46 protein-coding genes and 4 tRNA genes (1 of these 50 cut by a window edge) are annotated in these 52,108 nt (G+C 47.1%); 30 read left to right on the top strand and 20 right to left on the bottom strand.

Annotation, left to right across the window (positions count from 1 at the left end):
• Positions 1-277: 277 nt before the first annotated feature.
• From ACQCV8_RS04460 to dnaA, 11 genes are all read right to left on the bottom strand, one after another.
• Positions 278-1,360 carry an HD-GYP domain-containing protein gene (locus ACQCV8_RS04460; protein ID WP_426843331.1) on the bottom strand — a complete coding sequence of 361 codons (1,083 nt, stop codon included), beginning with the start codon at positions 1,358-1,360 and terminating at the stop codon, positions 278-280.
• A gap of 246 nt (positions 1,361-1,606) precedes the next feature.
• Positions 1,607-4,096 carry a DNA gyrase subunit A gene (gene gyrA / locus ACQCV8_RS04455; protein WP_426843330.1) on the bottom strand — a complete coding sequence of 830 codons (2,490 nt, stop codon included), beginning with the start codon at positions 4,094-4,096 and terminating at the stop codon, positions 1,607-1,609.
• Between the two features lie 267 nt (positions 4,097-4,363).
• The gene (locus ACQCV8_RS04450) at positions 4,364-5,185 is read right to left on the bottom strand and encodes a carbohydrate ABC transporter permease (RefSeq protein ID WP_426843329.1); all 822 of its coding nucleotides are present in this window, start codon (positions 5,183-5,185) and stop codon (positions 4,364-4,366) included.
• Positions 5,185-6,048 (bottom strand): carbohydrate ABC transporter permease, encoded by an 864-nt coding sequence (locus tag ACQCV8_RS04445; RefSeq protein ID WP_426843328.1) that lies wholly within the window; start codon positions 6,046-6,048, stop codon positions 5,185-5,187. Before ACQCV8_RS04445 ends, ACQCV8_RS04450 begins: the two co-directional genes overlap by 1 nt.
• 25 nt (positions 6,049-6,073) lie before the next feature.
• Positions 6,074-7,309, bottom strand: a complete 1,236-nt coding sequence (locus ACQCV8_RS04440) for an ABC transporter substrate-binding protein (protein ID WP_426843327.1) — start codon at positions 7,307-7,309, stop codon at positions 6,074-6,076.
• Positions 7,310-7,676: 367 nt separating this feature from the next.
• Positions 7,677-9,599: a DNA gyrase subunit B gene (gene gyrB, locus ACQCV8_RS04435; protein ID WP_426843376.1), complete on the bottom strand. Its 1,923-nt coding sequence runs from the start codon at positions 9,597-9,599 to the stop codon at positions 7,677-7,679.
• Between the two features lie 55 nt (positions 9,600-9,654).
• On the bottom strand, positions 9,655-9,909 hold the full coding sequence (gene remB / locus ACQCV8_RS04430; RefSeq protein ID WP_426843326.1) for an extracellular matrix regulator RemB: 255 nt from the start codon (positions 9,907-9,909) through the stop codon (positions 9,655-9,657).
• Between the two features lie 6 nt (positions 9,910-9,915).
• A complete protein-coding gene (gene recF, locus ACQCV8_RS04425; RefSeq protein ID WP_426843325.1) occupies positions 9,916-11,040 on the bottom strand; it encodes a DNA replication/repair protein RecF in 1,125 nt (374 codons plus the stop codon).
• A gap of 18 nt (positions 11,041-11,058) precedes the next feature.
• Positions 11,059-11,289 (bottom strand): S4 domain-containing protein YaaA, encoded by a 231-nt coding sequence (gene yaaA / locus ACQCV8_RS04420; RefSeq protein ID WP_426843324.1) that lies wholly within the window; start codon positions 11,287-11,289, stop codon positions 11,059-11,061.
• A gap of 391 nt (positions 11,290-11,680) precedes the next feature.
• Positions 11,681-12,817, bottom strand: a complete 1,137-nt coding sequence (gene dnaN / locus ACQCV8_RS04415; RefSeq protein ID WP_426843323.1) for a DNA polymerase III subunit beta — start codon at positions 12,815-12,817, stop codon at positions 11,681-11,683.
• Between the two features lie 176 nt (positions 12,818-12,993).
• Positions 12,994-14,340, bottom strand: a complete 1,347-nt coding sequence (dnaA, locus tag ACQCV8_RS04410) for a chromosomal replication initiator protein DnaA (RefSeq protein WP_426843322.1) — start codon at positions 14,338-14,340, stop codon at positions 12,994-12,996.
• Positions 14,341-15,073: 733 nt separating this feature from the next.
• On the opposite strand from dnaA, the gene rpmH reads away from it, so the two are divergent.
• The 11 genes from rpmH (at position 15,074) to ACQCV8_RS04355 (ending at position 25,598) form a co-directional block, all read left to right on the top strand.
• Positions 15,074-15,208: a 50S ribosomal protein L34 gene (rpmH, locus tag ACQCV8_RS04405; RefSeq protein ID WP_019243402.1), complete on the top strand. Its 135-nt coding sequence runs from the start codon at positions 15,074-15,076 to the stop codon at positions 15,206-15,208.
• Positions 15,209-15,325: 117 nt separating this feature from the next.
• On the top strand, positions 15,326-15,685 hold the full coding sequence (gene rnpA, locus ACQCV8_RS04400) for a ribonuclease P protein component (protein WP_426843321.1): 360 nt from the start codon (positions 15,326-15,328) through the stop codon (positions 15,683-15,685).
• Between the two features lie 233 nt (positions 15,686-15,918).
• Complete coding sequence (gene spoIIIJ, locus ACQCV8_RS04395; protein ID WP_426843320.1) at positions 15,919-16,716, top strand: YidC family membrane integrase SpoIIIJ; 798 nt, start codon at positions 15,919-15,921, stop codon at positions 16,714-16,716.
• The gene (gene jag, locus ACQCV8_RS04390; RefSeq protein WP_426843319.1) at positions 16,713-17,441 is read left to right on the top strand and encodes an RNA-binding cell elongation regulator Jag/EloR; all 729 of its coding nucleotides are present in this window, start codon (positions 16,713-16,715) and stop codon (positions 17,439-17,441) included. Before spoIIIJ ends, jag begins: the two co-directional genes overlap by 4 nt.
• A 383-nt stretch (positions 17,442-17,824) precedes the next feature.
• Positions 17,825-19,210 (top strand): tRNA uridine-5-carboxymethylaminomethyl(34) synthesis GTPase MnmE, encoded by a 1,386-nt coding sequence (mnmE, locus tag ACQCV8_RS04385; protein WP_426843318.1) that lies wholly within the window; start codon positions 17,825-17,827, stop codon positions 19,208-19,210.
• 83 nt (positions 19,211-19,293) lie between these two features.
• Complete coding sequence (gene mnmG, locus ACQCV8_RS04380) at positions 19,294-21,183, top strand: tRNA uridine-5-carboxymethylaminomethyl(34) synthesis enzyme MnmG (protein ID WP_426843317.1); 1,890 nt, start codon at positions 19,294-19,296, stop codon at positions 21,181-21,183.
• Positions 21,184-21,204: 21 nt separating this feature from the next.
• On the top strand, positions 21,205-21,921 hold the full coding sequence (rsmG, locus tag ACQCV8_RS04375; protein WP_426843375.1) for a 16S rRNA (guanine(527)-N(7))-methyltransferase RsmG: 717 nt from the start codon (positions 21,205-21,207) through the stop codon (positions 21,919-21,921).
• 227 nt (positions 21,922-22,148) lie between these two features.
• A complete protein-coding gene (noc, locus tag ACQCV8_RS04370; protein WP_426843316.1) occupies positions 22,149-23,018 on the top strand; it encodes a nucleoid occlusion protein in 870 nt (289 codons plus the stop codon).
• 222 nt (positions 23,019-23,240) lie between these two features.
• Positions 23,241-24,002, top strand: coding sequence for a ParA family protein (locus tag ACQCV8_RS04365; RefSeq protein WP_426843315.1), 762 nt, complete (start codon positions 23,241-23,243; stop codon positions 24,000-24,002).
• Positions 23,995-24,843 (top strand): ParB/RepB/Spo0J family partition protein, encoded by an 849-nt coding sequence (locus tag ACQCV8_RS04360; RefSeq protein ID WP_426843314.1) that lies wholly within the window; start codon positions 23,995-23,997, stop codon positions 24,841-24,843. Before ACQCV8_RS04365 ends, ACQCV8_RS04360 begins: the two co-directional genes overlap by 8 nt.
• Before the next feature lie 50 nt (positions 24,844-24,893).
• The gene (locus ACQCV8_RS04355) at positions 24,894-25,598 is read left to right on the top strand and encodes a DUF554 domain-containing protein (RefSeq protein ID WP_426843313.1); all 705 of its coding nucleotides are present in this window, start codon (positions 24,894-24,896) and stop codon (positions 25,596-25,598) included.
• 6 nt (positions 25,599-25,604) lie between these two features.
• On the opposite strand, the gene yyaC is transcribed toward ACQCV8_RS04355, so the two are convergent.
• A complete protein-coding gene (yyaC, locus tag ACQCV8_RS04350) occupies positions 25,605-26,276 on the bottom strand; it encodes a spore protease YyaC (protein WP_426843312.1) in 672 nt (223 codons plus the stop codon).
• Between the two features lie 203 nt (positions 26,277-26,479).
• Between yyaC and ACQCV8_RS04345 the strand changes: the two genes are divergently transcribed.
• The 10 genes from ACQCV8_RS04345 (at position 26,480) to dnaB (ending at position 35,845) form a co-directional block, all read left to right on the top strand.
• Positions 26,480-27,379 carry a mechanosensitive ion channel family protein gene (locus tag ACQCV8_RS04345; protein ID WP_426843374.1) on the top strand — a complete coding sequence of 300 codons (900 nt, stop codon included), beginning with the start codon at positions 26,480-26,482 and terminating at the stop codon, positions 27,377-27,379.
• On the top strand, positions 27,369-27,575 hold the full coding sequence (locus tag ACQCV8_RS04340; protein WP_426843311.1) for a DUF951 domain-containing protein: 207 nt from the start codon (positions 27,369-27,371) through the stop codon (positions 27,573-27,575). Before ACQCV8_RS04345 ends, ACQCV8_RS04340 begins: the two co-directional genes overlap by 11 nt.
• A gap of 130 nt (positions 27,576-27,705) precedes the next feature.
• Complete coding sequence (gene ychF, locus ACQCV8_RS04335; protein ID WP_426843310.1) at positions 27,706-28,806, top strand: redox-regulated ATPase YchF; 1,101 nt, start codon at positions 27,706-27,708, stop codon at positions 28,804-28,806.
• 697 nt (positions 28,807-29,503) lie between these two features.
• The gene (rpsF, locus tag ACQCV8_RS04330) at positions 29,504-29,791 is read left to right on the top strand and encodes a 30S ribosomal protein S6 (RefSeq protein WP_426843309.1); all 288 of its coding nucleotides are present in this window, start codon (positions 29,504-29,506) and stop codon (positions 29,789-29,791) included.
• 42 nt (positions 29,792-29,833) lie between these two features.
• Complete coding sequence (gene ssb / locus ACQCV8_RS04325) at positions 29,834-30,352, top strand: single-stranded DNA-binding protein (RefSeq protein ID WP_426843308.1); 519 nt, start codon at positions 29,834-29,836, stop codon at positions 30,350-30,352.
• Between the two features lie 38 nt (positions 30,353-30,390).
• Positions 30,391-30,630 carry a 30S ribosomal protein S18 gene (rpsR, locus tag ACQCV8_RS04320; RefSeq protein ID WP_426843307.1) on the top strand — a complete coding sequence of 80 codons (240 nt, stop codon included), beginning with the start codon at positions 30,391-30,393 and terminating at the stop codon, positions 30,628-30,630.
• Positions 30,631-30,906: 276 nt separating this feature from the next.
• A complete protein-coding gene (locus ACQCV8_RS04315; protein WP_426843306.1) occupies positions 30,907-31,842 on the top strand; it encodes a YybS family protein in 936 nt (311 codons plus the stop codon).
• A gap of 39 nt (positions 31,843-31,881) precedes the next feature.
• Positions 31,882-33,858: a DHH family phosphoesterase gene (locus ACQCV8_RS04310; protein WP_426843305.1), complete on the top strand. Its 1,977-nt coding sequence runs from the start codon at positions 31,882-31,884 to the stop codon at positions 33,856-33,858.
• Entirely contained in the window at positions 33,855-34,301 is a 447-nt protein-coding gene (gene rplI / locus ACQCV8_RS04305) for a 50S ribosomal protein L9 (RefSeq protein ID WP_426843304.1), read from the top strand. Before ACQCV8_RS04310 ends, rplI begins: the two co-directional genes overlap by 4 nt.
• 188 nt (positions 34,302-34,489) lie before the next feature.
• Positions 34,490-35,845, top strand: coding sequence for a replicative DNA helicase (gene dnaB, locus ACQCV8_RS04300; RefSeq protein ID WP_426843303.1), 1,356 nt, complete (start codon positions 34,490-34,492; stop codon positions 35,843-35,845).
• 31 nt (positions 35,846-35,876) lie between these two features.
• Here dnaB and ACQCV8_RS04295 read toward each other — a convergent pair whose 3' ends face one another.
• From ACQCV8_RS04295 to ACQCV8_RS04260, 8 genes are all read right to left on the bottom strand, one after another.
• Complete coding sequence (locus tag ACQCV8_RS04295; protein ID WP_426843302.1) at positions 35,877-36,167, bottom strand: DUF1871 family protein; 291 nt, start codon at positions 36,165-36,167, stop codon at positions 35,877-35,879.
• Positions 36,168-36,184: 17 nt separating this feature from the next.
• Positions 36,185-36,628 carry a hypothetical protein gene (locus ACQCV8_RS04290; RefSeq protein ID WP_426843301.1) on the bottom strand — a complete coding sequence of 148 codons (444 nt, stop codon included), beginning with the start codon at positions 36,626-36,628 and terminating at the stop codon, positions 36,185-36,187.
• Between the two features lie 829 nt (positions 36,629-37,457).
• Positions 37,458-38,804 carry a glycoside hydrolase family 30 protein gene (locus ACQCV8_RS04285; protein WP_426843300.1) on the bottom strand — a complete coding sequence of 449 codons (1,347 nt, stop codon included), beginning with the start codon at positions 38,802-38,804 and terminating at the stop codon, positions 37,458-37,460.
• Positions 38,805-38,875: 71 nt separating this feature from the next.
• A complete protein-coding gene (locus ACQCV8_RS04280) occupies positions 38,876-40,222 on the bottom strand; it encodes a GH1 family beta-glucosidase (protein ID WP_426843299.1) in 1,347 nt (448 codons plus the stop codon).
• A gap of 14 nt (positions 40,223-40,236) precedes the next feature.
• Positions 40,237-41,076: a carbohydrate ABC transporter permease gene (locus ACQCV8_RS04275; RefSeq protein WP_426843373.1), complete on the bottom strand. Its 840-nt coding sequence runs from the start codon at positions 41,074-41,076 to the stop codon at positions 40,237-40,239.
• A 59-nt stretch (positions 41,077-41,135) separates the two neighbouring features.
• Positions 41,136-42,041 (bottom strand): carbohydrate ABC transporter permease, encoded by a 906-nt coding sequence (locus ACQCV8_RS04270; protein ID WP_426843298.1) that lies wholly within the window; start codon positions 42,039-42,041, stop codon positions 41,136-41,138.
• Positions 42,042-42,100: 59 nt separating this feature from the next.
• Positions 42,101-43,414 (bottom strand): ABC transporter substrate-binding protein, encoded by a 1,314-nt coding sequence (locus ACQCV8_RS04265; RefSeq protein ID WP_426843297.1) that lies wholly within the window; start codon positions 43,412-43,414, stop codon positions 42,101-42,103.
• A 183-nt stretch (positions 43,415-43,597) separates the two neighbouring features.
• Positions 43,598-44,608 (bottom strand): LacI family DNA-binding transcriptional regulator, encoded by a 1,011-nt coding sequence (locus tag ACQCV8_RS04260; protein WP_426843296.1) that lies wholly within the window; start codon positions 44,606-44,608, stop codon positions 43,598-43,600.
• Between the two features lie 941 nt (positions 44,609-45,549).
• On the opposite strand from ACQCV8_RS04260, the gene ACQCV8_RS04255 reads away from it, so the two are divergent.
• The 9 genes from ACQCV8_RS04255 to walK all read left to right on the top strand — a co-directional run.
• Positions 45,550-46,842 (top strand): adenylosuccinate synthase, encoded by a 1,293-nt coding sequence (locus ACQCV8_RS04255; RefSeq protein WP_426843294.1) that lies wholly within the window; start codon positions 45,550-45,552, stop codon positions 46,840-46,842.
• A 68-nt stretch (positions 46,843-46,910) separates the two neighbouring features.
• The gene (locus ACQCV8_RS04250; RefSeq protein WP_426843293.1) at positions 46,911-47,453 is read left to right on the top strand and encodes an N-acetyltransferase family protein; all 543 of its coding nucleotides are present in this window, start codon (positions 46,911-46,913) and stop codon (positions 47,451-47,453) included.
• A gap of 329 nt (positions 47,454-47,782) precedes the next feature.
• Positions 47,783-47,855: transfer RNA gene (locus ACQCV8_RS04245), tRNA-Lys, on the top strand.
• A gap of 12 nt (positions 47,856-47,867) precedes the next feature.
• Positions 47,868-47,942: transfer RNA gene (locus ACQCV8_RS04240), tRNA-Glu, on the top strand.
• Positions 47,943-47,957: 15 nt separating this feature from the next.
• Positions 47,958-48,034: transfer RNA gene (locus tag ACQCV8_RS04235), tRNA-Asp, on the top strand.
• A 99-nt stretch (positions 48,035-48,133) separates the two neighbouring features.
• Positions 48,134-48,206 (top strand) — tRNA-Phe (locus ACQCV8_RS04230).
• Between the two features lie 246 nt (positions 48,207-48,452).
• A complete protein-coding gene (locus tag ACQCV8_RS04225) occupies positions 48,453-49,874 on the top strand; it encodes a peptidoglycan DD-metalloendopeptidase family protein (protein ID WP_426843292.1) in 1,422 nt (473 codons plus the stop codon).
• A 184-nt stretch (positions 49,875-50,058) separates the two neighbouring features.
• Positions 50,059-50,772, top strand: coding sequence for a response regulator YycF (gene yycF / locus ACQCV8_RS04220; RefSeq protein WP_426843291.1), 714 nt, complete (start codon positions 50,059-50,061; stop codon positions 50,770-50,772).
• Positions 50,773-50,777: 5 nt separating this feature from the next.
• Positions 50,778-52,108, top strand: the 5' portion of a protein-coding gene (walK, locus tag ACQCV8_RS04215) for a cell wall metabolism sensor histidine kinase WalK (protein WP_426843289.1). Its footprint extends 502 nt past the window's final position; only the first 1,331 of its 1,833 coding nucleotides appear in the window; its start codon is at positions 50,778-50,780; its stop codon lies beyond the right edge, outside the window.

Here is a 52,108-nt window from a genome sequence, read left to right as displayed (position 1 = left end):
ATGTATTAGGCACGCCGCCAGCGTTCGTCCTGAGCCAGGATCAAACTCTCCAAAAAGTAGTTTGACTAGCTCTTGTTTAAAACTTTAGAATTAACGTTGGCACTTCGATTTGTTTAGTTTTCAAAGAACTTTTTTAGCACTGCTCCCGAAGGAACTCTCTTACTATAACACCGGGACTAGACCGTGGTCAAGAACTTTTATGAAGTTTTTTATATAAATGTTTCTGTTTTTGCAATAACAGTTCAAATTGGAAGAAGAGCCGGATCATCCGGCTCTTCTAAAGGGTTTCTTCTATATATAGATCCATGCGTTTATCCATCTGCAGGATTTCCTTCGACTCCAGGCGGACGATAGGTCTTACAGGCTTTTGTGCGTCGGTAAAAATCACTTCTCCAATGGTCCCGTCCGAAATTCTTACATGTGCTCCATGCAGCGTGCGGGTCAGAAGCTTAGATAAAACATTGACGGCGTTGAGATCAAATTTCCCAAAGCTGTCCTGTTTAATTTCTTCATATACTTTATAGGGGGACAGGCCTCTTCTGTAGGGACGGGGACAAATCATCGCCATAAAGGTATCGGAGAGCGCCACGATTTTTCCATATGGGTGAAGCTGGTCCCCTCTGACGCCAAGGGGATAACCGCTGCCGTCCATCCTTTCGTGATGCTGAAGCACTCCTACTTTAACGCCTTCTTTAATCGTTTTCAGGTCCTTGATCAGCTTATAGCTGGTTATGGAATGCTGCTTGATTTCCTCAAATTCCTTATCTGTCAGCGCAAGTTTTTTTAATAGAACGGAAGGATTTATTTTCGCCATGCCTGAGTCGCTTAGAACACCGGCAAGGGCAATCTGGTTAATTTCTCCGTTTGAAAACCCGAGCTGCTTCGCAACATAGGAACTCATTAGCGATACAGCAAGACTATGCTGCGAGATATACTCTTTTTCATGATAATACCGGGGAATCCCAAGAAGCTCCGTCGGATGGTCAATAAACGTTTCGAGTAAGGGGAGAACAATCGCTCTCAGTTTGGGAATATCTATTGAAACTCCTGACTGCCATCCTGAAAATAGCTTGTTAAATGAACGAGCCTGCTTTTGGAAGTGTACAGCAAATTCCCCGGCGGCTTCTTTCTGAGGCTTCAGCACATCCTGGTTTTTTTTGATGGTATACCCCGGCTGAAAGGGTTCTCCATTGGATAAGTAAGGATGCACCTCTATTTCTTTTACCATAAAAGCTCTGAGAATTTCAGTCAATTCCTCGTCAATCACGGTTTCTTTTCTCATTAACGGATGCATAGAAGGGCCTTTTATATCTTCTGAAAGAATACAGCCGTCTACAATTTGTTCTAATCCAGTGCGCATGTGCAGCACCCCCTTTTTCAATACGCTGTTTACGTTTCGCTGACCTTGAACGCTGATGGCGGCGGACAGACTGTCCCGCTGCTCGCGGAGGGAACTCGCCCTCCCCGGCCATTGGCTCCCCTCATTTTTCCGATCTGTATTTAACTCCGGGCATGAGAGTGAATTAGGTCGTTCGGCCTATATCTATTCTTTTTATCGGCAAAAAAAGGTACAACCTTTAATGGTTGTACCTTTTTTTTCTATTTTTTATTCAGCTGAAGATTCAGGGTCTGTAGAATCTTCATCCACCAGATCCTCAGTTTCCGGCTCTTCTTTTTCTACAAGTGCGATCGTGGAAACATGGTGATTCTCGGTGAGTCGGATCAGACGGACACCCTGAGTGTTCCGGCCCATTGTTGAGATATCATTAACGTCCATACGAATCAGAACTCCGCTTGCTGTGATCAGCATGAGGTCCTCTTCACCTGCAGAAGCTTTAAAGGAAACAACGCTGCCGTTTTTGTCGGTAATGTTGCACGTTTTAAGACCTTTGCCACCCCGGCTCTGTATGCGGTATTCAGAAGCCGGTGTTCGTTTTCCAAATCCGTTGCGGGTTACAATCAGGATATCTGTATCTTCTTCCAGAATTTCCATTCCCACTACTTCGTCATCGCCGGTGAGGCTGATTCCTTTAACGCCTGTAGCGGTTCTGCCCATTTGGCGGACATCTGTTTCAGGGAAACGGATCATCATTCCGTTTTTCGTTCCGATGATAATATCCTTTGAACCGTCTGTCAGGCGGACGGAAATTAATTCATCTTCTTCGCGGAGGCCGAGTGCAATCAATCCGTTTGTCCTGATGTTGGCAAATTGGGATAGAGGCGTCCGTTTTGAAATTCCCTCTTTTGTCGTAAAGAACAGGTACCAGTCATCCGGGAATTCCGAAACCGGGATAATGGCTTTGACCCATTCGTCGCGTTCGACTCCAAGCAGATTGACGATTGGAAGGCCTTTAGCCGTCCTGCCGTATTCAGGAATTTCATATCCTTTCGTGCGGTACACTTTCCCTTTATTCGTAAAATAAAGGATGGTGTCGTGGGTGGATGTGGTCAGGAGCTGGTCTACGAAGTCGTCTTCGTTTGTCCCCATTCCCTGAATTCCTCTTCCGCCCCTCTTCTGGCTGCGGTAAGTAGAGATCGGCAGCCGTTTGATGTAGCCGTTGTGAGTAAGCGTAAGAACGATGTTTTCTTCAGGAATCAAATCCTCATCTTCAAAAATTTCTGCTCCGCCTGCAATAAGTTCTGTGCGGCGCACGTCATTGAAGCGCTCTTTAATTTCCAGAAGCTCTTCCCGGATGATTTCAAGAACCTTCTCTTCGTCGGCCAAAATTGCCTTCAGTTCGGCAATCAGCTCGACAAGCCCCTGATACTCTTCCTCGATTTTTTCGCGTTCGAGTCCTGTTAACCGCTGAAGGCGCATATCAAGAATCGCCTGTGCCTGTTTTTCGCTGAGAGAGAATTGCTCCATCAAGCCTTGGCGTGCGATATCCGTTGTCTGCGATCCGCGGATCAGGGCGATTACCGCGTCCAGGTGGTCCAGTGCAATACGCAAGCCCTCTAAAATGTGGGCCCGTGCTTCTGCTTTTCTCAGCTCAAATGCCGTTCTGCGTTTGATGACAACCTTTTGATGCTCAAGGTAATGCTCGAGGAACTGCTTCAGGTTCAGAACCTGCGGCTGTCCGTTTGCCAGGGCCAGCATGTTTATGCCGAAGCTCGTCTGCAGAGCGGTTTGCTTGTAAAGGTTATTAAGAAGCACGTTCGCATTGGCATCCTTGCGAACCTCGATCACGACCCTCATTCCATTCCGGTCGGATTCATCCCGCAGATCTGAAATGCCGTCGATCTTTTTATCCCGGACCAGGTCAGCGATTTTTTCAATCAGCCTTGCTTTATTCACCTGGTAAGGGAGCTCGTGCACAATGATGACCTGCTTGCCTGAAGGCTTTTCTTCAATTTCGACTTTAGCACGTACAATAATAGAGCCTCTGCCCGTTTCATAGGCTTTGCGGATTCCGCTGCGGCCGAGGATTTGGCCAGCTGTCGGGAAGTCAGGACCCGGGATGATTTCCATAAGCTCCGCGATGGTAACCTCTGGATTCCGGCTGACAGCGAGTACCCCGTCAATGACCTCACCAAGCTGGTGGGGCGGAATATTCGTTGCCATTCCGACAGCTATTCCTGCTGCTCCGTTTACGAGCAGATTAGGGAATCTTGCCGGCAGGACGACAGGTTCTTTTTCAGAGCCATCATAGTTGTCCTGGTAATCGATTGTATCTTTATTAATATCCCGGAGGATTTCCATTGAAATTTTCGACATGCGTGCTTCCGTATAACGCATTGCTGCTGCTGCATCGCCGTCGACAGACCCGAAGTTTCCGTGACCGTCTACAAGCATATAGCGGAAGTTGAAATCCTGCGCCATCCGAACCATCGTGTCGTAAACAGCGGAATCACCGTGGGGGTGATACTTACCGATTACTTCACCTACGATACGCGCAGATTTTTTGAAGGGCTTATCGCTCGTCATGCCAAGATCATTCATTGCGTAGAGGATTCTTCGGTGAACAGGTTTTAACCCGTCCCGAACGTCCGGCAGTGCCCTTGACACGATTACGCTCATCGCATAATCCAGGAATGATGAACGCATTTCCTGGCTAATATTTATTTCCTTCACTTGAGGTGTTTTTTCTTCAGCCATGTTTAAACCTCCCCAGAACTTTTGTTTGGGAGTTAGAAAAACTATCTCCGTTTATATGAAAATCATTTCAAAGATTATGTAGATTGAAATCAGGCCATATTCTCCATTATATCAATAATCCCTTTATAATACACGTCTATTCATGAAAATCTATGTTCCTTGTGAATTTTTTAACAGATATCTACGGTCAAAAAAAGAACCCCCTATACAAATTAGGGGGTTCTGGCTGTGCGGATAGGTTGCCGGCAAACGGTTGTTTATTTAAGGTTATTTTATCGCCCCTTTCGTAACCCCGCTGATGATCCACTTCTGCGCGATGATATAGACAAGAATCATTGGCGCAAGAGCCATGAGGTAAGAAGAAAAGGCTAAATTATAGTCCGTGCTGAACTGACCCTGGAAAACAAACTGCACGAGCGGCAAGGTCGATAGCTCCCTGTCGCTGATGATGACGAGCGGGAGCATAAAATCGTTCCACGCCCAGAGAGTGGTCAATATGCCGACCGTGGCGTTCATTGGCATAAGCAGCGGGAAAATGACTTTCCAGAAGACCCCCCATGTGCTGGCACCATCTACGATCGCGGCTTCTTCCAGCTCTCTCGGAATCGATTTGATGTAACCGACGTATAAAAACACGTTAAAGGCTAAACCGTAGACCACATACAAAAAGATCAGGCCGACCAGATTGTCGAGATTCCACTGGGCGGTTTGTTTTACGATCGGCAGCATAATGATCGGAAACGGAATGAACATGGCGCTTACCAGATAATAAAAGATAAACTTATAGAATTTCTTATGCATATTTCTTGCGATGGCATACGCGACCATTGAATTTGTGAGCAGTGTCAATACCACGACGAATACGGTAATAAACAGACTGTTCCCCATGGCATTGAAAAAATTCGTCAGCTCAATCGCCTGGGCATAGTTTGAGAAGTCCCATTGCTCTGGAAGCGCAAGAAGAGATTTCCCCATCTCCTCCGGCGTTTTAAACGAGATGGTAACCGCCAGATAGAGCGGAAAAAGAATAAGCAGGGAACCTGCAATCAAAAGACCGGTAACGAGCCAGTTTGTTTTGCCTTTTTTCATTACAATTCCACCTCTCTTCTTTGCAGGTAGCGCAGCTGAACAACCGAGATGACGACGATAACAAGGAAGTAGATCACTGCGTTGGCAGACTGATAGGCAAATTCTCCGCCTTCAAATCCTCCCCTGAAAATCAGAAGGGAAATCGATTCCGTTGACGTTCCCGGTCCACCGCCCGTCATTGCGATAATATGGTCGAATACCATCAGGAAGTTTTTCATGGCAAGCACCATGTTGATGGTAAAGAAAGGCGCGATCAGCGGGAAAGTAATATTCCAGAATTTCTTCCATGTATTCGCCCCATCGATGCTGGCTGCTTCATACATATCAGCAGGGATGGTAACAAGTCCGGCCAGATAAAGAATAGTATTGAACGCCACCGCCTGCCAGACGGAAACGACAATAATACCAATCCAGGCAAGATCCGGCTGTCCAAGGATGTTCTCGGCAAGTGCGTTGATTCCAAGTGCCTGAGCAATGTCGGGAATAAAAAAAGTAAAAATAAAGTTGAAGATGTAGCCGACTATTAAAATACTAAGAATATTCGGCAGAAAATATACAGCACGGAGCGTTTTTTGAAATTTGATTTTGGAGTTAAGGCCAATGGCTATAATGAGACTGAAAATATTGACCAGAATCGTGGCAATGATCGCAAACTGGAATGTAAATCCATAGGCCTGCAGAGCCCGCTCATCCTGAAATACGTTAAAGTAATTTTTCAGTCCGACGAAGCTCCATTCCCCATAGCCTTTGTAATCCGTAAAGCTGTAGTAGATTCCCTGCAGCGCCGGATAAGTATGAAAAACAAAAAACAGAATCAGTGCAGGAATGGTCATGAGCATAAAAGCCCGTTGTCTTGTTTTCATCCGTCAGATCTCCTCTCGTGCCGAATTAGTAGCGGTTTTGAACTTTATCCCATTCCCTGTCCATTTTGCGCAAAAAGGCATCTTTGTTTTTATTGATCAGAAACTCCTGAATAATTCCTTCCGGGCGAATGGCTCTTGGATAAGAGTGATCAGGGAAGCCTGTCAGTCTCTCTTTTTCAAAGCTTTCCTGTATCCCTTTCATGACCGGATCCTCCTGGAGGACACCGTCTATGGCAGAGAATGCTTTTTGCTCTTCGATGTACTGTTTGGACTGCTCTTCTTCAAGCATAAAACGAAAGAATTTTTTCGCTTCCTCCGGGTGCTCAATATCCTTATTCATCGTAAGGAGTACGTCAACACCCGATACAAGGTTGTTTTGCTCCGGATCCTCTGTGACAGGGAGCGGAAACACTCCGAGCTCAATGTCCGGGTTTATTTTCTGTATTTCCGGGATGGCCCAGTTTCCCTGAAGGTAAAAGACTCCGTCTCCATTCGCGAAGGCTTTGTTTCCATCCGCATATCCGAAGCCATAATTGCTTTTATGGCCGTAATTCAACAGCTCGAGCATTTTGTCGGCAACCTCGGAGTAATTTTCTTCAAAGCTCGCTTCCCCGTTCCTCTTTTTCTCGGCAAAATTGTCACCCTGCAGATTTCCGGCGACCGAGTTCCAGGGAATCATTCCTGTCCAGGCATCCTTGAGGGTGAAATAAATCGGAACGTCACCCGCTTCTTTAACCTGCTTAAGCTGTCCAATAAACTCACTCCAGGTTTTAGGGGCTTCAAACCCGTATTCTGCGAATTTTGCTTTGTTGTAAATAACAACATTTGCGTTTGTAGCATAGGGAATTCCGTATGTACCTTCCTGCTCATTCGCAAGCGTATTGATCATCTCCAGATAGGACGGCTTTATTGAATCCGGCAAATCAGTTTTGGAGAAGTCATAAAAGATGCCTGCATTCGCCAGTTCTCCATAGGAGCCATTTCCCCCGATCGCCAGCATGTCAGGCATATCCTCTTTTACAAGCCTTGTTTTTAATACGGTCTCGGCTTCCGGAGGGGCATTCAGCTGAATGTCGATATCCGGATTTTTCTCTTCAAATTTTTCAATAAGTCCTTCAAACGTGCCGACGTTCTCAGCTTTATTGGAAAACAGTTCAAGCTTCACCTTGCCGCTGGATGGAGTGTTCTCAGCCTGACAGGCAGAGAGCACCCCCACACCGAAGAGGATGCTAAAACTTAATGCTAATGGCTTTCTGAACATATAGACGTCTCCTCCTTCGTTAGTAAACGTTTACGCAAACCTCCAAAAAAATTTGTGTAAACGTTTACGTTGCCTTCATCATACCAAAGGCGGCGGTCTGTTGCAAACACTTTCAAATGAAAATTACAGCTCTGTTCACCGCCTGCATATGCTTTGATAGAAATTGGGAGCTTTGCCTGGCAATGAACGATTCCACCGCCTTCCCACGTATCCTTCCCTGGCATCCCGCTCCATCCCATCGCTTTATGTTCCCATCCGGCAATTCGCTGCGGTTTTGCAGGGGTGGCTGGCTCATAGGATAGGGCGGGCAGGGCGGGCAGAAAAAAAGACCGGGCCTTTTAAAAAACGGCACCGGTCTTTCTCGTTATTAAATATCAAGATTTTTTACGTATTTTGCATTTTCCTCGATAAAGTTGCGTCGCGGTTCGACTTTGTCTCCCATGAGGATATCAAAAGTTTCATCCGCTTCGATTGCATCCTGAAGGCTTACCTGAAGCAGGGTTCTGGATTCAGGATCCATCGTGGTTTCCCAAAGCTGCTCAGGGTTCATCTCTCCAAGACCTTTATAACGCTGGATGCCGGGCTTTGGCGTTTGGGGAATTTCCCCCATTATCCGTTCAAGCTCGCGGTCATTGTAGGCATACTCGATTCTTTTGCCCTGCTGAATTTTATAGAGTGGAGGCTGGGCAATGTAGATATAGCCTTTTTCAATAATTTCACGCATGTAGCGGTAAAAGAATGTAAGAAGAAGCGTTCGGATATGGGCTCCATCCACATCGGCATCGGTCATGATGACGACCTTATGGTACCTTGCTTTCGCGATATCAAAGTCTTCGCCGATTCCTGTTCCGAGAGCCGTGATGATGGTGCGGATCTCATTGTTGGACAGGATTTTATCCAGACGGGCTTTTTCGACGTTGATAATTTTTCCGCGCAGCGGCAGGATCGCCTGGAAATGACGGGAACGCCCCTGCTTCGCAGAGCCTCCTGCAGAGTCACCCTCAACGACGTACAATTCACTGATGGACGGGTCTTTGGATGAGCAGTCTGCAAGCTTGCCGGGAAGATTGGATATTTCAAGTGCGCTTTTTCGCCTTGTAAGCTCTCTCGCTTTTTTGGCAGCCATTCTTGCACGGGCGGCCATCATCCCTTTTTCAACGATTTTCTTAGCTGTTTGCGGATTTTCAAGCAGGAATTTTTCAAAGCCTTCATCAAATAAAGAATCGGTTACTGTACGGGCTTCAGAATTTCCAAGCTTCGTTTTTGTCTGCCCTTCAAATTGCGGATCAGGATGCTTGATGCTGACGATGGCGGTAATTCCTTCACGTACATCCTCACCGCTCAGATTGGCATCGCTGTCCTTGAACACATTATGCTTTCTTGCATAGTCATTGATGACACGGGTCAGGGCCGTTTTAAATCCGGCCTCATGCGTTCCGCCCTCATACGTATGAATATTGTTTGCAAAGGAATAAATGCTGCTTGTATAGCCGTCGTTATACTGAAGAGCGATTTCAATGGTAATCCCGTCTTTTTCTCCTTCAAGATAGACTGGCTCGCCATGAATGGCTTCTTTTGTGCGGTTTAAATGCTCCACATACGATTTGATTCCGCCCTCGTAATGGTATTCATTCTGACGTTTGTTTTCGCGTTTGTCCTCAATCAGAATTTTAATGCCCCTGTTCAGGAAAGCAAGCTCTCTTAAACGGTTTGCGAGTGTTTCATAATCATACTCGGTTGTTTCACTGAAGATTTCCGGATCGGGTTCAAAATGAATGATGGTTCCGGTCTTGTCCGTTTCTCCGATGATTTCGAGCTCACCCTTCGGTACTCCTCGCTCGAAGCGCTGAAGGTGGATTTTTCCATCCCGGTGAACTTTGACTTCAAGGTGAGTCGAGAGGGCATTTACGACAGACGCCCCTACTCCATGGAGTCCGCCGGAAACTTTATAGCCGCCGCCGCCAAACTTTCCGCCGGCGTGGAGAACCGTCATAATGACCTCCACAGCCGGTCTTCCCATTTTTTCATGGATACCGACCGGGATTCCCCGTCCGTTATCTGTTACCGTAATGCTGTTGTTTTCTTCGATGGTCACCTTAATTTCATCGCAAAAACCGGCCAAAGCCTCATCAATGCTATTATCAACAATTTCCCAGACAAGGTGGTGCAATCCTTTTGCGCTCGTTGAACCAATATACATCCCGGGACGCTTGCGAACCGCTTCAAGACCTTCGAGTACCTGAATCTGGTTTTCGTCATATGCTTGTTCTTCCACTTGTTTTTGTTCCATGGCCAATTATGTTCACCTACTCTTTTCAAAACGTCTTATAGTGCCATTTTGTTCATTATCGATTGGAATCTATATCAAACGCGTAATGCGCTCTTTTTTTCAGTGTGCTTGAGGCTAAGGGAGAATAATAAATGTGCCGGTCTGTGACCACGATGGACTTGGCGTCCCCCTCTGACAGCTGAACCACTTTCTCGCTTTGCTTTTCCAAAAATTCTGCAGCAATGCCGGAGCTTTTGGAAGAGGAGTAATCCATAATAAAAATGACATCTTTAGACGGGACTACAAAGTCATCTCCCAGATGGATGTACATGGCGGTTCACCTCGATTCGTTTGTTTCAAGCTGCCCTGACGACACATGATAGGAAGCTGCCTCTTTCAGCGTCTGGTGATCAATCCCTTCCACACTTGTGGTCGTGACAAAGGTCTGCACTCTCCCCTGAATCGTGTTCAGAAGATGGGACTGGCGATAGTCATCCAGCTCTGAAAGGACATCGTCCAAAAGCAGGATCGGGTACTCACCGATCTCTTCATGAATTAATTCAATTTCTGCAAGCTTTAAAGAAAGGGCCGTCGTGCGCTGCTGGCCCTGTGAGCCGAAGGTCTGGACGTCCCTTCCGTTTACAAAAAACTGCAGATCGTCCCTGTGGGGGCCGGCCAGAGTGGTCCCCCGTTCAATTTCTCTATCTTTTATTTTATCAAACTTATCCATATAGGCTTCTATCATTTTCGACAAATCCGCCTCTTCTGATACCTCAACCGATGATTTATATTGAATGGTCAAGGTTTCCAGACCTCTGGAGATGCCTGAATGGATAGGCTGAGCCCATTTTTCCAGCTGATTAATAAACACGCTTCGTTTCCTGTACAGTCTGGCCGCTGTTTCACTAAGCTGCTCTGTGAGAACGTCAAGCATTGTCCGGTCCTTCTGTTTTTTGATCTGAAGCTGTTTTAAGTAATGGTTTCGCTGCTGGAGGATTTTCTGATACAGGCTCAAGTCGTGCAAATAGACAGCCGAAACCTGTCCGATCTCCATATCCGTGAATCTTCTCCTCACCTGAGGGCTTCCTTTTACGAGGTTCAGATCTTCGGGAGCGAACATAATCACATTGACTGCCCCAATATACTGGCTGAGCTTTTGCTGTTCCAGATGATTTATTTTCGCCTTCTTCCCTTTTTTGGAAAGGACGAGCTGCATGGGAATAGATCCGTTGGTTTTTAAAACCCTTCCCTCTATTTTAGCATATTCTTCATCCCAGCGGATAAGATCTTTATCATTGGAGGTGCGATGGGATTTGGCCATGGCAAGCACGTAAATGGCCTCCATCATATTTGTTTTGCCCTGGGCATTTTCCCCGATGATGACGTTCACTTTGTTTTCAAATGACACTTCAAGATCGGTATAGTTGCGGTAATTTTTAAGCTTCAGTTCCTGTATATGCATTGATCCACCAACCTTGCTCTATTCATGTGTGCTGATCACAACAAATGAACCGAACTCCGGAATGAGAACTGTATCCTGGTTTCGCAGCTTTTTACCGCGGCGGTTTTCCGGTTCCCCGTTTACCAATACTTCATGCTCACTTAAAAACCATTTGACCATCCCGCCCGACTGGATCACTTCAGCAAGCTTAAGAAATTGCCCCAGGGTGATGTATTCCGTATCAATTTGAATGTGCTGTCCGCTTCCCATGCATATACCTCCCAATCATTAAAAATCTCATCGCTGTAAATCGGCATAATTTCCATTTTACTCAATTTCCTCTTAAAAGAAAAGCGCAGTTGGATTTGGCTGTGAATTTCCGAGGTCCGGGCGGCAAGCCTCATCTCCGCTTTGCGGCTGCAGAGTCTTACATGTCCCACTGCTCCCGCAGGAGTCTCACGCCTTACGCTCCAATCCACAGGTGCAAAAAATCAGCACCATGCTCTAACCTAGCCAAAAGAAAAGCACACCGGTTCCTGTACTATAACAAAATCCGAAAGCACCCTTCACTAAAACGAACGGTGTCCATATCGCGAGGACACCGTTCATGCTTATCTGCAAAAAAAAAGAAGCTGACAAGGCAGTGCCAGCCTCTTTCACTTTAATACGTTCGTACAGGAAGAATCAGCTGAAGGATCGTATCGTCTTCTGGCGTACGGATTAAAAAGGGCCTCATTGCCCCTGTAAAGCTTACTTTGATTTCGCTGCTCTCCAATGCTTTCAGCGCATCCATCATATATTTCGCGCTAAAGGAAATTTTCAGTTCTTCTCCAGTGATCTCCTCGGTCTGAACTTCTTCTATTACTTTTCCGATTTCAGGTGAGTTAGAGGAGATTTCAAGGATGCCGCCTTCAAGAGTAGACAGTTTGACCACGTTGTTCCGCCCTTCTTTGGCTAGCAGGGAAGCCCGGTCAATGGATTGAAGAAATTCCTTCGTCTGAACGAGTACATCTGTTTTGCTTTCATCGGGGATCAGGCGCGATGTATCCGGATAGTTCCCATCAAGCAGTCTAGAAAAGAACAGAATGTTTTTGGATTTAAAGAGCACCTGATTGTCTGTAAATACGATTTCCGTCAGTTCATTGGAATCATCGAGGATTTTGCTTAGCTCGGCTAAGCTTTTTCCCGGGATTACGACATTATATGTCCCATCATGTCCGGCATCGATCGAGGTTTTTCTTAATGCCAGCCGGTGGCTGTCTGTAGCGATGCATGTAAGCTCCCCATTTTCCAATCGCCAGTTAACGCCGGTTAAAATTGGTCTTGTCTCGGAGGTGGAGACGGCGAATCCTGTTTGTCTGATCAATGTTTTTAATAAATCAGCCGGAATGCGGGAAACATTTTCCTCTTCGACATTCGGCAGATGAGGATATTCCTGGGCGTCCTGGCCGTTTAAATTAAATTCTGCTTTGCCGGAGCGGATGATGGTGGAGAAGTGATTTTCCACTTCCATTTCCACTGTATCCTTTGGCAGCTTTTTTACGATCTCGCTGAAAAATCTGGCCTGCAGGACGATGCTTCCTGGTGTCTGGACTTCCACATTGATTTTTCCTTTTTCCTCTGCAGGAATGAAGGACTCGATGGAAATATCGGAGTCGCTTCCTGTTAACGTGACGCCTTCACTGTTGGCTACGATTTTGATTCCGGTCAGAATGGGAATGGTTGTCCGGGAAGAAACAGCTTTCATTACGTCTTGAACACTTTGAGCAAGTTTATCTTTCTGAATGACAAATTTCATTCAAATTCCTCCTGTTTAAACGTCTTAATCTATTAATTAATCTTTAAAAAATTAGTAGAAGTACTAGTAGGGCTTGTGAGTATGTGGATAACTTCAGAAAGACAAGGAAACACAGTCTATCAACATGTGGATAGACTGTGTATGAAAGAAGGAGAGTTATGCACATAATTCACGGATTAATTTTTCAGGGATTCTTTGATTTCTTTCACCTGGCGCTGAAGCTGGTCATCGATTTGCAGCATTTTGCTGATTTTTTCATGGGCGTGAATGACCGTAGTATGATCGCGTCCCCCGAATTCTTCCCCGATTTTAGGGAGGGAGGAATCCGTAAGCTCCCTGGATAAGTACATCGCTATCTGCCTTGGAAAAGCAACGGATTTGGTTCGTTTTTTCGCTTTAAAGTCCTCGAGACGAACCTGGTAATGCTGGCCTACTGTTTTTTGGATATCCTGAATGGTCACCATCCGCGGTTTTGAGCTTGGAATAATGTCCTTCAAAGCTTCCGCTGCCAGATCGGCATTAATATCTTTATTGATGAGTGACGAATACGCAACGACACGGATTAAGGCTCCTTCAAGCTCCCGGATGTTTGAATCAATCTGGTTCGCTATGTAAAGCATAACCTCATTCGGTATATCCAGTCCTTCTGCCTTAGCTTTTTTACGGAGAATCGCGATCCTTGTTTCCAGATCAGGCGGTGTAATATCCGTAATCAGTCCCCACTCAAAGCGGCTTCTTAAGCGGTCTTCCAGAGTTGGGATCTCTTTTGGCGGCCTGTCGCTTGAAATCACAATCTGCTTGCTTTCCTCATGCAGCGTATTAAACGTATGGAAGAATTCTTCCTGGGTTTGTTCTTTTCCGGCCAAAAACTGAATATCATCTATCAGAAGAACATCCACACTTCGATATTTATTGCGGAAATCGACCGCTTTGTTGTCACGGATGGAATTGATAAATTCATTTGTAAATTTTTCAGAAGACAAATAGACGACTTTTGCCGATGGGTTATGGTCAATGACATAGTGCCCGATCGCATGCATTAAGTGGGTTTTGCCAAGTCCAACTCCACCATAAATAAAGAGCGGGTTGTATGCCTTTGCCGGCGCCTCTGCCACAGCAAGTGATGCTGCGTGGGCAAAGCGGTTTCCCGATCCGATTACGAACGTGTCGAACGTATACTTCGGGTTCAGCATGTTCTGTGGAATGTCGATCTGGTCATCTGGGTCCTTTACAGGCTTAGCGGGCGTTTTTGGGATAAAATCCTCTTCATCCTGATTTAGCGGGATGATAAATTTTACGGCCAGTTCCTCTCCGGTCAATTCATAAATAATATTGGCGATTAAATGGAGATAGCGGCTTTCAAGCCAATCTCTGGCAAATTCATTTGGTGCTGTAATGGTTAAGGTATCTCCCTGCAGAGCATGTGCTTTTGTCGATTTGAGCCACGTATCGTAGCTGGGCTTGCTGATTTTTTTTTCAATCTCTCCAAGAGCTTTTGTCCAAAGATCCGAAATATTTTCCATTAGCTGCTTTGTCCCTCCTTCTCCAAGTCTTGCTATCTATCTTTATTATTTTCTTTCACGAAAAAAACAGGCATGCTGACAGCCTTGTACAGAAGTTGTACAGCAGCTTCGGCACCCTTTGAATATTTATACATTCATATTGAATTGTTGATAACGATATAATATAGTAGAAAAACAGGTTTTCGACAAAATCCCCCTGATTGTGGACAAGCCTGCAAACACGATGTGGTCAACTTTCCACACGTTATCCACAGATTGTGGATAAGCGAATCCGGTTCTTTTCGTTATCAAGAGTTAAAACACAAATATAATATCAAAATAAACCAATTGTTGCAATGGGGTCCGAAACTTATCCACAGCAGAAACATCCTGTCGAATAAAATTGTCCACATGGGAAGATTGTGTGAAAAACTTGTCGATAAAGGGTGTGGATAAGAAAAAAGCAGCCGAAAAGTTGTCCACAGCCTGATTTAAAATGAAAACATTGGGAACCGGAGTGGCAGATAAGACTTCCGGGTAAAGGAGCAGGACGAGAAAGATCCGGCTCAAGCTGAAAATGAGAGTCAACAGCTCTGAGCAAGGAGGACCGCTGCTGATTCATGGCGGTGGAAAAGCCGACCGTCCTTTTTCTCTTAATGGATTCTATTTTTTTTGGCTATTGACATATACAGGGTAAGGTCACTATACTTATAAGGACTGTCTTTAACAGCTATTCCTCAGGGAGGTGCATATAATGAAACGTACTTATCAACCAAATAAACGCAAACACAGCAAAGTACACGGCTTCCGTGCGCGCATGAGCACTAAAAATGGACGTAAAGTCCTTGCTGCCCGCCGTCGTAAAGGAAGAAAAGTATTATCCGCATAAGCCACTGAAAACGTCAGTGGTTTTTTTTTCATTAAAAGGGTTTTAGATTGACCGGTCATTTGGCTACCCTGATAGGGATGCAAAGGGTTAGAGCAATAAAAGCGGAGTGGAGTCAGCATGAAAAAAAAGAATCGGATTAAACGGAATGAGGACTTCCAGCAGGTTTTCAAAAAAGGGAAATCCATTGCAAACCGGCAATTTGTTCTGTACACCCTTCATAGAGATGAAGAGAAAGAGTTCAGACTCGGATTATCGGTGAGCAAAAAGATCGGAAATGCGGTTACTAGAAACCGTGTAAAAAGACTTGTAAAGCAAATTTTTCTTGAAGAAAAAGATTTCCTTTCTGCAGGGAAGGACTATATTGTTATCGCCAGAAAACCGGCGGCCGAATTAACGTATGAAGAAGTGCGCAGCAGTCTTTATCACCTGTTTAAAAAAGCAAGGCTTTTCACAAAGAAAAAAAATGGTGAAAAATGATGTCAGGAAACGTTTGAAAAGAAAAAACAAATTCTAAATAAAAGATGGTAAAATACAGTTGGATGGCCTGTACGGGGTGCAGATGCCGTTTACACTTGCGTTTTTTCGTCATAACCAGGCGAAAACCCAGTGAGCAGGTTTGGATACGATTAGAGAATAAGGGTCTTTAATTGGACAGAGACAGTCAGGTTCAATCAGGCTCACAAATAGACATGCTGTTAGGAGGACAAAGTTTGAAGAGGCGCATTTGGTTAGTTCTAGCATTAGTTGGTCTTGTTACCCTCTTATCCGGCTGTACGGAAATCAATCAGCCGATTACGGATGAAAGCACAGGGTTTTGGAATCAGTACATTGTTTACCCTCTTTCCTGGATTATTATTTATTTTGCCGATTTAACAGGCGGCGGCGCTGCAACTGCAAACTATGGACTGGCGATCGTCATCGTAACACTCCTCATCCGGTTCGCAATTTTGCCGCTGATGATCAAGCAGACAAGAAGTTCAAAAGCGATGCAGGCGCTTCAGCCCGAAATGAAGCAGCTTCGTGAAAAATACAGCTCCAAAGATCAGCAGACCCAGCAAAAGCTTCAGCAGGAAACGATGGCTTTATTCCAGAAGCACGGAGTCAATCCCCTTGCAGGATGTTTCCCATTGCTTGTGCAAATGCCGATTTTGATTGGATTTTATCATGCGATTATGAGAACGGAAGCAATCAAGGAGCATACCTTCCTTTGGTTTGACCTTGGCGATAAAGACCCCTTCTACATTTTGCCTGTCGTTGCGGGGATTACAACGTTCATCCAGCAGAAAATCATGATGGCCGGAACAGAAAACCAGAATCCGCAAATGGCAATGATGGTTTGGCTGATGCCGATCATGATCGTTATTTTCGCGATTACATTCCCTGCAGCCCTTTCCTTGTACTGGGTCGTAGGTAACATTTTCATGATTGTTCAATCCCTTCTGATTAAAGGTCCGGATTTGAAAGCGAATGCGCAGAAAACGCCGCAGAAAGCGGGCGCTAAAAAGTGAGAGAGGCGACTGCTTCCGGTTCGACCGTTGAAGAAGCCGCACAAACCGCTTTAAGAAAACTCGGCGCTTCAAAAGATGAGGCGGACATCGAGGTCATCATTGAAGGCAAAAAGGGGTTTTTCGGTCTATTTGGCAAAAGAGATGCGGTTGTCAAAGCCGTTTTGAAATTGCCGGAGCCTGTTCCTTTGATGGAAGAGGAGCCTGAACAAACCCCCGCACCTTCAGCTATATATACAGAAGAAGCGGTGCAGCCTCTGCCGCAGAAAAAGATCGATGAAAAGCCTGGTGAAGAGGCACACGCCTATTTGATTCAAGTCATTGAAAAAATGGGAGTGAAAGCTTCGGTTGAAAAGATACAAAAAGGACGGAACCTCTCGTTTCTAATAGAGGGGGAAGACATTGCTCTTCTCATCGGAAAAAGGGGACAAACCCTGAATGCCCTCCAGTATTTGACTCAGCTTGTCGCCAACAGGCATTCCGATCAGTACTTTCACGTTATGGTGGATGCGGAGTCCTACCGCGAACGGCGGGAAGAAATTCTGGTGCAGCTGGCTAACAAACTGGCAAGCCAGGCCTCTGCTTCTTCGAAAGCGGTGGCACTTGAGCCAATGCCTTCCAATGAGAGGAAAATAATACACGCTGCCCTTGCACGCAATTACAGGGTAGAAACGCACTCGGCCGGTGAAGAGCCGAGGCGCCATATTGTGATTACACCTAAAAAATGACCAGCCCCCGGGCTGGTTATTTTTTTATCCACTGGCTCAGACAGAGCTTGAGATTTTCGCTGCTGGTTTCACAGATTCCGATATTGGATACTGATTGGGTCTCCCTCATGTAAAAGCGGCTGCCTGCGCTGGAAAGGAACAGGCATGCTTAACGTTTTCACCGCATTCACAAAACTTCCGGCAATCGCTGTACTGAAATATTGTTATTCACATGTGGATAAGTTAAAATATAGGACGAACGACTGAAAAACTGTGAATAACTCCTTCAACCTCCATTCTTCCTTTTACCTGCCTGATATGGTATCTTAAAGTTTTGGTGACCTTCTTTTTAAACCTTTTCCGTTTTATATATAGATTGAGTGCACTTGAGTGAGGTGAACAACTTGGAATTCGATACAATAGCAGCAATATCCACACCAATGGGCGAGGGAGCCATCGCCATAGTCAGATTGAGCGGTGATGAAGCGGCAGCGATAGCAGACCGCGTTTTTGCAGCGCCTTCCGGGAAGCCGCTGAGCGATGCCGATTCCCATACGATTCATTACGGACATATCATCGATCCGGAGACGGGTGAGGTCGCTGAAGAAGTAATGGTCTCCCATATGAGAGGACCAAGGACCTTCACACGTGAGGATGTTATTGAAATTAACTGCCACGGAGGTCTCGTTTCCGTCAACCGCGTGCTGCAGCTCGTTCTGAACAGCGGTGCACGTCTGGCTGAGCCCGGAGAATTTACAAAAAGAGCGTTTATGAATGGGCGGATCGATCTTTCCCAAGCTGAAGCAGTAATGGACTTAATCCGGGCCAAAACCGACCGGGCGATGAATGTCGCCCTCGGACAAATGGAAGGACGCCTTTCAAAGCTTGTCAGAAAGCTTCGCCAGGAAATTCTTGAAACGCTTGCCCATGTTGAAGTAAACATTGATTATCCGGAATACGATGATGTAGAAGAAATGACGCATCACATGCTTGTAGAAAAGGCAGCTTATGTCAAGAATGAGATAGAGAAGCTGCTGCAAACCTCCAGCCAGGGAAAGATTTTAAGAGAGGGGCTGTCAACGGTTATTATCGGCCGCCCCAATGTCGGAAAATCCTCCCTGCTCAACAGCCTTGTCCATGAAAACAAAGCCATTGTGACAGACGTTCCCGGAACGACCAGGGATGTCATCGAGGAATATGTAAATGTCCGCGGGGTTCCGTTAAAGCTGGTGGATACGGCCGGAATCCGTGAGACAGAGGACATCGTCGAGCGGATCGGTGTGGAGCGCTCGCGCCAAGTCTTAAAGGAAGCAGATTTAATCTTGCTTGTCCTGAACTACAGCGATGAACTCACCCAGGAGGATGAAAAGCTCTTTGAAGCGGTGAAAGGCATGGATGTTATTGTCATAATAAATAAGACGGACCTGCCGAAGAAAATCGACATGGACAAGGTGGCAATGCTTGCGGAAGGCCGCCCTGTCGTGACGACTTCCCTCAAGGAAGAAGAAGGCGTCGACAAGCTTGAGGAATCCATCCAGTCTCTATTCTTTGAAGGAAACATCCAGTCTGCAGATATGACCTATGTATCCAACTCGAGACATATCGCTCTCCTGAACCAGTCAAAACGATCCATTGAAGAGGCATTGAATGGCATTGACGCCGGCATGCCGGTGGATATGGTTCAGATTGATCTCACAAGGGCATGGGAGCAGCTTGGGGAAATTATCGGAGACTCGGTTCATGAAAGCCTGATCGATCAGCTCTTTTCGCAATTTTGTCTTGGAAAATAACCGTCTTTCGTATAGATTTTCGCTGTAAAAACACGCTTTGCTAACGGATTTAACAGAGCGCAAGAATAAAGGAGGAAACAACATTGGCATACCACGCTGGTGATTATGATGTAATCGTCGTTGGTGCCGGTCATGCAGGAGTTGAGTCCGCTCTCGCCGCTGCGAGACTGGGCGCACGGACCCTCGTCCTTACCATCAACCTTGATATGGTCGCTTTCATGCCCTGCAACCCTTCTGTAGGGGGACCTGCAAAAGGAATCGTTGTAAGGGAAATTGATGCCCTTGGCGGGGAAATGGGCAAGAACATCGACAAAACGCATATTCAAATGAGAATGCTGAATACCGGAAAAGGACCTGCGGTAAGAGCGCTGCGGGCGCAGGCCGATAAATTTACGTATCAGCATGAAATGAAAAAAACGATGGAAAATGAACCTAACCTGACCCTCATGCAGGGAATGGTGGACCGTCTGATGATTGAAGACGGTGAGTGCCGCGGCGTCGTGACACAAACAGGCGCGGAGTATCATTCAAAAACGGTCGTGCTGACTACCGGTACCTTCCTGCGGGGCCGGATTATTCTGGGAGATCTGTCCTACTCTAGCGGTCCGAATAACCAGCAGCCGTCTATTAAGCTTTCGGAGCACCTGCAGGAGCTGGGCTTTGACCTTGTCCGGTTTAAAACCGGAACACCGCCGCGTGTAGACAGCAAAACCATTGACTACAGCAAAACGGAAATACAGCCTGGTGATGAAGAACCTCGCGCGTTTTCCTATGAGACAACGAAATACATTACCGATCAGCTGCCTTGCTGGCTGACGTATACAAGTACGGAAACACACCAGATCATCGACAGCAATCTGCACCGCTCCCCAATGTATTCCGGAATGATTAAAGGAACGGGTCCTCGCTATTGTCCCTCCATTGAGGATAAAGTCGTCCGTTTCAATGATAAGCCGCGCCATCAGATCTTCCTCGAGCCGGAAGGCCGGAATACAGAGGAAGTCTACGTGCAGGGACTATCGACAAGCCTGCCGGAGGATGTGCAAAAGCAAATTTTAAGCACGATTCCGGGCCTTGAAAACGTCCAGATGATGAGACCCGGCTATGCGATTGAGTATGATGCAATCGTTCCGACTCAGCTTTGGCCGACGCTTGAAACGAAGAAAGTTCCAGGCCTCTACACAGCAGGGCAGATTAATGGGACGTCAGGCTATGAAGAAGCGGCAGGACAGGGAATTATGGCCGGAATTAATGCGGGCCAAAAAGCACTTGGCCGCGAAGAAGTCATCCTGAGCCGTTCCGATGCGTATATTGGCGTCCTGATTGATGACCTGGTCACAAAAGGAACAAGCGAACCGTACCGTCTGTTGACGTCGCGAGCGGAATACCGTTTGCTGCTCCGTCATGACAATGCCGATTTGCGTCTGACCGATACAGGCTATAAAATTGGAATGATCAGCGAAAGCCGCTATCAATCGTTCACAGAGAAAAAAGCGGCTATCGAAGCAGAGAAAGAGCGTCTGTCCAAAATCATTCTAAAACCGAATGCAGAAGTACAGGAGCTGATCCGCGAAAGCGGCGGCAGCGAACTGAAGGACGGCATCCGCGCTTCGGATCTCCTGAAGCGGCCGGAAATGAATTACAGCCATATTGCGAAGCTTGCCCCATCTGAAGCACCACTCCATCCGGACGTGACCGAACAAGTGGAGATTCAGGTAAAATATGAAGGGTATATTGAAAAATCCCTTCAGCAGGTCGATAAACTTAAAAAGATGGAAAACAAAAAAATCCCTGAAAACATTGACTATGATGCAATTTCCGGTCTGGCATCCGAAGCACGCCAGAAACTGAAGGAAGTACGCCCGCTTTCAATGGCTCAGGCATCAAGAATTTCCGGCGTGAACCCAGCGGACGTTTCCATCCTGCTCGTTTACATGGAACAGGGCCGGATTGCTAAAGTATCCAACGAATAATGCTTATGAAAGGATTCGATGATGGACATTTCCCTATTCCAATCCAAGCTGGAGGAGAAAGGCATTTCCCTTTCTCCTGAACAGCTTTCCCAATTTGAAACGTATTACCGCCTGCTCGTCGAGTGGAATGAAAAAATGAACCTTACTTCGATTACGGATAAAAAAGAAGTGTATTTAAAGCATTTCTACGATTCCATCAGTGCGGCCTTTTATTTTGACTTCTCCAAGCCTTTATCCATCTGTGATGTGGGAGCGGGTGCGGGTTTTCCGAGCCTGCCGATTAAAATTTGCTTCCCCGGCCTCTCCGTGTCGATCGTCGATTCGCTGAACAAGCGCATCACCTTCCTGGAAGAGCTGGCCAAAAGCCTGAACCTGACCGATGTGTCGTTTTACCATGACCGCGCTGAAACGTTCGGCAAAAACAAACAGCACCGCGAGCAATATGATGTTGTGACAGCCCGCGCAGTCGCCCGGTTATCCGTTTTAAGCGAACTATGCCTGCCGCTTGTGAAAAAAGACGGCCATTTTGTAGCCCTGAAGGCTGCTTCCGCTGAAGAAGAACTCAATTCAGGAGGAAAAGCTGTACAGGCGCTTGGCGGCAAAACCGAAGCTGTTCATTCCTTCAAGCTCCCCATCGAGGAGAGTGAACGAAGCATCGTGGTAATCAGGAAAATAAAGCCGACTCCGGGAAAATACCCGCGCAAGCCAGGGACACCGAATAAGACACCAATCGAATGATACATATTTTGTCCCGCATTTACCGCCGGGTTCTCCCCGCCCAGGCAGGGGGAAGCCGGATCGGTTAAAGCCCGGAAGAAGAATTGACTGAATGCCTGAAACCGGACGTGTAAAGCTTACCGAATGGAAGTCTTGCCTGAAAAGTGTTCCGGCTTTACTCCGCATGCAGGAATTCCGGCTCAAAAATAGAATTATAAATTGGTAGTTTCCAAAGGTGGTGTACGCACATGAAGCATCCGTTTTCCCGTTTCTTCGGAATAGGAGAAAAGGAAGAAACAGATCAAACGCTCGAACAGACCGAGAATGAACAGGAAACAGAAGAGGTTTCACGAGAAGAAGTGAAACAGATTCCGGTTCATGAAATTACGCCAAACCGCTTTCAGCCCCGTACTATTTTCTCGGATGAAAAAATAGATGAATTGGCCATGACCATCCGTACACATGGCATTATTCAGCCGATTGTCGTCCGTCCTGCCGACGGCAAATACGAGCTGATTGCCGGAGAACGCAGATGGAGAGCTGTGCAGAGGCTCGGCTGGGAAGCGATTCCCGCCATTGTAAAGGAATTCAATGACAAAGAGACCGCATCGGTTGCATTGATTGAAAATCTGCAGCGGGAGGAGCTGTCTGCCATTGAGGAAGCCCTTGCCTATGCAAAGCTTCTTGAACTGCATGATCTGACCCAGGAGGCCCTTGCCCAAAGGCTCGGGAAAGGCCAGTCCACTGTAGCGAACAAGCTCCGGCTGCTTAAGCTTCCGGATGAAGTCCAGCAGGCGCTGCTTCAAAAAAGCATCACAGAACGCCATGCCCGCGCCCTTATTCCGCTCAAGCTGCCTGAACTGCAGGTCACGCTTTTGGATCACATCATTGAAAAGCAGCTGAATGTTAAACAGACGGAGGACCGGGTCGTCAAAATGCTCGAAAAAGAAAAACCGGCACCAAAGCCGAAGCGCAAGGCTTTCAGCCGGGATACGAGAATTGCGATGAACACGATCCGCCAGTCCCTCACAATGGTGGCTGACACAGGGGTTCAAATCAATTCTGAGGAAGAAGAATTTGAAGAATATATCCAGTTCACCATCAAAATTCCCAAATAACTCTCTAATCCTATGATTGGAGGGTTTTTTTCTTGCTTCCGGGTGATGCCGGAATCCTATGCTTTCAGCTTTTTTCAAGAATTTAGAAAAATAGTCAAACGCCTGTCTTCTGTTTTTGTTAAAATAGAAGATAGCTTTTAAGCCGTTAATAAATTAGAGGCATCCGTCCAGGCCTGATCAACAGGCTCTGAGATCAAGCGGGTGCAGGAGTAGGTGAACATCATGGGAAAGATTATAGCCGTAGCCAATCAAAAAGGAGGCGTCGGGAAAACGACGACCTCCGTTAACCTTGGGGCATGCCTTGCTTATATAGGAAAGAAAGTGCTTTTAGTTGATACGGACCCTCAAGGAAATGCAACAAGCGGAATTGGCATTGAAAAAGCCGACGTAGAATACTGCATATACGATATTCTCGTAGAAGATACAGAAGCCGCCGCCGCGATCCGCCCCTCAGCCGTTGAAAATCTTCATGTTATTCCGGCGACCATCCAGCTTGCCGGTGCTGAAATTGAGCTCGTTCCGACTATTTCCCGGGAAGTAAGACTAAAAAGAGCCCTTGATAAAGTCAAACACAACTATGATTATATTTTAATAGACTGTCCGCCCTCCCTCGGGCTGCTGACCATCAATGCACTGACCGCATCCGACACGGTCATCATCCCGGTTCAATGCGAATACTACGCCCTCGAAGGTCTCAGTCAGCTGCTGAATACCGTCCGGCTCGTTCAAAAGCATTTAAATACGAACCTGATGATTGAAGGGGTCTTGCTGACTATGCTCGATGCCAGAACCAATTTGGGAATTCAGGTCATTGAAGAAGTAAAAAAATATTTTCGCGAAAAAGTATACAAGACCATTATTCCAAGAAATGTAAGGTTAAGTGAGGCGCCGAGCCATGGACAGCCGATTATTTTATATGATGCGCGTTCTAGAGGGGCCGGGGTTTATCTTGATCTCGCGAAGGAGGTAGCCGGAAATGTCTAGAGGATTGGGGAAAGGCTTGGAAGCGCTCTTACACGCAGGAAAAGAAGAAACGGTTCAGGAGCTGAAATGCAAAGATCTGCGCCCTAATCCCTACCAGCCTAGAAAAACCTTCCAGGAAGAAGCGATTGAGGAGCTGAAAGAATCGATCCTCCACTATGGGATCCTCCAGCCGATCATTGTAAGGAAATCCATTAAAGGCTATGAAATTGTGGCCGGAGAAAGGCGCTTCAGGGCGGCCAAGCTTGCCGGCTTTAAAACGGTTCCCGCGGTCGTAAGGGAGCTGGATGACCGGAAGATGATGGAGCTCGGCCTTCTTGAAAACCTGCAGCGGGAGGATTTAACGCCTGTCGAGGAAGCAAGAGCCTACCAGTCGCTACTGGAGGAACTGAAGATTACCCAGGAAGAGCTTGCGAAACGGCTTGGCAAAAGCAGGCCCCATATCGCGAACCACCTGCGTCTTCTCAGTCTGCCTTCAGCTGTGCAGGCAATGATGAATGACGGGAAGCTTACAATGGGCCACGGCAGGACCATCCTTGGCTTAAAAAAGAAAGACAAAGCATTGGCTCTAGCTGAGAAAATCATTAAGGATCAGCTGAATGTAAGGCAGACCGAGCTGCTCGTTCAGGAAATGAATGAAAGCGGAGGAAAAACGCCGGATCCAATCAAAAAGAAAAAGAAGGATTTGTTTATCACCGAGCGGGAAACCTCACTTCAATCCTATTTCGGAACGAAGGTCTCGATTAAACAGCAGCACAACAAAGGGAAAATCGAAATTGAGTTTACGGACTCCGGAGATCTTGAACGAATTTTAGAACTTTTGGACATGGAAGAGTCCTCCTGAGCAGCATGCCGGGAGGGTCTTTTTCATGAATAGGGATGGGAGCGTTTAGAATGGTTCTTTTAGGCAGCTTGATCAATGCAGCCGGCATTGCGGCAGGTACACTCATCGGCCTGCTTCTGACACGGATACCGGAGCGGATAAAGCAGACCGTCATGATGGCGATTGGCTTGTCCGTCTCTATTCTCGGGATTACGATGGCATTGAAAAGCGAGGATTTCTTTTTTGTCATTGTAAGCCTTATTGCAGGTGCCGTCATCGGTGAATGGCTGAATCTTGAGGAGAAGCTGCACGCCGCAGGCCGGTGGCTTGAAAGAAGAATCGGACCTTCCAAAACGGGAAATGTGGCGGAAGGATTTGTAACAGCCACCCTGATTTTTGTGATTGGTGCGATGGCCATCGTCGGAGCGCTCGACAGCGGTCTTAGAGGTGATCACAGTGTGCTGATGACCAAATCCATGATCGATGGCTTTACAAGCGCTGTGCTGGCAAGCACACTCGGAATCGGCGTGCTTCTGTCCGCCATCCCGGTTTTTTTCTACGAAGGAACGATCGCCCTGCTTGCAGGCTTGATTCAGTCCTCAATCGAGGAGGAACTCCTGGCTTCCCTGATTTCCGAGCTGACTGCAGCGGGAGGCGTCCTGATTCTTGCCATCGGACTCAATATGCTGGAGATCAAGTCGATCCGCACAGCCAATCTGCTGCCGGCACTCCCGGTCATCATAGGATTGGTCGTTCTGCAGCATACCTTCTTCTGATGAACATTACTCCTCTGAAGGGGAAGCCGCCTGCCTTGGACTGGCGTCATGATGCTTTTCAGAGCTTTTCAGCTTAGCAACAGGCGTCCTTCTTAACCAGGATGTGCGAACCGCGTGCCGGCTTTCTGCAGCCATAAGACTGTCCGCAATCAGGTTGGCCATCGACATCACCAGATGAAGCCTTGTATTCTGAAGAACAAAAAATTCCATAAACCCGCTTACATTGACAATTCCGGTCAAATGCATGTCCCCTACGGCCGGAAGGTCTTTGTTAACTCCTGCTCCGGGCTTTACAGGACCCGGACCGACCTGAAACGACCCTACACTCTTTAATTTTCCAAGACATGCGTCAATTGCAACAATATAAGGATTGGAATGAGCGGATTGAATAAAAGCAATCGATTCTTCCAGGTTCACCGCATGAACCGGATTTTTCAGCGTGCCATATAGATGAAAACGCTCAAGTCCCTTTTCCGCAAGCCTTGAGCCAACGATCGGACCGAGGCTGTCTCCGGTGGAGCGGTCTGTCCCGATGCAGAGAATCACAATCTCCCTGCCTGCTATCTTCGGAAGGAGAGTCAGAATACAGGAGGTCAGAAGCTCCTGTGCATCCTCATCTTCATAATAGATACGTTCCGGATCCTTAAAGGATGAAAACAACCCCGATTTAAGATTCATAGCCCCTGACCAGCTCCCTTGTACTCATAAGTACTATCAGTATACGGATTATGGGCTGAATCTATACTAGAGAAAGGAAGATTAGCTCCGGAGGCTTTTTGGGCAAGCCTCTGTGAAACATCTGCAAAACTTGCTAAAATAAAGAAATGGCAGCCGGTCCTGATAAACTGCCATACATAAACAGGCAAGGCAGACAGGAGTGAATCCTTTTGATTGATAAAATTTATGCAAGCATACAGAAATCTTTATTAAATGAGGATCTATGGGCAGGAATCGGTATGGGCCTGCTCCGGATTATTCTGATCGTGGTGATTTCTGCTCTGATTATACGCATCGGAAACGGAGTCATTGCAAAGGTCCTCTCACTCAGAGGCAAATCCCCGCTCCGAATATCGGAACGGCGCGAAAACACACTTGCGAAGCTGCTCAGCAACGTTCTCACCTATGTCGTCTATTTTGCCGCTCTCCTTATGATTCTTGAAACGATGAGCCTTGATGTAAAAGCTCTCCTTGCCGGAGCAGGAATCGTCGGGCTTGCAGTCGGCTTTGGTGCCCAGAATCTCGTTCGCGATATCATCACCGGATTTTTCATCATTTTTGAAGACCAGTTTTCTGTCGGTGATTTTATCCGGGTTGGCGCCTTCGAAGGAACAGTCGAAGAGATCGGCCTCAGGACAACGAAAATCAAAAGCTGGACAGGAGAGCTTCATATTCTCCCGAACGGCAGCATTGTAGAAGTCACGAACTTTTCCATCCACAATAGCACAGCTGTTGTTGATATTAATGTAGCCTATGAATCGGATATTCAGCATGTCGAGGAGGTCATCCGGGATCTTCTCCGTGTGCTTCCTGCCAAATATGAGGACATGGCAGCTGTTCCGGAGCTGCTGGGGGTTCAAAACTTCGGTCCTTCGGAAATCATCCTGAGGGTAGTGTGTGAAACAGCGCCTATGCAGCATTTTTACGTATCCAGAATGATTCGGAAGGAAATTAAGCTTGCGATGGACGAGCATGGTATTGATATTCCGTTTCCTCGTATTGTCATGTACAACCGGGATGCGAAAGAGCCTTCGCTTGGAAAGGGTGAAAAAAATGGCGGATAAGGAATTTGATTTGAATGATGTCGTAGAAATGAAAAAACCTCACCCATGCGGAGCCAACCGCTGGAAAATTATCCGGCTCGGCATGGATATCCGGATCAAGTGTGAAGGCTGCGGCCACAGCGTCATGATACCCCGGAAGGAATTCACGAGAAAAATGAAAAAAATGCTCGTAAAAGCCGAACAGCCGGCTGAATAAAGGATCGCCGGTTTCTCTTGTGTTTTCCTGAATTCCTTTCTATAATTGGGGTTGGTTTACAAAAGCACGGACTATTCACAGCAAGGTCTCACCCGGGACACTTGTTTATCATAGAGGAGCTGAACGAAACATGGCTTTAACTGCAGGTATAGTCGGACTTCCAAACGTAGGAAAGTCCACTCTTTTCAATGCAATTACACAGGCAGGTGCTGAATCTGCGAACTACCCTTTCTGTACGATCGACCCGAACGTCGGTATCGTCGAAGTGCCGGACGAGCGACTTCAGAAATTGACTGAGCTGGTCCAGCCGAAAAAAACCGTTCCAACGGCTTTTGAATTCACCGATATTGCCGGGATTGTCAAAGGCGCAAGCAAAGGCGAAGGGCTCGGCAACAAATTCCTTTCCCACATCCGCCAGGTGGACGCAATCACGCACGTCGTCCGCTGCTTCGAGGATGGCAACATCACCCACGTATCAGGGAAAGTTGATCCGATCGATGACATTGAAACCATCAACCTGGAGCTTGTGCTCGCGGATCTTGAATCGGTAGACAAGCGCGCAGCCCGCGTAGAAAAGCTCGCAAAGCAAAAGGACAAAGATGCCGTTGCGGAGCATGAAATTCTTTCCAAGCTGAAGGAAGCATTCGAAAACGGGAAGCCGGCTCGTTCCGTTGAGTTCACGGAAGAACAGATGAAGCATGTCAAGCAGCTTCACCTGCTGACAAGCAAACCGATCCTTTACGTAGCCAACGTGGCCGAGGATGAAGTAGCGGACTCTTCTAAAAACCCTTACGTTCAAAAAGTAAGAGAGTTTGCCGCAGAAGAAAACGCAGAAGTCATCGTCGTCTGCGCGAAAATCGAATCTGAAATTGTTGAGCTAGATGCAGAGGAAAAGGAAATGTTCCTTGAAGAGCTGGGCATCGAAGAATCCGGACTAGACCAGCTGATCCGCGCAACTTATCAGCTGCTTGGCCTGGCAACGTACTTTACGGCAGGCGTTCAGGAAGTCCGCGCCTGGACCTTCCGTCTTGGCATGAAGGCCCCTCAATGTGCCGGAGTCATCCACACCGACTTTGAACGCGGCTTCATCCGTGCCGAAACCGTCCACTATAACGACCTCGTTGCAGCAGGAACCATGGGCGCCGCCCGCGAAGCCGGCAAAGTCCGCCTGGAAGGAAAAGAATATCTCGTGAAGGACGGAGACATCATCCATTTCCGTTTTAACGTATAAGATAAGTGCTCAGGAGCTATCGGTCCTGAGCACTTTTTTGCAGGACCTGTCAGGCGGTTAGGACCGTTTCGTACGGAAAAGCGCGGCTGATCTGATTGGGCGGAAAATAACTAGGGGCGCCTGTCCCCTACTCTGATAAAGGACTAAAGCTTCGGCACCCACTCTTCAAACTCTTGTGCGGCAACGGTTTAGGGGCAAAGGTCTCTGACCCCGCCTGCGGTGAAGCATGTGGGGACTGGCCCCGTGCCTGTCCCCACATTCGCTGCCGTACTAAAGCTCCGGCACCCGGGTCCACAGACCTTGGTGTACAAGGCCTGATGGAGTGGTGTCTCCGTCCCCCGCCGCTTTAAAGCATAACAGCTCCGGCACCAGCTTTTGAACACCCTGTTCGTTCGCCAGGTAAAGGATTCGTATCGGCCGGAAAGCCCCCGGTACTGGCCGAAAACTGTCCAGAATGGCGGCAGAACAGTAAAACCCTTCGGAAAACCCGCAAAGCCCACCTGCCCCGTACTAGCTGTTTATGCCCTGACGCCCGCTCCAACCCGCTAAACAAACTGACGCCAAAAAACACAAGCTCCCAAAGCTGCTTGCCAAAACCCATTCTGTTTGGTATAATTCTAACTTGTGAGTAATTGAATTATTGCTCCTTGCTCTCAATAGCTTGAGGGCCGTTTAGACCAAGAGGAGGTGTAGAGTAATGACAAACTATGAAATCATGTACATCGTCCGTCCCAATATCGAAGAAGATGCGAAGAAAGCTCTAGTTGAGCGTTTCAGCGGAATTCTTTCAGATAACGGTGCGGAGCTAAAGGAAACGAAGGAGTGGGGCAAACGCCGCCTTGCTTATGAAATCAACGATTTCCGCGATGGCTACTATCAGATTGTCAAAGTTGCATCTAATGCTGAAGCGGTTCAGGAATTCGACCGTCTTGCAAAGATCAGCGAAGACATCATTCGTCATATCGTAATCAAAGAAGAAGAATAAATCTCAGCCGATTATAAACTTTCTAAATAAAGGATGGTCTTCATGATCAATCGTGTCGTTCTCGTCGGAAGACTTACAAAAGACCCTGAACTTCGATACACACCGGCCGGGGCCGCTGTGGCTACTTTCACGCTTGCGGTAAACCGTACGTTTACGAATCAGCAGGGTGAGAGAGAAGCAGATTTCCTCAACTGTGTCGTATGGAGACGTCAGGCAGAAAATGTGGCAAACTTCTTGAATAAAGGCAGCTTGGCTGGCGTTGAAGGCAGATTGCAGTCTCGCAGCTACGAGGATCAGACAGGGCGCCGTGTGTTTGTTACTGAGGTTGTCGCGGACAGCGTACAGTTTTTGGAGCCGAAAAGCGGATCCGGAAACAGCGGCGGTGGAAGCGGCAGCAATAACTTTTATGGCGGAGGCCAGCCCCAGGGCGGCCAGAAGTCAAACAGCGGCTCAGATCAGCAGCGGAACCCTAACAATCAGGGCCGAACAAGCTTTGATGATGATCCATTTGCCAATGATGGACAACCGATTGATATATCAGACGATGATTTGCCATTCTAAAGAAAAACCCATTTAAAAAAGAAAGGAGTGTATGACTAATGGCAGGAGGACGCAGAGGCGGACGTGCAAAGCGCCGCAAAGTTTGTTTTTTCACCTCTAACGGAATTACGCACATCGACTACAAAGACATCGATTTGCTTAAAAAATTCGTTTCCGAGCGTGGTAAAATTCTTCCTCGTCGTGTAACTGGTACAAGCGCTAAATACCAACGTAAATTAACTGTTGCTATCAAACGCTCACGCCAAATGGCATTGCTTCCATACGTTACTGGCGAATAATGAACGGCTAAGACACTCACTCTGTGAGTGTCTTTTATTATTTCTGAGCATTCATAATTTATCAGATACGGGCCAGCTCCAGTAAAATCCGGGCCCCTTTTGATGGAATAAGGGGCCAGCTTCCACAGGATGCGGCCACTATAAGCGCACGTGCCACTTCCTTCCGGCGGTTTGCGGGCTAACTTCGATGAAAAATGGTATAATTGATAAGATGGCTACATAAATGATCGCTGCTTCCTTAAGCAGTTTTTTCTATTTCAATAACGAGGTGAATTTGTGAAACGGACGAATGCTCTGACAGAAGGGGCAATCATGCTCGCTCTATTTACGGTTTTAGTCTTTATTACGCTGACGGTTCCGCTTCTGGGATCCATTACACTTCTTGCTCTGCCGCTTCCGCTTATTGTATACGCGGGAAAGCATGAGTTTAAAAACAACATTCTTCTTGCTGCTGCCTCCGTGCCGATTGTTTTTCTGCTCGGTTCGGTCGCGGGCTTAAGCCTCTCGGTTCCCGCCGCTTTAATCGGGCTGATCATGGGTACACTTTATAGAAAAAGAGGAAGTGCGGCAGCTGTAATCGGAGCCTCCTTCGGGTTCCTTCTCTCTATACTGGCGGGGTATATGGTGTCCATTCTCTTTTTTCAGATTAACCCGCTGCAGGAATTTGAGACAATTATGAAGCAATCGGTCGATCAGGCAATCGGCTTTCTGGAGATGGCTGGCCAAAAGCCGGAGGAAGAGCAAATCACTCAGATGCGCACCCAGATGGATCAGCTGTTCACGATTTTTCCAAGCATTTTAATAGGGGTCAGTTTTTTTTCAGCTATCATTCTGCATGCGATTGCTTCGCCGATTTTGAGAAGGCTGAAGCTCAAGTCAGATCGCCTAAAGCCTTTTAGAGACTGGAGGCTTCCGCAGAGTATTGCCTGGTACTATATTGCGGTCATGATCCTGAGCTTTATTGATTTTGAAAAAGGCTCCTTTATGGAGACGGCTGTGACAAACCTCTTTACAATTCTGCTGCTGCTTTTAGTTATGCAAGGATTGTCTTTCGTATTTTATTATGCTTTTGTAAAGGAGATTTCCAGAGGGATCCCAGTGTTAGTGGTTGTATTCTCCCTGTTTTTTCCGTTTTTGCTTTATCCTGTACAATTCTTAGGTATAATTGACATAGGATTCAGATTGAGGGAACGAATTACCCCAAAATCTTAATGAACGATACGGTATCACGGTTGCGAGGAGCTGAAACAGATGCCAGGCTTTTATGAAAAACGATTATTTCGATACCCGATCTATGCTCTTTTCGCGGTAACGGTGATCGCTCTCGCCTTTCTTTTTTACTATAACTGGATCCTGTCCTTCGCATGTTTGCTTCTTACAGGCTTAACCCTCGTCATTCTCATTCAGGCTGATGCGAAAATGAAGCTGGATATGGAGGATTACATATCCACTCTCTCCTACCGGCTGAAAAAGGTCGGGGAAGAGGCTTTAATGGAAATGCCCATTGGAATTATGCTGTTCAACGATCAGTATTATATTGAATGGACCAATCCGTTTCTGGCCTCGTGCTTTGATGAAGATACACTTGTCGGACGAACCCTGTATGACGTAGCTGAAGGCCTGATTCCGCTTATTAAACAAGAAGTTGATTCAGAGACGATCTCGCTTCATGACCGGAAATTTAAGGTGATCATCAAACGGGATGAGCGTCTCCTTTATTTCTTTGATGTAACGGAGCAAAAGGAAATCGAAAAGCAGTACAAAAATGAACGGACCGTTCTTGCTCTTATTTTTCTTGATAATTATGATGAAGTGACGCAAGGAATGGATGACCAGACAAAAAGCACCATCAACAGCGAGGTAACGTCTCTCCTCAATAAATGGGGAAATGACCAGGGGCTGTTCTTAAAACGGGTCTCCTCTGAACGGTTTCTTGCCGTAATGAACGAGAACATTCTTGAAAAATTGGAGAAAACGAAATTCTCGGTGCTGGATGAGGTTCGGGAGCGGACCTCTGTCTATAATATCTCTCTCACATTGAGCGTCGGCATTGGGGCAGGCCACCACTCGCTTCAGGAGCTCGGAGACCTGGCCCAGTCAAGTCTCGATCTTGCATTGGGCCGTGGCGGAGACCAGGTAGCCATTAAGCAGCCAAGCGGAAAGGTGAAGTTCTACGGCGGAAAGACCAATCCGATGGAAAAACGGACCCGTGTACGTGCACGTGTTATTTCGCATGCGATGACGGAAATTGTGACAGCAAGCGATAAAGTATTAATCATGGGCCATAAATATCCGGATATGGATGCGGTCGGAGCAGCCATCGGTGTGCTGAAGGTAGCGGAAGTAAACGGAAAAGAAGCCTACATTTTGCTTGATCAAAATGAAATTGATTCAAGCGTCAAAAGACTTGTTGAGGAGCTCAAGCTCCATTCCGAGCTGTGGTCGCATTTTATCAATCCTGAAGATGCCTATGACCTTGTATCGGATAAAACCGTTTTAGTCGTGGTGGATACACATAAGCCTTCCCTTGTCCTCGATGAGAAGCTGCTCTCAAAGGTTCATGACAAAGTGGTCATTGACCACCACAGGCGCGGCGAGGAATTCATAAAAGATCCGCTGCTTGTTTACATGGAGCCTTATGCGTCCTCCACCGCGGAACTGGTGACGGAGCTGCTCGAGTATCAGCCGAAGCGTTTAAAGCTCAAAATGATTGAAGCAACCGCCCTGTTGGCTGGTATAATAGTGGACACAAAAAGCTTCACACTCAGAACCGGATCCAGAACGTTCGATGCTGCTTCCTACCTTCGATCGAAGGGTGCAGATACCATTCTCGTCCAGAAGTTCATGAAGGAGGATATTGAGCACTTCGTAAAGCGTTCAAAGCTGATTCAGAATACGGAGCTGCTTGATAACGGGATCGCCATCTCCAAAGCCGAAGAAGGTGACGGCCATTTTGATCAGGTGATTATTGCCCAGGCTGCCGATACCCTGTTATCTATGAGCGGAGTATCCGCATCGTTTGTCCTTGCACGGCGCAATGAGGGGACGATAGGAATCAGCGCACGTTCCCTTGGAGATGTCAATGTGCAGCTGATCATGGAGGCACTGGAGGGCGGAGGTCATTTGACAAACGCCGCGACCCAGCTTCCGGACATCACGGCTGCTGAGGCTGAAGAGAGATTAAAACAGGCAATTGGCGACTATTTTGAAGGAGGAATGAAATCATGAAGGTGATTTTTCTTAAGGATGTAAAAGGCAAAGGAAAAAAAGGCGAGGTGAAGAACGTAGCTGACGGCTATGCTCATAACTTCCTGATCAAACAGGGTCTTGCAGTAGAAGCGAGCAATTCAGCTATGTCTGCACTCAATGCCCAGAAAAATAAAGAGAACAAAGAAGCGGAGCAGGAGCTTGAGCAGGCACAGGAGCTCAAAAATACGCTTGAGGCGCTTACCGTTGAGCTGAAAGCAAAATCAGGAGAAGGCGGCCGCCTGTTTGGTTCCATCACCAGCAAGCAGATTGCCGATGAGATGAAAAAAACCCACTCTATTAAAATAGATAAACGCAAAATCGAGCTGCCGGATGCGATCCGCGGCCTCGGCTATACAAATGTGCCGGTAAAGCTTCACACTGACGTTACTGCCACACTGAAAGTGCACGTAACCGAAGAATAAGCTTGGAAAGTTCATCCTGCGAAAGCTTAAAAAAGGAAGGCATGTCAAGGATGAAAGCTGCGGAAGAGGTGATAGAGCTGACCAGAGAAAAATCTGTTACAGCTTCTGTCACCTTTTTCTTATATAATAGATGAAGGATGCCGGGAACTCCCGGCAGAAGAGGAATAATAAAAGGACGGTGCTCGAATTTGAATGAGCTTTTTCAAGACCGAATTCCGCCGCAGAATATAGATGCTGAACAAGCTGTACTCGGAGCCATTTTTCTTGAACCGCAAGCCCTTACCATGGCTTCAGAGATTTTAATTCCTGAAGATTTTTACCGGGCTGCGCACCAGAAAATTTACAACGCGATGCTCGAGCTCGCCGACAAGGGTGAGCCTGTGGATCTCGTTACCGTGACCTCTGACCTCGCAGATGTGAATCTGCTGGAGGAAATTGGCGGGGTCTCCTACTTAACAGACCTTGCAAATTCAGTACCGACAGCGGCAAATGTAGAATATTATGCGAGAATTGTAGAAGAAAAATCGATTTTAAGAAGGCTGATCCGGACAGCAAGCACGATTGCCCAGGACGGCTATACGCGTGAAGACGAGGTTGCTGATCTCCTGACAGATGCCGAAAAAAGCATCATGGAAGTGGCCCAGCGCAAAAACGCAGGCTCCTTCCAAAGCATCAAAGACGTACTCGTTCAAACGTATGACAATATTGAACTTCTGCATAACCGCAAAGGGGACATCACTGGCATACCGACAGGGTTCTCAGAGCTCGACCGGATGACAGCGGGATTCCAGCGAAATGACCTGATCATAGTGGCTGCCCGGCCATCTGTAGGAAAAACCGCATTCGCCCTGAACATCGCTCAAAACGTCGCGACGAAAACGGATGAAAATGTCGCGATTTTCAGCCTCGAGATGGGAGCCGACCAGCTCGTCATGAGGATGCTCTGTGCAGAAGGCAACATCAACGCGCAAAACTTACGAACCGGGAACCTGACGAGCGAAGACTGGGGGAAGCTAACCATGGCCATGGGGAGCCTTTCCAACGCCGGTATTTATATCGACGACACCCCGGGTATCCGCGTCAGCGAAATCCGCTCCAAATGCCGCCGTCTCAAGCAGGAGACCGGCCTCGGCATGATCCTGATCGATTACCTGCAGCTGATCCAGGGAAGCGGCCGAAGCAAGGACAACCGCCAGCAGGAAGTTTCTGAAATCTCAAGGACACTGAAATCCCTCGCCCGTGAGCTCAAGGTGCCCGTCATCGCCCTTTCACAGCTCTCCCGTGGAGTGGAGCAGCGTCAGGACAAACGTCCGATGATGTCTGACATCCGTGAATCCGGAAGTATTGAGCAGGATGCCGACATTGTCGCGTTCCTTTACCGTGACGATTACTACGACAAAGAATCCGAAAACAAGAATATCATTGAAATTATCATCGCTAAACAGCGTAACGGCCCGGTAGGCACCGTCTCGCTGGCATTCGTGAAGGAATACAATAAGTTCGTCAATCTGGAACGGAGATTTGACGACGCTCCAGGGGCGTGAAGGCTGCATCTTTTACAGGTGCAGCCTTTTTTTATTCCTGAATTCGAAACAGAATGTTAGCCGCAATCTCTTTACAATCCGCCGTTTTTTTGAACTCATCGCCAAAAGAAGAGAACAAAATGAGGCGGATGGTCTCAGCCAGTGCCCCGGCAGTTTCCGCTCTCACTCCAGCCGCTGTGATTCTCAGAATTTCAGCTTCGTATTCATCCGCCGGGCAATCCATCGCAAGCAAATCCGCCGGATCCCACTCATTCACGATTTCTCCAACGGAAGCGAGTGCATTTTGATAGTGATTCTTCATCTGTTTTTTCCGATCTGTCATTATGATTCCTCCACTGTTCACCCGCTCACAATGGAATTTAGCCGTTCCTCTAAACGCTCCAAATCCCTCATTTTAAGCCATACCAGACGGATATCCAGCTCCTTTTCCCCCTTCAGCAGGAGAATCAGTTTTTTTTCTGTCTTCCGGTAATCGCTAATTTCGTCAAGCGGGACCTTCTTTTTAGGAACCAGGAAAAACTGTTGGATAAACAAAGAGGCGTCAGTCACTTCAATGAAGGTTTTTTTTCCGATTGTAAGATAAAAATACCCTATCCATAGAAAAAGAATCGGCAAAGCAAATGTCAAGCTCATAGTAGAGGACAGCAAATCCATTAACGATACGTTTCTAAATTCAAATTTAAATACAATTGAGATCAACGCGATCAGCAATGCGCCGCCTAAAGCTATATATAGGATTCCGGCAGCAGTGATATAGTCAGGCCGCTTAAATTTGATGACCATAAAATCCCTCCTATTTCTTTATATGGAACAAATACCCAAATATAGAAAGGGAGAAACTGTGGTATGGCCGTACCACGCGCTTCAGTGCTTCAGCACCAAAGCCTGCAGCCATAGAGCAGTCTGGTTTTGCCGAGGCCGGTCTCTAAGGGAAACGGGCCAGGCACCGCGCCTGACCCCACATTCGCTAAAGGATGAAAGCTCCGGCACCGCTCTCAGTGACGCCTTATGCAGCAAGGGATCAGCCAAAAGCTCCTCTGACCCCGCATGCTTTAAAGCGAAGCGGGCCAGGCACGCGACGCATTAAAAGATATAAAGCAATGCCGTAATTGCTGCACTTTGGACGAGTAGAATCAAGATTGAACTCCTGCTTGTCTTGAATTCTTTCTTTTTCAGTAAATAGGTTTGAGAGATGTAATGGATGATAAAAACAATGGCAAAGACTGAAACGAAAGCGAGGAGGAAGGGGAAAGTGTAAACCATGAACAGCAATTCCTATCTGCGTAGTATTTGTATTTATTTTACACTAGTTGTGAATGTTTTTTCACCAATTATGCAGTGGGCGAGCACGGACTTGATCAGCGAGGCATCTTTTAGGCCGTTTTCCTAGGGTGCAGATGTGTACCAGAGAGGCGAAAACCAGGATATCGGCCGAGATTTCAATATATCGGCTGAAATTCCAATATATCGGCCTAAATTGGAATATATAGGCTATTATTCCGATATATCGGCCGAAATTGCAGCATATCGACTTTTCGACAAGCTCCGCTACGCCCCCTTCGACATCCTTCATCCCCATAAAAAAACCCCGCTCAAGGCGGGGTCTAAAGCTTCAGTAGATCAATGTAGAAATCGAATGCGGAGGGAGCATAGACGCTGCTGTCCTGTCCTCGAGCTGCAGACAGACTTCCTGCTCTGCATCAGAAGGGTTCATGACAATGACGGCGATTTCTCCGTTTGGATTTTGGAAGGCTGTTGCGAGCAGGGCGTTATTCGAAACCGAACAGCCAATCCGCTTTGCGCCGGGCTTTATATATTTACTGAAATGCCCGATGTAATAATAGGAGCTGTTCACATGAATCTCATCGCTGACTGTATCCGCAATGACGGGGGCATCACAATAATTCCCGACATGGTTAGGCCCGCCCTGTTCGTTTAAAACCAGGTTCCAGTCAATCCAGGCCTCGAGGTGGTTGTTTAGATCACCGATGATGTTCCGGCCATACCGTTCACCGGTGTGCCACGCACCAGGTTTTACTCCGCCTTCGATGCAGCCCTCGGTAAAGATGAGGTGTTTGTCCGGGAATTGCTCATGAACCTTGGCCAGGTTTTCAAATTCCTCTGATACATACCAGTGAACGCCTGTCCCCCAAACGTATTGGGCAGCTTCAGGGTCGCTTAGGACCGCTTTGGCCCGCTCATAAATACGGTCGCGGTTGTGATCCCAGATGATGACGTTAAGATCGTCCAATCCGTTTTTCTTCAAGGCAGGTCCCAAATAATGTTTGATAAAATCTCTTTCTTCTTCTCCAGTGTACAGACAGGAATCCCATACCTGGCTGGCTTCGGGTTCATTTTGAATGGTGATGCCCCAGATCGGGATGCCCTCTTTTTCCATCTCTTCTATATAGCGTATGTAATAGTCCGCCCAGAGCTGTCTGTATTCGGGAAGCAGCCTGCCCCCGTTGTTCATTTCTCCGTTGCTTTTATACCAGGCGGGCGGACTCCAGGGGGAGGAAACAATTTTCAGGCTTTGTCCCGCAGCCTTCACGGCATCTTTGATTAATGGAAGCACAAGCTCCCGTTCTCTTTCTATGGAAAAATGGTCTAATGTATCGGCCTGGTCCGGAACATACGTATAGTTCCCAAGCGAGAAATCGCAGCTGTTAATATGTGTGCGGCCGAACCGGTATCCGAGCCCCTCTTCAGGGTTAAAATAATCGGCGATCACCCGGGTTCTTTTTTCCGGACTGATCAGAGAAAGGGTATGGGCTGCCGCTTCCGTAAAAGCACCGCCGAAGCCCAGGAAGGTTTGAAACGTCTGAGCCGGGTTCAACTCCACATAAATAGGATTTGAAAACAGCGGAGAGCCGAAGGAAACCGGCTCTTTCACTGTTAATCGGTCGTTCGAGTGTTTTGCTGTCTGAATGAGTTTAATCGTTTTGCTCGTTGTGGTCATACCCTTTTCTCCTGTCTTTTGAAAGTTCATCCAATCCAGATTCGCGTTCGGAGTGCCTCTACGGGCTTCTTTCAGGAACCAATCTGCAAGGAAGGCTCCCTCTGCTTAATGATTTCCGCATAACGATAGGCGCTGTCCTTCCAAATGCGTTCCTGTGTATCAAAATCGACATAGATCATGCCGAAGCGCTTATCGTAGCCGAAGCTCCATTCAAAGTTGTCGAGAAGCGACCATAAATAATAGCCTTGTATGTTCATCCCAAGAAGGTTTAAGTCCGATACGGCCTGAAGATGCTTTTCGATATACGCTGTCCGAAGCGAATCGTGAACTCGTCCATTAACCACCTCATCGTCATAGGCAGCTCCGTTTTCGGTAATAAAGATTGGCAAATCCGTATATTCCCGGCGGAGACGGATGATTAAATCCTTGAACTCAACAGGAGCAATGTCCCAGCCCATTCCGGTTTTATCATAGGAGGAATACGCACCTCTGGTCATAAAATCATTGGCAGCACTGAATTCAACGATGCCGCGGCTATAGTAATTAATGCCGAAGAAATCGCAGGCTGTGGAAATCGTTTCTAAATCTCCCGGCTTAATAAAGTCATAGGAATGGACATATTTAGAAAACAAATTCATCATATCGGCTGGGTAATGGCCTTTGAAAATAGGGTCCAGGAACCAGCGGTTGGAGTAACCGTCAGAGTTGTTGGCGGCCAGCTGATCGTTTACTGAATCGGTTTTCGCATAGACAGGGGAAAGGTTAAGTGTAATCCCGATCGCCGTTGAAGACGAGAACGTATTTTTCAGCATGTTTACGGCTTCTCCATGAGAGAGGAGCATGTGATGGACGGCTTTGACCGCTTCCTCCAGGTTCGTATGGCCCGGAGCATGGACCCCTTGATGATAGCCAAGGAACCCTGCACACCAAGGCTCATTATGCGTAATCCAGGAATCGGCTAAATAATCAAGCTCTCTAAAGCAAACCTCTGCGAAATCGAGATACCACTGGACGGACTCGCGGTTCACCCAGCCGCCTTCTTCATGAGCCCAAAGCGGCAGGTCCCAATGATAAATGGTAATGGCGGGCTTAATGCCTTCTTCCCGCAAGCGCGTGGCAAGGTTTTTGTAAAATTCCATCCCCTCCCGGTTGAATTCTCCCTTTCTTGGAAAAATCCGCGGCCAGGCAATGGAGAAACGGTAGGAGTCTACCCCTAAATCTTTAATGATCTGAATGTCTTCTTCATAGCGGTGGTAATGATCGCATGCGATATCTCCGTTATGCTGCTCATAAACCTTTCCGGGCTCCGAGCAGAATGCATCCCAAATGGAAGGGGTGCGTCCGCCTTCCTGGTGGGCTCCTTCTATCTGATAGGATGAGGTTGCGGTGCCGAAAATAAAATCTTTAGAAAAATTCACTTCATTCCACTCCTTTATTCTTTAATGGCTCCAGCCGAGATGCTGTTAATGATGTATTTAGATAAGAAAAGAAACGCGATCATGATCGGGACAACGGAAATGGCGATCCCCAAATACATGGAACCGAGATTTTGAGCGACTTGGGAGCCTTTCAAAAAGCCCATCAAAACAGGCAGCGTATATTTTTCCGGCGAGAAAATCAGGACAAGCGGCATAATATAGTTATTCCAGGAGCCGATGAAGGTAAAAATGGACATGGTCGCAATTGCCGGCATCATGATTGGAAGCGCGACAATATGGAAAATTTTAATCTCACTCGCTCCGTCGATTCTTGCGGCCTCAATTAGACTCGGATGCAGCGTCGTTAAAATATACTGCCGCAAGAAGAACACGACGAACGGACTCGCGACGGCAGGTACAATCAGGGGAATATACGTATCCAAAATTCCCAGCGTTTTCGATAATTCATAGAATCCGATCAGACCGAGCTGACCCGGAACCATCATCATCACAAGCATAAATACGAACAGAAAATTTTTTCCTTTAAATTGGTAAAAAGCAAATCCATAAGCGGTCAGGGCGGAAAAATAGCCGGTCAGCAATGTGACAAGAACGGAGATGAACAGACTGTTTTTAAAACCGGTCCATACATTCACATAATCCATCATCGTCTGATAGTTTTCGGCTAAAGAAGTACCGGGAACAAGCGTAAATCCTGTCAGGATGGCCTCATTCGAACGGGTTGCGTTGATGAGCATCATCAGGAAAGGAATGAAGCAGGCAATGGCCAGCGCGGTCATGCCTGTATAGAGAATGACTTTGATGATGCGGTCTTTCCCCTTTTTCGGCTCCATCACAACCGGCTTCGTTGTGCGTTCTGTATGAAGAGTCTGGTTCGTTTCAGGCCTGGATATCATGGCTGCACCTGCTTTGCTTGTTTTTTCTCACTGCCATACATCGATTTAAAGACGACGGCAGAAAAAATGACGGTGATCAAGAACAATCCATAGGCCACTGCGGATGCATAGCCATAATTGTTGTACTTAAAGGCCTGATTATACAAATACAGAACCATAGTGTTCAGGGATCCATCAGGAGAACCGATTCCGTCTGTAATCAGCATCGGGAGGTCAAATAATTGCAGGCCTCCGATCAGGGACGTAATCATGATATAAAGCAGAATGGGCTTTAAAAGAGGGAGAGTAATGCTGGTGAGCGTTTGCCAGCGATTGGCTCCATCAATCAGGGCTGCTTCGAAATAATCCTTGGAGATGCCGGAAATCCCTGCCATGATGACGATAAAGGAATGGCCGAACCACATCCACGTCAAGATGAGAGAAACCGATATCTGAGCTGTTGCCGGTTCATTCAGCCAGTTGATTGGATCGGAAATGATTCCAAGATTCATAAGAACGATATTTAGGGAACCGTGCTGCCAATCAAGCAAAATACCAAACAGCAAGGCTACTGAACTGACGGTTATCAGATTCGGAAGGTAAAAAATTGCCCTGAAAAACGACTGGCCCTTCATTTTCAATCTCATGTCAGAAAAAATCGCGGCCAGAATCAAAGCGAGACCCATCTGCAAGGCAAAATTGATCCCCCAAATCTTCAATGTATTGAAAAAGGCCTGTACAAAGAACGTGTCTGTAAAAAGACGGATGTAGTTCGTAAATCCGATAACCTCCGCCGTACCGCTTCCGGTATAGCTTGTAAAGCTGTAATAGAAGGTTAATGCTACAGGATAGATACTGAATACTAAGAAGACGAGCCAAAACGGTGCGATAAAAAAGTACCCATACCGATTTAAATTTTTCACCTTTCTCCCTCTCTTTCAAATAGCAGGCGGCATAACGCCGTTATGCCGCCCAAAGGTCATTAATTGCTTGGTACAGTCAGATCCGGATACGCATTCTTTGCTTTCATATAAAACTCTTTGATAGCGTCATCCTTTGACTTCTTGCCGTCTGTATACTGCTTAACGGCGTTTCCGTAAAGGGTATCAAGCTGCTGGTCATATTTCGTGACGATTCCCGGCTTAATGCTTTCGGACTGCTCCAGGAAGAATTGATAGTTATTCTGTCCGCCAAGGAACTCGTCTTTAAAATCACCTTTGATTTCCTCTGTAACCGGAAGGTAAGACAGGACATCGCCAGTTTCTTTCGCCCATTCACTAAGGAATTCTTTATCCTGAGTCATCATTTTAACGAAATCGTACGCAAGCTCCTTATTTTTGGACTTGCTGTATACGCCAAGCCATGAACCGCCCCAGAAATACGGGCTTGGCCCGCTCGTTACAGCCCAGTCGCCAGAGGATTTTTTCACATTCGTTTTCAGGACACTATGTAATCCCCACGTAGGAAGAACATAGGAGAAGACTTTCGTCTCCACTGATTTGCCGCCTTCTTTCACGTTTACAGCTTTATCCATGGACTCAAACCAAGACGGAGACCACTCTGCTGCATTGGCGGTATAGCCATTTTCTTTCAATTCTTTTGCATAATCCATAAACTCAATTTTTCTATCAGAAAGCTGCAGCTCTTTCTTGTCGTTTACCCACGGTTCAGGAGATTCCCCTTGTGCAAACCAGCGGATCGCTCCTTCATCCGGGAACATGCGGTAGCCCTTCGCTTTCATTTTTTCCGCTGTCTCAAACACACCATCCATAGTGGACATCATTTCTCCGACCTCTGCCGGATCATCCGTTCCAAGCACTTCTTTTGCCATGCTGCGCTTATAGTACACGCCTCCCGGAGTAGTCTGCCATGAGAGTGCTCTTACGTTGCCGTCTTTATCTTTTCCCATATCGAATACATATGGAGTATATTGGTCTGCCAGCTCTTCCACGTTGTAAGGAGCTTTGGACAGATCCTCCCAGTAGCCCGCATCAACCCACTGCTTGATAAAAGCAAGCTCACCCGTAAATACATCAGGCGCTCCCACGCCGCTCTCAAGAACCGGCTTCAGCTTTGTCGGATAATCTGCGATCGGTACAATCGTCAGCTCTACCTTAATGCCGTTCTTTTCTTCAAATTTTGTAATCGGTTTTTTCAATTCATCCGTAAAGGACCAAACCCGTAAATCAATATCTTTTCCGTCTTTTGATCCGTTCGCGCTATTCGCGCCCGAACAGCCGGCGAGAATCCCAATTAATAAAACCAGTGATAGCAAAATACTTCCTGTTTTCCTCATCTTAATAGCCCCTTTTCTTATCATTCTGTGTAAGCCCCGCAAGCTTCAAAGAGAAGTTACAGCTTAATCAAGTTTCATACCTCAATGCCCGAAAGCGGTTTCGATTTGCATCAAAAAAATAGCTGAATTTGAAGGCGGTTTCATAAACCTGAACGAAAGCGGTTTCGAAAACCGGTAAAAAAATTAAGTCAGTTCTTTGCACGACTCTCGTTCAATCAATTGAACGGGAATCATTTCGGTGCGGATGGATTTCTTTTTATGAATCATCTGGCTTACGAGCAGCAGGGCTGCCTGTTTTCCAATTGCATCCGTATCCTGTTTAATGGTTGTCAGTTTGGGCGACACATACATCGCCATCTCGATATCATCGAACCCGATAATGGAAATATCCCCAGGAACAGCGAGGCCTTTCTCTTTAATCGCTTCCATAGCCCCAATGGCCATCTGATCACCCGCAACAAACACCGCAGTCGGCTGGTCCTGCAGCTCCAGCAGCTTCTCCATCCCCGCACGGCCCTCCTGAATGGAAAACATGCCGCCGTCTATCAAATATCCATCAGGAATCGGAAGGTTTGCGTTGTTCATCGCATTCCGATATCCCTGAATTCTTGCTTTCCCCGAAAAAGTAGACGATGACCCGGCAATATGCGCAATCTTCGTATGACCAAGCTTCAAAAGATAATCCACCGCGTTTTCTCCGCCAGTGACATTATCAGAATGGATCACACTGCTGTTCACTTTATTCATATCGATGACCACAATTGGAATCGGACTGTCCAGAATTTCGAGCACCAGAGGGTCGTTTTGATCAGAACAAATAATGATAATGCCATCTACACCCCGGTACTGAAAATGCTCCAGATAGCTGGTGTTCCGGTTGCGGAGATTCCTGGAAGGAAAAATCAGATCATATCCTTCATTCTCTGCATGCTTCCGAAAACTCTCAATGACCGCGTTAAAGAAAGGATGCTTCATCCCGACTTCATTATCCTCTGTAAACATGACCCCGATTGACCAGCTCTTCTTCGTAGAAAGCGATTGAGCATGCGAGTTAGGCAAATACCCCATTTCCGCTGCCACTGTTAATATCGCATTCTTTGTTTTTTCGCTGACATCCGGATAATTATTCAGTGCTTTTGATACAGTTGTGCTGGATACGCCAGCTTTCCTGGCAACATCATAAATAGTCGTCATGTGAATCTCCTCTTATCGAAAGCGCTTTCGTTAAATTGAATTATAAGCGCGGGGAATGGATTAGGCAAGAAGAATTTTCAGAGTTCTTATTTTGTTTTTGGGGGAGGTGGTTTATCCCGGCTTACCGGGTGCTTCAGAATGGGTTACCGGGTGTTTCAGAATGGCTTAGGTTGTGGTGCTTGAATACGGCTTACAGGGTGCTTCAGCACCGAAGCCTGCAGCCTTAGAGCGGTCTGGGGTTGGCGAGGGTGGTTCTCTGACCCCACATGCTTTAAAGGGGAGCGGGCCAGGCACCGCGCCTGACCCCACATTCGCTAAAGGATGAAAGCTCCGGCACCGTCCTCAGTGACGCCTTATGCAGCAATCGATCAGCTATAAGCTCCTCTGACCCCACATGCTTTAAAGGGGAGCGGGCCAGGCGCGCCAACCGAATAACTGTATGGAGCCCTAAGATGGCAAAGTCTTGCCGTAAGGACTATAGTTTGCACGAAAATTTGGTTTTTTCTCAGGCGAGTGTGCAGTCAGAGGGTGGGAATCTGTACCTTGATAGCGGATATCATCCGAGATTTTAATAGATCCGCTCAAAATCCAGCATATCGACCGAAATTTCAGTATATCGACCAAGATTCAGATATATCGACCAATATTCCAGTTTATCGGCCGAAATTACAAGATATCGACTTTTCGACAAAAACTGAGATGCTCCCTAAAGTGTTGGCTGGCCAGCGTTTGCCCCCACACTTTAAGCAGAGCGGGCCAGGCGCACTGTTCTGTGAGCAAACTCCCACCTGCCTATATACGAACAAAACATTACCAAACTCCGTCTAATGTTCGGAAAACCAATTGACTTTGCCTCGCTGAATTGGTACAATATTGGATGGATTTAGTATATAAAAACTAGAAAAAAAGCACGTTTAAACAGCATTCGGAGGTGCAGGGATATGTCTTCAGCAGTAGTAGTGGGAACCCAATGGGGAGACGAAGGAAAAGGGAAAATTACAGATTTTCTCTCTGAAAATGCAGAAGTGATTGCGCGTTATCAAGGCGGCAATAATGCAGGACATACGATTAAATTTGATGGTGTTACGTATAAGCTTCACCTTATTCCATCCGGAATTTTTTACAGTGATAAAATTTGCGTGATCGGAAACGGAATGGTTGTGGATCCAAAGGCAATCGTTCAGGAGCTTGCGTACCTTCACGATAAGGGCGTCAGCACGGACAACCTGAGAATCAGCAATCGTGCACATGTCATTCTTCCGTATCATTTAAAATTGGATGCAGTGGAAGAAGACCGCAAAGGCGCGAATAAAATCGGAACCACGAAAAAGGGAATCGGTCCTGCCTACATGGATAAAGCGGCTAGAATCGGAATCCGCATCGCTGATCTTCTGGATCGTGAGTCCTTTGAAGAAAAGCTTGCCCGCAACCTGGATGAGAAGAACCGCCTGTTTGAAAAAATGTATGAGGTCGAAGGCTTTAAAATAGAGGATATTCTTGACGAATATTTTGAGTATGGACAGCAGATAAAAAAATACGTTTGCGATACATCTGTCGTATTGAATGATGCACTGGACGAAGGCCGCCGCGTTCTTTTTGAAGGGGCGCAGGGCGTTATGCTTGATATTGATCAGGGGACGTATCCGTTTGTTACGTCTTCAAACCCGGTAGCGGGCGGAGTAACCATCGGTTCTGGCGTCGGTCCGACGAAAATCAATCATGTGGTCGGAGTTTCAAAGGCCTACACAACCCGTGTAGGAGATGGACCTTTCCCTACAGAATTAACAAATGAGACCGGAGACAGAATTCGCGAGGTCGGCCGCGAATACGGTACGACAACCGGCCGTCCGCGCCGCGTCGGCTGGTTTGACAGTGTTGTTGTCCGCCATGCCCGCCGTGTCAGCGGAATTACTGATCTGTCGCTAAACTCAATCGACGTGCTGACTGGAATCGAAACGCTCAAAATCTGCGTAGCTTACCGCTTCAGAGGCGAAGTGATGGAGCAATTCCCGGCAAGCCTTAAAGAGCTGGCCGAATGCGAACCGGTTTACGAAGAGCTTCCGGGCTGGACAGAAGATATTACCGGTGCGAAAACGCTTGAGGACCTGCCTGAGAATGCCCGCCATTATCTTGAGCGCGTCTCCCAGCTGACAGGAATTCCGCTTTCCATCTTCTCTGTCGGACCAGACCGTTCACAGACGAATGTGCTGCGGAGTGTATACCGCGCGAATTAAATAAATTTAAAAAAAGAGGGAGCTGGACGGCTTCCTCTTTTTGTTATGATGGAGGAGGAGGTCATTAAATGAAAACATATCATGTTAAGGGTTTAACCTATATAGTCCGTCAGGCAACTGAAAAGGATGCCGCGGAAATGTCCAGCCTGCGTCTGCAGATCGACGGGGAAACCGAGAATTTAGACCGGGAACCCGGAGAGGCGTTTATTGATCAAAATCGTTTTGAACAACTCATCAACAAGGATGCAGTAAGCCCGGTGAACTTGTTTCTGGTCGCAGAAGCCCGCGGACAAATTGTCGGGTTTTCAAGGTGCGAGGGAAACACGCTTAAACGTTTTTCGCATAAGGCGGAGTTCGGGATAGGTATTTTAAAAGAATACTGGGGTTTTGGAATCGGCAGGAAGCTATTATCTGCATCCATCGCGTGGGCAGATGCAGCAGGGCTGAAAAAAATGACTCTGAACGTCCTGGAAACCAATCAGAAAGCCATTAGGCTCTATGAAAAACATGGATTTAAAGTAGAAGGGGTATTGGAGTGCGACAAAATTCTCTCTGACGGGCGTTGTTACAGTACGATTGTGATGGGGCGGGTGAATACACCGGATGCGTAATCCGGAAAAAATGATAGACTTCCGTCTGATTAGAAAGCATAATGAACTTTGCATGCTTAAACAAACACTACAAAAATATTCTTTCATTTTTGTAAAAAAACTATTGTCTTTCTCTAGCATCACATGCTATTATTAGAAACGTCGCTGAGACGCTCCACAACAGAGTTTAAGGTGACAGCTAAGGATAAAACAAGGAGCCATTAGCTCAGTCGGCAGAGCACGATCGAGTGATCTTCGAAGCAAAACATCAGCGCCCAAATGGAGCTGCTGCTTGAATAAGCTTTCTGAGATTTGGGCGTCTTACATGCTCTGGGTGTAGGTAAAACAAGGAGCCATTAGCTCAGTCGGTAGAGCATCTGACTTTTAATCAGAGGGTCGAAGGTTCGAGTCCTTCATGGCTCATCTTTAAAGATTGGCCCGTTGGTCAAGCGGTTAAGACACCGCCCTTTCACGGCGGTAACACGGGTTCGAATCCCGTACGGGTCACCATTTTACATCGTTCCTGGTCCGGTAGTTCAGTTGGTTAGAATGCCTGCCTGTCACGCAGGAGGTCGCGGGTTCGAGTCCCGTCCGGACCGCCATTTTAGTTCTTTATACATAGATTAATTAAAACGTAAGAGGGTTTCAATAAGCGAGAGTGTGCAAGTGATAACCATAGGCTCTGACGAAAATTTTATAATGGCTTGGTAGCTCAGTCGGTAGAGCAATGGACTGAAAATCCATGTGTCGGCGGTTCGATTCCGTCCCAAGCCATCCAAAGACATGTTCCCGGTGGAATGTGTCTTTTTTACTTTGTTCACATTTCCCGGGAAAAGAGCTCTTACCAAACCTGTTAAATAATTCCCGGATTGTTACAGCAGTTCCCCTTTTTATAACAAAATGACTACAATCCGATGACAATTGGAAGTAAATTGGGCGAGGCGTGAGAGGTCTGTGCTATCTTTGACGGGTGCCTTTTTGGCGACAGTTTGGATGAACCGTTTTCAGGGGGAATTGACAATGAACGAATCATATAGATTGAAATATAAGTATACGCTTGCATGCGGGGTGATGGCTTCGGTTTTCATGCTCGGATCACAGACGGCGTCAGCAGAGGATCAAATTTCGACCGTTTATCATTTATACATAGATGGGGAAAAGCTTGGGACCATTGATAACCAAGTCGTTTTAAAGGAAGCCGGGGAGCAGGTGGTGGAGCGTGACGGAAGCCGGTATGCCGGCAAAAAGCTGAATTTGACGGTTGAGGATATCGACATTGTGCCGGAGCAGATGTTCCGTCCGATTGCAGATAATGATGCTGCCAAAGAGAGGCTGGTGTCAGAGCTTGATGTAGCTGCAAAGGTTTACTCCATCACGTTTGGGGACCAGACGGCTGCTTCGTTTGCCTCAAAGGAAGAGGCGGAGGAAATGCTGAGGGATTATCTTCATGAGATGGTTCCGGAGGATCTTCTTACAGCTTATGAAGAGCATCAAAAGACCGGGAAGCCATTTGAGCCGATAAAAGAAGGAGAATCCCGGATTACGGAGCTTTCGTACTCCGTTCAGCCTGAAATCAAAGAACAAAAAGTGGATCCGGACATCGTGCAAAAGAAAGACGAAGGGTTTGAAGCCTTGAAAAAAGGAACAATGGAAGAGTCTGAGTATCACGTTAAAGAGGGCGATACGCTCGAGACCATTGCCCGGGAGTTCAAGCTTTCAACGGATGAGCTGCTGGAGCTTAACGGCGGCATGGACCCCCGCTCTTCGATTAAGCCGGAGGATAAGCTTAAGGTGAAGGTCCGCAAGCCGTTTACAGAAGTGACTGTTAAGGAAGAGTCCTCAAAAGTCGAAGACATTCCCTACAGCGAGGAGCGGAAGGACAACCCGGACCTCCCTAAAGGCGAGGAAAAAGTGACGCAGGCCGGTACGGGTGGAGAAGCCCTCCTGGAATATGTTTACACGAAGGTGAACGGGGAAACAATCACGAGGGAAACGGTCAAGGATGAAGTGCGCAAAGAGCCAGTAACGAAGGTGATTGAAGTCGGAACGAAAGAAATCTCCAAAGGCGAAGGCACCCTAAGCTGGCCTGCCGTCGGCGGTACGATAACGAGCAAGCAGGGTGTACGCTGGGGAAGAAAGCATAAAGGAATTGATATTGCCGGTGTGCAGGACCGGACCATTAAAGCGGCCGACAACGGAAAAATCGTTTTTGCCGGAAACAGCGGGGCGTACGGAAATAAAATTGAGATTGATCACCAGAATGGGATGAAAACCATTTATGCTCACCTCGATTCGATCTCTATCTCCGAAGGGGAGACGGTTCAGAAGGGCAGCAAAATCGGGGTCATGGGCAACACCGGCCGCTCAACCGGCATGCATCTCCATTTCGAGGTTTATAAAAACGGCAATCTCGAAGATCCTCTGAATTACGTAAATCCATAACGGGAAAGCTGACCTAAAGGTGTCTGGATGGAAAACAAAGGCATTAAATCAGGTCAGCTTCTTTTTTATTCCCTTCAGATGGTGGAAAAAAGGACATACTATCGGTATAATTAGTCTGTTTAGAGCTATAAAAAATGAACGCTTCATATATATGCGAAACCTTGGCCAAAAGGGGCGATAATGAATGGATAGCAGAAGAATACTAGTCGTAGACGATGAAAAACCGATTGCCGATATATTAGAGTTTAATTTAAAGAAAGAAGGCTACGAGGTGCACTGCGCCTATGACGGCAACGATGCGATCCAGCAGGTGGAGGAGTTTCAGCCGGACTTGATCCTTCTTGATATCATGCTTCCGAGCAGGGACGGAATGGAAGTATGCCGCGAGGTGCGGAAGAAATATGACATGCCGATCATCATGCTGACCGCGAAGGATTCGGAGATTGATAAGGTGCTTGGCCTTGAGCTTGGTGCGGATGATTATGTCACAAAACCGTTCAGCACCCGCGAGCTTCTGGCGAGAGTGAAAGCGAATCTCCGCAGGCAGCAGACAGCCGGTACAGCGGAGGAGCCTGCAGGAGATACGAATGAAATTTCCGTCGGCTCCCTTGTCATCCACCCGGATGCGTATGTCGTCGCAAAGCGCGGAGAAACGATTGAGCTGACCCACCGCGAGTTCGAGCTGCTTCATTATTTGGCGAAGCATATCGGCCAGGTTATGACGCGCGAGCATTTGCTGCAGACGGTGTGGGGCTATGATTATTTCGGCGATGTCCGGACGGTGGATGTCACTGTGCGCCGCCTTCGTGAAAAAATAGAAGACAACCCAAGCCACCCGAACTGGATCGTAACAAGAAGAGGCGTGGGGTATTATTTGCGTAATCCTGAACAGGAGTAACTGGAATGAATAAAATTGGGTTTTTCCGCTCCATCCATTTTAAATTTGCCCTGATCTTTGTGTTGCTGATCGTTTTGGCGATGCAAATTATCGGGGTGTACTTTGTCAAGCAGCTGGAAGAATCGCTGACAGCAAACTTTAACAGCTCCATCAACAAGCAGATCAACCTGCTCAATTACAGCCTCGGAATCGAATTTGCAAAAAAACGTCCGAAAGAAGATCCCGATTCGCTCGAGGAGGACATTAACGGCGTACTGAACGATTATTCTCAAGGGGACATTCAAGAGGTCCGTGTCATCGATACGAGCATGAGAGTGCTTGCTACCTCCGATACAGCCAACCTCTCCATCGTCGGGAAAAAAGTAACTGACAACATGATCAAGCGGGCGCTTATCGTCGATGATAATCCTCCGCAAATCCTGTTCGACCGGGAATCCCAAAAGCGGATCCGCGTTTCCGCCACCCCTATAAAAAATGAATCCGGGGAAACGGTCGGAGTCGTTTATCTAGAAGCCTCGATGGAAGAAATTTTCACACAAATGCGAAATATCAATAACATTTTGGCAACGGGCACAGGCATCTCCTTGTTCTTTACAGCTTTCGTCGGAATCTTTCTGGCACGGACGATTACAAGGCCGCTGTCGGATATGAGAAAGCAGGCTTTAGAGCTTGCAAAGGGCAACTTTTTGCGCAAGGTGCGGATTTATGGAAACGATGAGATCGGCCAGCTTGCATTAAGCTTTAATCATCTGACGGAGGAGCTGGAGGAAGCCCATTCCCAAACAGAAGGAGAGCGCAAAAAGCTCGCATCTGTCATCGCGAACATGACGGACGGGGTCATTGCGACGAACCGGAAAGGGGAAATCATTCTCGTAAATGATCCGGCGGCCCAGCTGCTGAACGTTTCACGTGAAACAGCCCTTTCTATGAAAATCACGTCCCTGCTTGATATCGAGGAAGAAGTTCAATTTGACCAGCTGATCGAATCGCAGGAGCCTCTTCTGCTTGATTTCAGCTCAGATGACAAGCCTCTTATTCTGCGAATCAATTTTTCTGTCATTGTGAAGGAGCATGGCGGCTTTATCGAAGGGCTAATCGCGATTATTTACGACGTGACTGAGCAGGAAAAAATCGATGAAGAGCGCAGAGAATTCGTGGCGAACGTCTCCCATGAGCTTCGCACCCCGCTCACGACGATGCGGAGCTACCTGGATGCATTAGTAGAAGGAGCGTGGGAAGACAAGGACATCGCCCCGCAGTTTCTGAATGTTACCCAAACTGAAACAGAGCGGATGATCCGACTGGTCAACGATCTCCTGCAGCTCTCGAAAATGGA

Source organism: Metabacillus sp. 84, assembly GCF_050107715.1.
GTDB lineage: Bacteria > Bacillota > Bacilli > Bacillales > Bacillaceae > Metabacillus_B.
This window is presented reverse-complemented; position numbering and strand designations above follow the sequence as displayed.

What these genes read in the sequence shown, in the direction of transcription:
- ACQCV8_RS04460 (WP_426843331.1), bottom strand. Translation starts at nt 1,360, where the DNA reads ATGCGCACTGGATTAGAACAAATTGTAGACGGCTGTATTCTTTCAGAA.
- gyrA (WP_426843330.1), bottom strand. Translation starts at nt 4,096, where the DNA reads ATGGCTGAAGAAAAAACACCTCAAGTGAAGGAAATAAATATTAGCCAG.
- ACQCV8_RS04450 (WP_426843329.1), bottom strand. Translation starts at nt 5,185, where the DNA reads ATGAAAAAAGGCAAAACAAACTGGCTCGTTACCGGTCTTTTGATTGCA.
- ACQCV8_RS04445 (WP_426843328.1), bottom strand. Translation starts at nt 6,048, where the DNA reads ATGAAAACAAGACAACGGGCTTTTATGCTCATGACCATTCCTGCACTG.
- ACQCV8_RS04440 (WP_426843327.1), bottom strand. Translation starts at nt 7,309, where the DNA reads ATGTTCAGAAAGCCATTAGCATTAAGTTTTAGCATCCTCTTCGGTGTG.
- gyrB (WP_426843376.1), bottom strand. Translation starts at nt 9,599, where the DNA reads ATGGAACAAAAACAAGTGGAAGAACAAGCATATGACGAAAACCAGATT.
- remB (WP_426843326.1), bottom strand. Translation starts at nt 9,909, where the DNA reads ATGTACATCCATCTGGGAGATGACTTTGTAGTCCCGTCTAAAGATGTC.
- recF (WP_426843325.1), bottom strand. Translation starts at nt 11,040, where the DNA reads ATGCATATACAGGAACTGAAGCTTAAAAATTACCGCAACTATACCGAT.
- yaaA (WP_426843324.1), bottom strand. Translation starts at nt 11,289, where the DNA reads ATGGGAAGCGGACAGCACATTCAAATTGATACGGAATACATCACCCTG.
- dnaN (WP_426843323.1), bottom strand. Translation starts at nt 12,817, where the DNA reads ATGAAATTTGTCATTCAGAAAGATAAACTTGCTCAAAGTGTTCAAGAC.
- dnaA (WP_426843322.1), bottom strand. Translation starts at nt 14,340, where the DNA reads ATGGAAAATATTTCGGATCTTTGGACAAAAGCTCTTGGAGAGATTGAA.
- rpmH (WP_019243402.1), top strand. Translation starts at nt 15,074, where the DNA reads ATGAAACGTACTTATCAACCAAATAAACGCAAACACAGCAAAGTACAC.
- rnpA (WP_426843321.1), top strand. Translation starts at nt 15,326, where the DNA reads ATGAAAAAAAAGAATCGGATTAAACGGAATGAGGACTTCCAGCAGGTT.
- rsmG (WP_426843375.1), top strand. Translation starts at nt 21,205, where the DNA reads ATGGACATTTCCCTATTCCAATCCAAGCTGGAGGAGAAAGGCATTTCC.
- noc (WP_426843316.1), top strand. Translation starts at nt 22,149, where the DNA reads ATGAAGCATCCGTTTTCCCGTTTCTTCGGAATAGGAGAAAAGGAAGAA.
- ACQCV8_RS04365 (WP_426843315.1), top strand. Translation starts at nt 23,241, where the DNA reads ATGGGAAAGATTATAGCCGTAGCCAATCAAAAAGGAGGCGTCGGGAAA.
- ACQCV8_RS04360 (WP_426843314.1), top strand. Translation starts at nt 23,995, where the DNA reads ATGTCTAGAGGATTGGGGAAAGGCTTGGAAGCGCTCTTACACGCAGGA.
- ACQCV8_RS04355 (WP_426843313.1), top strand. Translation starts at nt 24,894, where the DNA reads ATGGTTCTTTTAGGCAGCTTGATCAATGCAGCCGGCATTGCGGCAGGT.
- yyaC (WP_426843312.1), bottom strand. Translation starts at nt 26,276, where the DNA reads ATGAATCTTAAATCGGGGTTGTTTTCATCCTTTAAGGATCCGGAACGT.
- ACQCV8_RS04340 (WP_426843311.1), top strand. Translation starts at nt 27,369, where the DNA reads ATGGCGGATAAGGAATTTGATTTGAATGATGTCGTAGAAATGAAAAAA.
- ychF (WP_426843310.1), top strand. Translation starts at nt 27,706, where the DNA reads ATGGCTTTAACTGCAGGTATAGTCGGACTTCCAAACGTAGGAAAGTCC.
- rpsF (WP_426843309.1), top strand. Translation starts at nt 29,504, where the DNA reads ATGACAAACTATGAAATCATGTACATCGTCCGTCCCAATATCGAAGAA.
- ssb (WP_426843308.1), top strand. Translation starts at nt 29,834, where the DNA reads ATGATCAATCGTGTCGTTCTCGTCGGAAGACTTACAAAAGACCCTGAA.
- rpsR (WP_426843307.1), top strand. Translation starts at nt 30,391, where the DNA reads ATGGCAGGAGGACGCAGAGGCGGACGTGCAAAGCGCCGCAAAGTTTGT.
- ACQCV8_RS04310 (WP_426843305.1), top strand. Translation starts at nt 31,882, where the DNA reads ATGCCAGGCTTTTATGAAAAACGATTATTTCGATACCCGATCTATGCT.
- rplI (WP_426843304.1), top strand. Translation starts at nt 33,855, where the DNA reads ATGAAGGTGATTTTTCTTAAGGATGTAAAAGGCAAAGGAAAAAAAGGC.
- ACQCV8_RS04295 (WP_426843302.1), bottom strand. Translation starts at nt 36,167, where the DNA reads ATGACAGATCGGAAAAAACAGATGAAGAATCACTATCAAAATGCACTC.
- ACQCV8_RS04290 (WP_426843301.1), bottom strand. Translation starts at nt 36,628, where the DNA reads ATGGTCATCAAATTTAAGCGGCCTGACTATATCACTGCTGCCGGAATC.
- ACQCV8_RS04285 (WP_426843300.1), bottom strand. Translation starts at nt 38,804, where the DNA reads ATGACCACAACGAGCAAAACGATTAAACTCATTCAGACAGCAAAACAC.
- ACQCV8_RS04275 (WP_426843373.1), bottom strand. Translation starts at nt 41,076, where the DNA reads ATGGAGCCGAAAAAGGGGAAAGACCGCATCATCAAAGTCATTCTCTAT.
- ACQCV8_RS04265 (WP_426843297.1), bottom strand. Translation starts at nt 43,414, where the DNA reads ATGAGGAAAACAGGAAGTATTTTGCTATCACTGGTTTTATTAATTGGG.
- ACQCV8_RS04260 (WP_426843296.1), bottom strand. Translation starts at nt 44,608, where the DNA reads ATGACGACTATTTATGATGTTGCCAGGAAAGCTGGCGTATCCAGCACA.
- ACQCV8_RS04255 (WP_426843294.1), top strand. Translation starts at nt 45,550, where the DNA reads ATGTCTTCAGCAGTAGTAGTGGGAACCCAATGGGGAGACGAAGGAAAA.
- ACQCV8_RS04250 (WP_426843293.1), top strand. Translation starts at nt 46,911, where the DNA reads ATGAAAACATATCATGTTAAGGGTTTAACCTATATAGTCCGTCAGGCA.
- ACQCV8_RS04225 (WP_426843292.1), top strand. Translation starts at nt 48,453, where the DNA reads ATGAACGAATCATATAGATTGAAATATAAGTATACGCTTGCATGCGGG.
- yycF (WP_426843291.1), top strand. Translation starts at nt 50,059, where the DNA reads ATGGATAGCAGAAGAATACTAGTCGTAGACGATGAAAAACCGATTGCC.